Below are 55,839 nucleotides of genomic sequence, written 5' to 3'. Positions count from 1 at the left end.
CCGATCTCGACGCCGGGGCGACCGGGGCGATGACGGGCGCGGGCTATCCGGACGGCATCCGGCAGATCACCGACGCCTTCTTCGCCGGCGACCGCGAGGGGGCGATCACCGCCTACCAGCGCTGGCTGCCGCTGATCAACTTCGAGAACCGGCAATGCGGCCTGGTCGCCGCGAAGGCGCTGATGGAGGAGGGCGGGGTGATCCGCTCGGGCGCGACCCGCCACCCGGTGATGCCGCTCCATCCGGCGACCCGCGCCGGCCTGATCGAGCTCGCCCGCCGCAACGACCCGCTGGTGCTGCGCTGGGCGCGCTGACGGCCCTCGCACGACAGGAGACAGCATGACGATCCGTGGTGAGAACCTGATCGGCGCCGCCGCGGCGGCCGGGACCGGCGCGCCGCGCAGCGCCGTGGCGGCGGAGACCGGCGAGCCCCTGGCCCCCGCCTTCGCGGGTGCCTCGCCCGACCAGCTCGACCGGGCCTGCGCCCTGGCCGACGCCGCCTTCGACACCTACCGCGAGACCGCGCCCGAGACCCGCGCGGCCTTCCTGGAGGCGGTCGCGCAGGCGATCCTCGACCTCGGCGACAACCTCATCCAGCGCTGCATGGCCGAGACCGGCCTGCCCCGCGCCCGGCTGGAGGGGGAGCGCGGCCGCACGGTCGGGCAGCTGCGCCTCTTCGCCGGGGTGGTGCGCGACGGCGCCTACCTGGAGGCCCGCATCGACCCGGCCCTGCCGGAGCGCAAGCCCCTGCCGCGTCCGGACCTGCGCCTGCGCATGGTCGGGATCGGGCCGGTGGCAGTGTTCGGGGCCTCGAACTTTCCGCTCGCCTTCTCGGTGGCGGGCGGCGACACCGCCGCGGCCCTCGCCGCCGGCTGTCCGGTGGTGGCCAAGGCCCATCCGGCCCATCCGGGGACGTCGGAACTCGTCGGCCGCGCGGTGCAGCGGGCCGTGGCGGCGAGCGGGCTGCCCGAGGGCGTGTTCTCGCTCCTGTTCGATTCGGGCGTGGAGATCGCTCAGGCGCTGGTGGCCAATCCGCGCATCGCCGCGGTGGGCTTCACCGGCTCGCGGGCCGGGGGGACGGCGCTGATGCGGATCGCGGCGGCCCGCCCGGTGCCAATCCCCGTCTACGCCGAGATGAGCAGCATCAACCCGGTGATCCTGTTCCCGGCCGCGCTGGCGGCGCGGGGCGCGGCGATCGCCCGCGGCTTCGTCGGGGCGCTGACCCTCGGGGCCGGCCAGTTCTGCACCAATCCGGGCCTCGTGCTCGCGGTCGACGGACCCGACCTCGACGCCTTCCTGCGGGAGGCCGCCGCGGCCCTGCGGGAGACCGACGCCGCCACCATGCTGACGCCGGGCATCCACGACGCCTATCGGGCGGCGACGGAGGTCCTGGAGGCCCATCCGGCGGTCGAGACCCTGGCCCGCGGCCGGGAGGGCGGGCGCTATCAGGGCAGGGGTGGCCTGTTCGCCACCACGGCCGAGGCTTTCCGGGGCGATCACCGCCTCGCCGAGGAGGTGTTCGGCGCGGCGTCGCTCGTGGTGCGCTGCCGGGACCTCGACGAGTTGCGCGCGGTCCTGTCCGGCCTGGAGGGGCAGCTCACCGGGGCGATCCACCTCGACGCGGCGGACCACGCGGCGGCGCGCGCGCTCCTGCCGCTCCTGGAGCGCAAGGTCGGCCGGATCGTGACGAACGGCTTCGGCACGGGCGTCGAGGTCACGCACGCCATAGTGCATGGCGGTCCCTACCCGGCGACCTCGGACGGCCGCTCGACCTCGGTCGGCAGCCTCGCCATCACGCGCTTCCTGCGGCCGGTCAGCTACCAGGATCTCCCGGACGCCCTGCTGCCGGAGGCGCTGCGCGACGGCAACCCGCTCGGACTCCCGCGCAAGCGCGACGGGAAGCCGGAGTAGGGGGGCGGCGGGGCGCGCGTCGCGAGGAGCACGCGCGTACTCCCGGAGCACCGTGCCCGCTCATCGTTCGCAGAAGCAGAAAGACCATCGACAGCCGAAAATCCTAGGGCAAAAAACTAATCGGTTTGACTTTGCGATGGTCTGCTTCCTATTCGCTGCGGATGTGAAGTGCCCATGGCTGAATGTCTACACATTGGTCAACTAAGACTGGAAAGCGCAGTGCCGAAGAAGGTCTATGGGGAGGTGCCCGGTGGGCCCGAACCGGTTCGGTATTTCGGCCTCGTACCGACCTTCGACGAGGGCGAGGTCCTTCGTCCGCACCTCGAACGCAGTCGCCTGACCACCTTGCGTGTGCACGGTTGGATTGTCACCGACAACATCGGCCTGGATGGTAGACTCTTTCTCAACCGTCACTCGGTCGTGACCTTCACCTTGCATGATGTTAAGGAGTTGAGCCTCAATGGGTTCAACTGTTGGAACGTCATTGGCAGCCTCGTTCTTCGCCCGGCGCTCGATCGGCCGGATCGACGCAACTACATCGCATCAGACACGGCCTCAGACGACATCGAGTTCGAGCTTGAGCCCTGCTACGGGCTCAGCGGACTGATCCGCAACCGCGCGGTCGCGATCAGCATTGAGCCCGGCGAAACGGGACGGCGCGATGCGTGACGCTGGCGACAACGACGGGCTGGCATCGCACGTTGGGCACGTCCTGCGCCGAGTCTGGGATCCGATCAGCCTGGGCGATTTTGGTCCCGACGACGAGTACGACGACTACGTCCCCGATCTCACGGCCCTGACGCGCGACACCGCCATATCCGAGGATGCGCTCGTTGCGCATCTCGAACGGATCGAGGTCGGGGACATGGGACTGTCGCTCCCGCCAGCCAAGCGAACCCGGGCGGCTCGCGCGCTCCTGGGTCTGCGTGACGCGTGCCGGCACGGGTCCGACAGGCTTGTTGAACAGTGGTTGAGCCCTGACGGCCTGCGCTGCGCGCAAGTCTTCGAGACCCCCGTCGGCCTATACGTCTACAGAGAGGCCATCCTTCGGCACGAGGATGACGAGAACGGCTCGTGGTCGTCTTGGGGTGGCACGGACCTGGGCCGGTCCGGGTTGTTCGATACGGCCAAGGCCGCCGGGCGGGAAGCGCACGCGGCGATCGGTTGGCTGCGCGAGGGCGACCTCTCGGCTGCCGGATCGGTGGCTGTGCCGAGGGCTGAAATCGTCGAATGGCGTGCGCTCGGGCCGCAGGAGCGGGCTGTGCTCGACCACCTTCTGTCCGCCGATTTCCCCGGGCGGAACGGCCTTGCCGCGCAGGTCCGGACCGCGCTGGTGCGTCGGATCGACGACCGGGGCAGCTTGCGGTTCCAGGTCGAGGGGGCGCCGGCCGGGGTCGTCGGGCGTATCCCAGTCGCGGGCCGCTACCTGGAAGGCGATGACTCGTCTTGGCCTTGCGTCAACCTCCTGCTGCACGTCGTCGGAGGACGGCTCCACGAGCTGGAGGTCTTTAAGGATGACGGCCTGCACATCCGCGTCGGCCCGTTCGAGGTATCACTAAATAGAATTGCCGTGACCGCGAATTAAGATCTGCTTCGCACCCTAAACAGCCCTTAGCACGATTTGCATGCTGGGATTTTGGCAATAGAGCAGCATTCGATCAATTTGAAATCTGGGATCCGCTTGAGGTTTTTGATTTCGTCGCTCTTACTCTGCTGAACCGGAGTCCGCTGCAGCGGGAAATGCTGTAGCTGGCGTCAAGACGTCCCGCGGGATCCCCGCTTCCGCGTCGGGGAAGCGGCGAGCGCGCCCCCTCAGAACGGCACCTCCACGGCCAGCCCCTTCGCCACCGCGAGGTCGACCACCGAGGCCGCCACCGCAAGGTCTTGCAGGGCGATTCCGGTGCCGTCGAAGAGCGTGATCGCCGCGTCCGAAGTCCGGCCCGGATGCGCCCCGATGATCACCGCGCCGATCTCGGCGATGTCCTCCCGCCGCACCAGCCCCTCCGCCACCGCGTGCTGGCACTCGCCGATCGTCGCGGCCTGCGCGACCTCGTCGGTGAAGAGGCTCGCCCGCGCCACGAGCGCGGCCTCCACCTCCTGCTTGCCACTGGTGTCGGTCCCCATGCAGGCGAGGTGCGTCCCGGGGCGGATCTGATCGGCCCGCAGCAGCGGCGCGTGGGACGACGCGATGGTGACGATCACATCGGATTCCGCGCCGAGCCGGTCGAGATCCGCCGCCTCGAACGCGACGCCCGCCTCCCCGGCCACCGCGGCCAGCCGCTCCAGCCGGGCGGGGTTGCGGTTCCAGCCGAGCACCCGCGCGAAGGGGCGCTGCTCCAGGGCGGCGCGGAGCTGGAAGGCCGCCTGGTGGCCGGCCCCGACGATGCCGAGCACCCGCGCGTCGGCGCGCGCGAGGTGCCGGATCGACACCGCGCTCGCCGCCGCGGTGCGCAGGGCCGTGAGCAGGTTGCCGCCCACCACGGCCCGGCAGCGGCCGGTCTCCGCCTCGAACAGGAACACCGCCGACTGGTGGTTGGTGAGCCCGCGTTCCGCGTTGCGCGGCCAGTAGCCCCCGGCCTTGAGCCCGAGCGCGAGGCTCTCCCGGTCGAAGCCGGACTTGAAGCCGTAGAGCGCGTCGGCGTGTCCGATCGCCTCGCGCACCACCGGGAAGTTGCGGGCGGCGCCCCGCGCCATGGCGGCGAAGACGCCCTCGATCGCCGTGAAGCACGCGGCCCGCGTGATCAGGCCCGCGACGGCGTTTTCCGGAACGATGAGCATGGGACCGACTCCGATCGAGGGACGATCAATAGGCCTTGCCGCGGGCCGAGACGGGCCAAACCACCTCGACCGTGCCGCCGCGCAGGCCGACATACCAGTCGTGCAGGTTGCAGGTCGGGTCGCAGTGGCCCGGCACCAGGCGCAGCCGGTCGTTGACCTTCAGGACGCCCCGCGGGTCGTCGATGACGCCGTGCTCGTCCGTGCACTTGACGTAAGCCACGTCGTCGCGGCCGAAGACGACGGGCAGGCCGCTATCCACCGACTGCACCTTGAGACCCGCGTCGCAGATCGCCGTGTCGGGCTTGGCGTGGCTCATCACGCTGGTGAGGAGGAAGAGCGCGTTCTCGAACTCGCCCTGGTCGATGCGGCGGCCCGCGGCGTCGCGGATCCGGCCGTAATCCGCGTCCATGAAGGCGTAGGAGCCGCATTGCAGCTCGTTGTACACGCCCGACTGGCTCTCGAAGGGATAGGAGCCGGTGCCGCCGCCGGAGACCAGCTCGGGTTTGAGATCCACCGCCTCGAGCGCCGCGACGGCGTCCCGCACCAGGGCGATGGCCGCGTCGAGCTTCGCCCGGCGCGCCTCGTAATCGTCGAGGTGCTGCATGGCGCCCTGGTAGGCCTGCAGGCCGGAAAAGCGCAGGTGCGGCGCCGCCGCGACGGCCTGCGCGATCCGCACCACCTCGGCGGTCTCGGTGACGCCGCAGCGCCCGGCGCCGCAATCGATCTCCACGAAGACGTCGAGCCGCGTGCCGTGCCGCCCCGCCGCCTCCGACAATTCGGCCACGTTGGCGATGTCGTCGACGCAGACGATGATCCGCGCGCCGGTCCGCGGCAGCCGCGCGAGCCGGTCGATCTTGACCGGGTCGCGCACCTCGTTCGAGACCAAGATGTCCTTGATGCCGCCGCGGGCGAAGACCTCCGCCTCCGAGACCTTCTGGCAGCAGACCCCGACGGCGCCGCCGAGCCGCTCCTGCAGCTTCGCCACGTCGACGGATTTGTGCATCTTGCCGTGGACGCGGTGGCGCATGCCGTGCGCCCGGGCGTAGTCCCCCATCCGGCGGATGTTGCGCTCCAGCGCGTCGAGGTCGAGGACGAGGCAGGGCGTCTGGATCTCGGCCTCGGCCATGCCCGGCAGCGCGGGCACGTCGAAGCCGACCTCGGGACGGGAGGGTGTGACGGCGTTCATGGCGTTGCTCCCGCTCGGTGGGACATCCAGGGCAGGGCGTCGAGGTCGACGTTGCCCCCGGTGACGATCACGCCGACGCGCTTGCCGGCGAAGGTGTCGCGGTGGCGCAGGATCGCCGCCAGCGGAACCGCGCTCGTGGCCCAGCGCGCCTTGAAGGCCCCGGCCTCTTGCAGGGTCTCGCCCTCGAAGAACAGCGCGGCCCCGCTGAGGTCGTTCAGCATCCGCGAGGTCAGGATCGGCGTGCGATGGATGTGCGGGGCGATGCGCGCTTCGGCCGCGCGCACGTCGTCGAGGGTGGGGACCTCCATCGCCCTCGGCCTCACGCGGCGGCCCGCAGCGGGGAGGCGGCCGAGGTCCGGTAGAACTCCTGCGCCGCCGCGACGCCCGAGCCCAGCCGGACCGACAGGCCGAGATCCGCCATGCACATCTCGGCGGTGGCGAGGCCCGACAGGGCCTGCACGTCGGTGAGCCGGCCGAGATGGCCGATGCGGAACACCTTGCCGGCGACCTCCCCGAGCCCGGTGCCGAAGGCGACGTCGTAGACCGTGGCGGCGTGCGTGACGAGGGCGGTGGCGTCGAAGCCCGCCGGGGTGCGGATCGCGCTCACGGTGTCCGAGTAGAGGTCCGGGGAGCGGGCGCAGAGCGGCAGGCCCCAGGCCGCGACGGCGGCCCGCACGCCCTCGGCGATGCGCCGGTGGCGCGCGAACACCGCCTCCAGCCCCTCGGCGAGGAGCATCTCGGTCGAGAGGCGCAGCCCGTTCAGGAGCCCGACCGGCGGCGTGTAGGGATAGCCGCCCTGCGCGTAGCCCCGCCGCATGTCGCGGATGTCGAAGAAGCTGCGCGGCAGCCGTGCCGTCTCCACCCGCTCCAGGGCGCGCGGCGAGAAGGCCGTGATGGCCAGGCCCACCGGCAGCATGAAGCCCTTCTGCGAGCCGGTGACCGCGACGTCGACCCCCCACGCATCCATGCGGAACTCCATCGAGCCGATGGAGCTGACGCCGTCGACGTAGAGAAGGGCCGGGTGCCGGGCCGCGTCGAGGGCGTGCCGGACCGCCGCGATGTCGGAGCGCACCCCGGTCGCCGTCTCGTTGTGGGTCGCGAGCACCGCCTTGATCCGGTGCTCCCGGTCGGCGGTCAGGATCTCCTCGAAGCGCGCGGCCGGCACGCCCTCGCCCCAGGGCGTCTCGACCACCTCGACGGCGAGCCCGTGCCGTCGGCAGAGGTCGATCCAGCGCTGGCTGAACATCCCGTTGCGGGCCGCCAGCACGGTGTCGCCGGGCGAGAGCGTGTTGGCGATCGCGATCTCCCAGCCGCCGGTGCCGGTCGACGGGAAGACGAAGACCTCCGCGGTCTCGCTGCGCAGAACCCGCTTCACCCCGGCCCGGGCCGGATCGAGGATCTCCGCGAAGGCGGCCGACCGGTGATCGAGGGTCGGCATGTCGACGGCCTTGCGCAGCACCTCCGGGATGTTGGTGGGCCCCGGTATGAAGACGGGGTTCTGCATCGGCGTATTCTCCCTTGTCCGTCACGCCTTCTAGCACCGCCCCGGCGAGAAGGAAATTTTCTTGAAAATGTTTTTTACACGGTGAAAAACCAAGATTTCCGCCATCTCCGCAAGCGGTTGGGTTTTTTCATTGTGCGGAATGGGTTTTCATGGTGATGCGCAATCCCGCGAGCGATCCGTGCGACGAGGTGATCCCGATGTCCTCCCCGATCCGGCGCAGGGGCCGCCCGCGGGGCGCGGCGGGCGAGTCCGGCCACGTCACCATCCAGGCGCTGGACCGGGCGCTCGACGTGCTGGAGGTGCTCGCGACGCGGGAGGGCATGACGCTCACCGAGATCGCCGAGGCGCTCGGCCAATCGGTGGCGACGATGCACCGCGTGCTGGCGACCCTCGAAGCCCGACACTTCGTGGAGGTCTCGGCCGACCGCCAGGACTGGCACGTGGGCGCGGCGGCGTTCCGGATCGGCTCGGCCTTCCTGCGGCGCACGAACCTGGTCGATCGCAGCCGCGGCGCCATGCGCCACCTCATGCAGCAGACCGGCGAGACCTCGAATCTCGGCGTGGAGTGGCGCGGCGGCGTCCTGTTCGTGAGCCAGGTGGAGACGCAGGCGGCGATCCGCGCCTTCTTCCCGCCCGGCATGGTGGCGCCGCTCCACGCTTCGGGGATCGGGAAGGCGCTGCTGGCGGGGTTCGACGCGGCCAAGCGCGACGCCGTCCTGCGCGATACCGTGCTGGAGCGCTTCACGCCGCGCACGCTCACCGATGCCGCGCGCCTGCGCGACGACCTCGCCGCGGCCCGCCGGCGCGGCTACGCGCTCGACGACGAGGAGCGCACCCACGGCATGCGTTGCGTCGCCGCGCCGATCTTCAACGCGCACGGGGAGGCCATCGCGGGCATCTCGGTCTCCGGGCCGACGGCGCGCATGGAGGACGGCCGCATCGCGGCGATCGGCGCCGCGGTGCGCGACGCGGCGCGGGAGATCTCGCACCGTCTCGGCGCGGACGTGACGCGGATCGCATGATCAGCGTCCGGATCCGGGCGATGTTGCTGCGGAAGCGGTCGCGTGTGACGTTGGGGCAACATCCGTTGTTTGCCGCATAGCTGGCGCATTAACCTTACGTTAGGAAAAGGCCGGTTTCGACGGAGACGCCGACGATGAGGGCCGCCATGACCTTGGCCGAACGCCTCGAGGGCCATGCGATCATCGACCGGCTCGTGGCGGACGAGCCCACCTTCGCCGCGGCGGATGCGCGCCGCCTGATGGCCCTGGTTCCGGTCCGGCCGTCGCGTCTCCTCACCGTCAACGTGAGGTCGTGGCGCGAGACCCGCCCGCGCGACGGCGACGGCCATGGCCGCTTCGACACCGTCGCGGTCGATGCCGAGCGGACCTGGTCCAGCGACCCCGAGCCCGTGCCCCGGATCGGCGGCTACGAGGTCACCCACGTGCCGGGCCGGATCACCATCGGACTGATCTGGGCCGGGGCCGGCGCCACCCGGACCGGTCGATTCTGCCAACTGATCTACGACAAGGCGACCGGCGAGCCGCGGGAGATGCGGATCGCCCGCCGGGTGACGCTGGCCTTCCTGTTCCTCCTCGTCGCGGCCGTGCGCTACCTGCCGTGGAAGGCGCCGCGTCACGGAGAGGCCGTGGCGTGACCGCTCGCCCATCCGCGTCGACGCGGGACGATGCGGGCCGGGCGGCGGAGGGGCGGGCGCGCCCCGGCGTCGCGAGGCTCGTCCCCGATCCCGTGATCCTGTGCCCGGCGTCCCGTGGAGATGCAGCGTCGTGATCGCCCCGCTTTCCCTCGCCGACCGTCTCGAATGCAACGCCATCCTGGACCGGCTGGTCGCCGACGAGCCGACCTTCGCGGAGGATGATGCGCGGCGCCTGATCCGCCTGCTGCCGCTCCGCCCGCGCCGTCGCCTCAGCCTCAACCTCGACCTCATGCTGCCCGGCTCGACGTCGCGCGGCTACGCGGCCGGTCACGGCGACGTCGCGTTGGACGAGGAGGGCGTCAGGAAGTCGTGGTCGACGGATGCCGTTCCCCACAAGATCGGTGGCTACGAGGTCACGCACGAACCCGGCGTGATCACGATCAAGCTGATGTGGGCCGAGACGCGCCTGGACCTCACGTCCCAGTCCTGTCAGCTGCTCTACGACAGGCTGACGGGCAGGCCGCGGGAGATGCGGCTGGCACGGCAGGTGTCCTTTCGGCTGCTGATCATCCAGTTCGCCTACGTCCGCTACGAGCCGTGGAAACTGCCGGGCCCGGGCGTGTTCGGCGCCTGACCGTCCCGCCCGCAGCGGCCCCCGGCCGCGGGACCTAGCGGATTCACAGAACGCGAAAAATACAAACAAGCCAGATATTTATATTGCCACACGAAGGTTGCCGGGTGCGGCGCGGGGAACCCCTCTCCCGTGCGGGAGAGGGGCAGGGGTGAGGGTCCAGGTGGTTCAGCAAGTATTCTGACGTGTCCCGCTGCCAGCACGACCGTCTTCGTTTGATGACGGCACGGTCCGGGACCCTCACCCCTACCCCTCTCCCGCACGGGAGAGGGGATCCCGCGGGTCTCCTCGGTTCCGTTCAAGCGACTGCGCAAGAAGAGCTTTTTCATGCGGATAGGCGAAGTGTGAACACGCTAGGCCGCGGGACGGGCGGCCGGACGACCTTGATGCCGAGGCGGCGCGCCGTCATCTCACCCGCATGCCCGACCGCCCCCTCGACGAGGCGAGCCTCGCCCGCTTCCTCGACGCCTTCTACGCCCGCGTGCGCCGCGACCCGCTGATCGGCCCCGTCTTCGCGGCGGCGATCCCCGATCCCGACTGGCCGCGGCACATGGAGACGATCCGGGCCTTCTGGTCCTCGGTGCTGTTCCGGACGGGCCGCTACAAGGGCAACCCGTTCGGCAAGCACCTCGCCCTCGGCGCGCTCACGCCGGAGCACTTCGCCCGCTGGCTCGGCCTGTTCGAGGAGACCGCCGCCGCCTGCTTCCCGAGCGACATCGCCGTCGACTTGAGCGCGCGCGCCCACCGCATCGGCGACAGCCTGAAGGCCGGCCTGTTCTTCCGGCCCGGGCCGCCCTGATGCAGGACCTCAGCCGGCTGCATCCCGCCGCGTCTCCGTGAAGACCCGCCCGTCGGGGAAGCGCGGGCCGATCCTCAGCCGCCGGCCTTGCGCACGCTCAGCCTGAATCCCAGGGAATTCGCGAGGGAGAGGACGGCCGAGATGTGGGGATCGCTTCCCGCGGCGATGTCCTCATGCGGCCGGATCCGCGGGCGATCGCCGAACCCCGACAGCGTCGTCGCGCCGCCGGCTCGAGCAACATCGTTGAGGGCCGCAATGATGACCGCGGGATCCCCATCCTCGAATGCAGCGTTGAGATAAGAGATCATATCCTCTTCGGTGTCGAGGTAATTGGCGGGGTCCCACTCTCTCGTCTCGATCGTCATTGCAACCTCTCCTTAGCGGCCAGCTCCTTCGCGCGCGCAATGTCGACGGATTGCGTACTCTTGTCGCCTCCGCATAGCAAGAGGATGATGTCTTTGCCGCGTTGCATGAAATACACCCGATATCCTGGGCCGTAATCGATTTTCAGCTCACTCACGCCCTCGCCGACTGGCTCGACCTTGCCCAGATTGCCGAGGGTCAGCCGACGGATCCGGATGTTGATCCGCGAGCGTGCCTCTCGGTCACGCAGTCCGGCGATCCAGTCACTGAAGCTATTGGTCTCGCGGATCTTGAACATGAGCGTTCGTTACGGAGATGCAACAGCTTGTCAACGCGCCCGGGCTCACAGCCCTTGGTCGTCCCGCCGCGTCTCGGTGAAGACCCGCCCGTCGGGGAAGCGCAGCGCGACCTCGGCGCCGAGCCGGCCGCTCGGGCGGATCCGCAGCAGAACCGGCCGGACGAGTTCGTCGCGCCGCGCCAGGGCCTCGGCGGCGCAGAGCGGCGCGTCCCGGTCCCCGCCGAGGCCCCGCCAGCGCAGCACCGCCTTCTCGCGGGCGTAGCCCGCCGCCTCCAGGTCGAGCCCGATCCGGTGCGTCGCCTCGCCGGCCTCGAGCAGCACCGCGAGACCGCCCGGCACCGGCTCGACGCGCCAGTCCCGGACGCGCTGCCACGCCTCCGCGATCGCGGCCGTCACGGCCGCGGAGAGGATCGCAAGCCGATCCTCCGCGGCGGCCTCGTGGGGGGCGTCCTGCTCGTCGGGCGCGGGCTCGACCCAGCAGGCATCGCAGGTGGAGGCGTTGAGCGCGACGAGGGCGCCGCAACTGGGGCAGGGCTTCGCCCGCACCTCTCCGTCGCGCCCGCGCGTGGCGGAGGCGCTGCGGGCGTTGACGCTGTCGACCGGGCCGTGCAGCCGCACGAGGCCCGCGTAGTCGAGGATCAGCGCGTCCTCCTTGCCGGGCGCGCGGCGCAGGGCCCGCCCGACCTGCTGCACGTAGAGGCCGGTGCTCTGGGTCGGCCGCAGCAGCGCCACGAGGTCGACCTCCGGCACGTTGAAGCCGGTCGTGAGCACGTCGACCGAGGTCAGGCAGCGGATCCGGCCAGCCCGGAAATCCGCCACGATCCGGTCGCGGGCGCGCTTCGGCGTGTCGCCCGCCACCGTCTCGCAGGCGATGCCGGCCGCCCGCACCGCGTCCCGGACCGCCTGCGCGTGGGCGCGCCCGGCGCAGAAGGCGAGCCAGGCCCGGCGCCCGCGCCCGAACGCCACCATCTCCTCCACCGCCGCGCAGGTGATCCAGTCGCGGTTCACGGCGGCTTCGAGCTCGCCCGGGATGTAGTCGCCGCCCCGCCGCCCGACCCCGGTCACGTCGAGGGCGGTCGCCGTCGCCTTGGAGATCAGCGGGGCGAGCGTGCCGCGCGCGATCAGGGCGCCGACCGTGACCTCGTGGACGATGCGCTCGAACAGGCGGCCCTCGCCCTCGTCCAGGCGCCCGCTGTCGAGCCGGTAGGGCGTCGCCGTGAGGCCGACCACGCGCATCCCGGGCGCCAGCGCCCGCAATTCGCCGAGAAAGCGGCCGTAGCGGGTCTCGGCGGCGCGGGGGATCAGGTGGGCCTCGTCGACGATCACGAGGTCGCGCGGCCCCAGGGCCGCGACCTTGTCCCAGACCGACTGGATGCCGCAGACCAGCACCGGCGCGGCGGCCTCGCGCCGCCCCAGCCCGGCCGAGAAGATGCCGGCGGGCGCCTCGGGCCAGTAGCCCAGGAGCTCGCGGTGGTTCTGCGCCACCAGTTCGCGGCTGTGGGTGACGATGGCGATGCGAGTCCCGGGCGCGCGGGCCAGGGTCTCGCGGGCCAGCGCCGCGATCACCAGCGCCTTTCCGGCGCCGGTCGGCAGCACGATCAGCCCGGCGCGCAGGGGCGGTCCCGCGCGCCCCTCGAACGCCGCCCGCAGCGCGTCGAGGCTCGCGCGCTGATAATCCCGCAACTCCAGCATGGCGGCGCTTTACGGCCTCGGGCGGCGGGCGTCCGTGACGGAAAAGCCTCAGCGGGGATCGGCCGGATCCGCATGGCCATCCTTCGTCCGCCGCCGAAGCCGGCACCGGCGCCGCGTGATAGGCACGGTGTCCTGCCGACTGCTCTCCGACCCGACGAGGCCCCGCCATGGCTCGCGCCGAACCCGTCCCGGCCCTCCTGCCGCCCCCGCCCGCGCGGGCGACCGAGGCCTACGGGCTCCTCACGCTCACGGCGCTGATCTGGGCCGGCAACGCGGTCGCGAGCAAGTGGGCGGTGGGGCAGGTCTCGCCCCTGGCGCTCACCGCCCTGCGCTGGCTCGTCGCCTGCACGGCGCTGGCGCCCGTCGCGGCGCGGCCCGTCGCCCGCGAGTGGCCCGCCCTGCGCCGGGCCTGGCCCCGCGTCGTCCTGATGGGAGCCTGCGGCTTCACGCTCTTCAACGCGCTGTTCTACGTGGCGGGCAGCTACACGACCGCGGCCAACCTCGCCCTGTTCCAGGGCTCGGTGCCGGTCCTGGTCCTGGCCTTCAGCTTCCTCGTCTACCGGACGCCGGTCGGGGCCATGCAGGGGCTCGGCGTCGCGATCACGCTCCTCGGCGTCGCGGTCGCGGCGACCCATGGCGACGTGGCGGCGCTCGTCACTTCCGGCCTGAACCGGGGCGACCTGTTCATGCTGATCGCCTGCTTCCTCTACGCCGGCTACACGGTCGGGCTGCGCCGCCGTCCGCCGGTCTCCGGGATCACGTTCTTCACCGCCCTGGCGGTGGCCGCGCTCCTCAGTTCGCTGCCGCTCATGGCCTACGAGTGGGCGACCGGGCGGCTCCTCTGGCCGACCGCGACCGGCTGGGCGATCATCGCCTTCGTGGGGCTCGGGCCGTCCCTGATCTCGCAGCTCTTCTTCATGCGCGGCGTCGAACTGATCGGGCCGAACCGCGCCGGCGTCTTCGTGAACCTCGTGCCCGTCTTCGGGGCGGGGCTCGCCGTCACCCTGGCCGGGGAGCCGTTCCGGCTCGACAACGCGGTGGCGCTCGTGCTCGTGGTGAGCGGCATCCTGATCGCCGAGCGGCTCGGCCGCCGGAGGGCGCGATGAGGCCGCTCGACGCGGTCTTCGACGCCCTGTCGCGCTCGCCCTTCCGGCAGCGTTTCGCCCTGCGGGAGGCGGAGCTTGCCGTTCTACGCCGGAAGGGCTGGGCGACCGTGCTCGATCACGCGCGCGGTCTCGTCGCCGAGCGCCTCGCGCCGGCCCGGCCGGCCCGGGACGGCAAGCAGACGCCCTTCCGGGGGCACCCGGTCTTCGTGGCCCAGCACGCGACGGCGACCTGCTGCCGGGGCTGCCTCGCCACATGGCACGCCATCCCGGCCGGGCGCCCGCTGAGCCCGGACGAGCAGGCGCACGCGGTCGCGGCCATCGCGCGGTGGTTGCGGATGCGGGTTCCGGATGGGGCGGATGCGGGCCCGGCGCAGGGCGTGCTGCCGCTGTTCGGCGCCGATGACGGCGCCGCCGGCTGAGGCGGCCGCTCCGAACCCTCAACGCCCGCCGCGCAGGGCGGCGGCGAAGCCCGGGTTCTCGACCGTCGCCGGGAAGCGGATGGCGGCCAGGAGCCCGTCGAGCGCCGCGCGCACCTCCGCGTCCTGGGGGCGCCGCTTGCGGCGGTCGGTCAGGCTCAGATGCGCCAAGCCCTGGTAGGCGACGATCCCGTCCCAGTGCGGCGGCACGGCGTAGCGGCGTAGCGCGCTCGGGGCATCCATCTTCTTGTAGGTCCAGAAGGCCCAGCCGATCGCGTGCCGCTCCAGCACGTCCCGGAAGGCGCCCACCCAGGCGTCGGTGTTCTCGCCCGCCTCGCCCATCAGGATCGGCACCCCGTATCGCTCCCGGAAGCGCAGGAACGGGGCGACGGCCGCGTCGTCGGGCGCCTTCACGTAGTAGTGGAAAGTGTAGACCGCCTTCGGGTCGAAGCCCGGATCCGTGAAGATGCCGAAGTCGATCGCGGCGTTGATCCCGCTCAGAACCACGAGGTGGTTCGGGTCGACCGCGCGGATCGCCGCCACCGCCTCCCGGTAGACGGGCATCAGCGCCGGCCGGAAGGGCGCGTTCCCCTCCTGCTCGGGCAGGGGCTCGTTGAGGAGGTCGTAGCCGATCACCGTCGGCTCGTTCCGGTAATGGGCGGCGATGCGCTGCCAGACCTCCGCCATCCGGCGCCGGCAGGCCGGGTCGGCGAAGAGGTGCGGGAAGCCGTAGGAATCGTCGATGTTGTGCCCGGTCTGCCCGCAGGGCGCCGCGTGCATGTCGAGCAGCACGGAGAGCCCCTCGGCCGCACTCCAGGCGACGAGGCGGTCGAGAAGCCGGAAACCGGTGTCGATCCAGGTCCCGGGCTCCTCCTCGGGGGTGAACAGCCGGTAGTCGAAGGGCACCCGGATCAGGTTCAGCCCGGCCGCCCGGATGGCGCGCAGGTCGTCCCGCGTGACGAAGTCGTCCCGCCAGCGCTGCCAGAAGGCGTTGTCGGCCTCCGTGCCGACCAGTTCCTTGAACACCTGCCGGATCTGCCAGGGGGCGGTCGCCTCCCGGAAGCCGAACAGGTAGCCCTCCGGCACCAGCCAGTTGCCGAGGTTGATGCCCCGCAGCTGCAGCGGCGTGCCGTCCGGGCCGACGATCTGCGTCCCCCGGGTCGAGACGAAGCCATCCGCGGCGGCGGGGCCCAGCGCCAAGAGGACGAGCGCGAAGAGGACGAGCGCCAGAGCCGCGAGCAGGCGCCGCACCGGAGCCTCAGTGCCGCCGGAGTGCGGTGCGTGCGAGCGCCGCCGGCATCAGGGCCGGCGGGGCGAGCCGCGCGGCCCGGGCGAGGGCGCCGGCCGCGATCAGCCGCGCCGCGACCACCGAGAGCGTGCGCCGGATCTCGGCCCGGTTCGGCGCGCAGAGCGAGGGCAGGGCGTCGAGGGACGCGCGGATGAAGGCGCAATCGCCGTCATCCGGCAATTGCCGCCGGTCCTCCAGCCAGGCCAGCATCTTGAAGGACGCGGCGCGGCGCAGCGCGCGCGCCTCCTGCGGGTCGAGGCCGGTGGCGGCGATGGCGCAGATTCCCGCGAGGCTCTCCGCCGCCCGGTAATCCGCCCGGCGCTCCCGCGTCAGCGCGATGTCGGGCCGCCCCGCCCGGCGGCGGCGGGCGGAGAGCGCGGCGAGCTGGGTCTCCACCGCCAGGATGCGCGTGTTGACGAGCGAGGACCCGGTGCTGCTGGCGTGGAAGCGGTAGGAGCCCACCACCGCGTCCAGGTTCTCGACCGCGCCGATCTCCAGGAGCCGCCAGGACAGGTCGACGTCCTCCCCGTACACGAAGGGCCGGTAGCCCCCCGCCGCCATCAGGGCGTCGCGGCGCCACAACGCGAAGGGGAGCTGCGCGGGCTCACGCGCCGGCAGCCAGTCGGGATCGGCGGCGCCCGGATCCCCGAGCCGGACCACGTGCCCGGTCGGGCGCCCGTCGCCGTCGATGTGGCGGGCGGCGCCGCAGACCGCGACGCAGTCGGGCCGCCGCTCCATCACGGCGAGGAGCCGGGGGAGGCGGTCGGGATCCGAGAGGTCGTCCGCGTCGAGCTGCGAGACGAAGGCGCTCGTGGTCTCCTCCAGGGCCCGCTGGCGCGCGCCCGCGATGCCCCGGTTCTCCTGGCGGACGTAGCGGATGCGGGAATCCTCCGCGGCGAGCGCCTGCACCAGCGCGCCGGTCCCGTCCGTCGAGCCGTCATCCACCACCACGATGGTCACGGCCTCGTGCTGGCCGCGGCGCACCGACTCGATCGCCGGCCCGATCGTCGCTTCCGCGTTGTAGGCGGGGATCATCACGTCGATCCGCGTCACGGGCGCCTCCCGTCCGCCGGCCGCTCACGCCGCCCGGTCGAGGCGGCGGCGCAGGGCCCGCTCGACCCGCGTGCGCAGCACCCGCGCGAGGCGCGGCCCGTAGACGCTCACCGGCACCTTGCGCAGGCGCTGGCGGAGCGCGCTGCGCCCGTCGAAGAGGTCCGGCACCTGCCAGATCCGCAGGGCGGAATCGACGAAGCGCGCGCGGTCGAGGACCGGGTGCACGAAGGTCTCCGCGGCGAGCGTCGGCAGGTCGTCTTCCAGCACCGGCGGCCACCAATCGTACTGGGCCGTCGAGCCGAGCTCGGAGAGTTCCATCTGGCGAAAGCCGCTCACCGCGAGTTCCGTCGGGATGAACCCCTCGCAGAAGGGCCAGCGCGCGATCTCGCCCCGCGCCCGCGCCTGCGACAGGGCGAGGCGCTTCTCGAACAGCCGCTCCACCGCCGCCCGGGAGAACATCGCGAAGCAGATCAGGCTCTTGCGCACCGCGTCCGGCGGATAGGACTCCTGGCAGCTCGCCGCGTGGGCCCATTCGGCGACGGGTTCGCCCTTGGTGAGGGAGACGAGGCCCGCCCCGGCCCGCGCCGCGCGGTCGACGAGGTCGTCGAGGTCCGCGTTCACGCAGACGTCGTACTCCGTCATCACGTAGTAATCGTAGCCGGGATGCTCGCGCAGGAAGGCGTAGAGCGGGTAGTCGCCGTTGTACCAGAGCAGGTTGCCCTCGCCCGCGGCGGCGAGGCCGAGATCGAGGATGCCCGCGTTGGTGTGCGAGACCACCGCCTCCTGGCCGGTGGCGACCGGGCCGCCGGTCTCGTCGAGGAGCACGAAGAGGTCGCCGCGCCCGACCCGCTCCTTCAGGCGGGCGAACTGGCGCTCCACGAAGGCGTCCCAGAGATGCGTGCGGAACAGCACGGCGTAGCGCGGCGCGGCGGGCGCCACGTTGGCCGGCGTTGCTTCGGCCGGCGTTGCTTCGGCCGGTATCGCGGCGGGCCGAGGCGCGCCCGCGGCCGGGACCGGGCGGCCCGGGGCCGGCTCGCTGCGGCGCTCCTCCAGCCACTTCCCGGCGACCGCGAGGGTCTGGTTCACGACCTGGTGCATGTCGAGATACTGGTAGGTGCCGCAGCGGCCGATGAAGTCGAGGCGGTCATCCGCATCCGCCAGGGCGCGGTAGTCGCGGTAGCGCGCGTCGAAGCGGCCATCCGCCGTCTTCACCGGGTAGTAGCGCTCGAACCCGTTGTCCCGGTAGTCGCAGGGCTCCTCGGTGGTGCGCGTCACCTCCGGTCCGCCCGCAGCGTCGTGCCCGGGCAGGAGGTGCCAGGTGGTGCTGCGCGTGAAGGGGGAGCGGTCGGTGTAGTTCACGGTCGCGCTCGGCGCGGCGGCCTCGGCGCGGGCGAGCCCCTCGTGGTGGAAGCGGATCGACCGGTAGGGCAGGGGGCCGAAGCGGAAGTCGTAGAACTCGTCGATCGGGCTGCACAGGAAGCTGAAGGCGTGCTGCTTCGTCATCTCGGGGGCGAACGCGCAGCCCGTCGTCACGGTGATGTGCGGGTGGTCGAGGATGGCGGCGACGAGGGCCGTGTAGCCGCCGGTCGGCAGGGCCTGGAAGGAATCGTCGGGGAAGTAGCGGTCCTCGTCGTCGAAGCGCAGCGGGATCCGCTTGACCACCGCGGCGTCCATGTCGGCGAGGGAGAGCCCCCACATCTTGGCCGTGTAGGGCGCGAAGAACAGGTCGGTGAGGTCGCGGCCGATCCGGCCGCGCAGGTATTCCTCGGCGTTGGCGGGGGCGCGGCCGAGATCCTCGGCCTTGGCGGCGAGGAGCGCCTGCGCCGCCTCGGGCCCGTCGAGCGGCTGGCCGAACACCGCCTCAAGGGTGCGCCGGTTGATCGGGAGCGGTGCGTGGACGCCCGAGGGCAGCAGGGCCGTGACCTTGTGGGCGTAGGGTGTCCAATCGGTGAAGCGCGACAGCCAGCCGACCACCCGCTCGTTGCTGGTGTGGAAGAGGTGCGGGCCATAGCGGTGGATCCGCACGCCCCGCGCGTCGATCTCGTCGAAGGCGTTGCCGGCGACGTGGTCGCGCCGGTCGATCACGGCGACATGGTGCCCGGCCTCGGCCAGGACCCGCGCCGCGACGGCCCCGGCGAAGCCGGCGCCGACGACCAGGATGGAGGAATCGCGCATCGGATGGGGCTCCGTTCAGGACGAGGGAAGGGCTCAGCCGTAGAAGCGGACGGCACCGCTCATGACCCGGGCCGCGGGGCGCGGCAGGGCGTCGGTGACGCTCTGCAGCAGGCGCCGCTCGGCCTCGCCGATGCAGCCGAACAGCTTGAGGCCGAGCGCGTAGGTGAGCATCCCGACCGGGATCGCGATCAGCACGGCGCCGGGCCCCGGGACCGCCCGCACGACCGCGTGGGCGGCCGCCGCGCAGAGGGCGGCGGCGGCGAGCAGGCGGGCGAGCGCGGCAAGCGGTGCGGGCGCCGCGAGCCGCCGTTCCACGTAGAGGAGGCAGGCCGCGGTGCTGCAGAGCTGGATCGCCGTCCGGGCCGCCGCCGCGGCGAGGAGGCCGTAGGCCGGGACGAGGGTGAGCCCGGACAGGATCACCCCGACCGCGCTCACGGCCCCCACCGCCACGTTGAAGCCGTTGCGCTCGCTCGCGTTCATGAAGGTCTGGGCCACCGAGGTCAGCGCGCTCAGGGCCGAGGCCCCGACCAGGATCGCGGTCGGCAGCACCGCGCCCGCGAAGCCGTCCCCGTACAGGAGGGGCACCAGGGCGGGCGCGATGGCGACCACGCCGAGGCAGGCCGGGAACACCATCATGGCGAGGACCCGCATGCTGGTGCGGTAGAGCGCGACCGCCCGCTCCTGGTCGCCCGCCGCGATGTGCTGGGCGAAGTGCGGCAGCAGCGAGCCGGTGAGGAGGAGCGGGAGCTGCACGGCGAGGTTGGCGAGCGTCACGCCGACCGAGAACAGCGCGACCGCCCCGCTCCCCCAGCTCCGCTCCAGGAAGAAGATCTCCGTGCGGGTCCAGACGATGGCGGCGAGCAGGTAGCTCGCCCAGGTCGCCTGGCAGTAGCGGCGCACCCGCTGGCGCAGCTCCGCCGGGACCGGCGCCCCGCCGCGGCGCAGCGCGAGGCAGAGGAACAGGGCCGGCGCGAGGCCCACCGCGATCCCGCCGAGCATCGCCCCGGTGACACCCAGGACGACGGCGCCGAGCGTCGAGACGGCGACCTGGATCAGGGCCGCGGCGAGCATCACCCGGGCCATCCGGCCGAATTCCTGGCGCCCGCGCAGCAGGCCGACCGTGAACCCCGAGGCGCTCTGCCCGAGGATCGCCCCGGCGACGAGGAGCCAGAAGATCGGGTTCGACAGGTAATGGTCCGGGGTGACCGGGCCGACGGCGCCGCCGCGTCCGAGCCAGAGCGCCGTCCCGGCGAGCGTCGCGGCCGTGAGGCAGGCCGAGAGGAGGAAGCGGCGAAAGAGCAGGCGCGTCAGGCCGTCGGCCGTGCCGTCCTCCCCGCGCTGGCGCAGGTCCGGCACGTAGCGCGCCAGCGCCCCCGGGATGCCGAGATCGGCCACCATCAGGGCGATGCTGACGAGCCACGCCCCGTAGGTGACGACGCCGAGCCGCTCGGGGCCGAGCAGCCGCGCGGCCGCGATCGTGCTCAGCGTGCCGCCGATCAGGATCGCGCCCGACGCGACGGCGTTCGCGACGGATTGCCGGGCGATGCTGCTCACAGGTCCCCCCGCATGGCGCGCTGCAGCAGAGCCATCTGCGGCTTGTCCCCCGCGGGCGACGGCTCGATGCTGAAGGCGTAGTCGCCCCACCAGGGCCCGCCGGCCCAGTAGGCGTAGGCCCGCCAGACATCCGCGTTGGCGCCGAGATAGGCCAGCAGCGCCCGCGCCTCTCCCTCACCCGCCGGCAGCGCGAAGCCGAACTCGCCCAGGAAGGCGCCGGCGCCGCGCCGGCGCGCCCAGTCCGTGAAGGCCGCGAGCCGCGTCGCGCCGGCCCCCGGGGCGTAATCCTGCGGATGCGTGCCGGAGGAATCCGGGTCGAGGTACTGGTGGACCTCGAACAGGAAGTTCGGGTCGCTGAAATCCTCGAAGGCGGCGGCGTTGCCGTCGCTCACCCAGGCATGGGCGCCCGTCCAGTTGCCGCCCGGGATCATCAGCCGCTGGCGCGAGCCGCCGTCGCGGATCGTCTTGACGACGCGGTCGACGATCGGCCGCCACGCGGCGGCCGGGTAGGCCACGGGCTCGTTCATCAGCCCGTAAGCGACGCCGGGCTCGTCGCGGAAGCGGGCGGCGAGCCGCGCCCAGAGGTCCGCGAGGTCCCGCGCCTCCATGGGCCGGCCGTCCCGCTTGCCGTAATTGTGCGCGTCGAGGACGAGGAGGAGTCCGGCGGATCGGGCCGCCCGGACGCAGCGGGCGAGCTCGTCCGCGTCCCGGGCCGCGAGCGGCCCGAGCGCCTGCGGCTGCACCCGCTCGACCCGGAAGGGCAGGCGCACGAGCCGCATGCCCCGCGCCGCGTAGTAGGCGAAGCTCTCGTCCGGCGGGTAGATGTAGCCCTGGCCGAGGGGCCGGCCGAGGTCGCCGAACTCTCCCCCCGACAGGTTCACGCCCGGATAGGCCGGCGCGCCGGCGCGCGCCGCGCGCGGCAGGGCGGCCGAGGCCGCCGTCCCGGCGAGCGCCGCCAGGAAGCCGCCACGGGTGAAGCCGCCGCGGGTGAGGCCGGGCGCGCGCCGCCTAGAGGGCATTCGGGTCCCTCACCAGCGCGATCGGGGTGCGCGCCATGATCGCGAGGTCGAGGAGCAGCGACCAGCGCCGGATATAGGCCCGGTCATGGGCGATGCGGCGGGCGATCTTGTCGTGGGTGTCGGTGGGTCCGCGGCAGCCGCTGATCTGGGCGAGCCCGGTCAGACCCGGGCGGACCAGGAAGCGGTCATCGTAGTGGGACACCGCCGCCGCGTAGGCGTCGTCCATGGCGATGGCGTGCGGGCGCGGCCCGACCAGAGACATGTCGCCGACGAGAACGTTGAGGAGCTGGGGCGCCTCGTCGAGGCTGGAGCGGCGCAGGAAGCGCCCGACCCGGGTGACCCGGGCATCGCCCGCGGCCGCCTGCCGGAAGGCGCCGCTCGATTCGAGCACCGTCATGGTGCGGAACTTGAAGATCAGGAAGGTCCTCCGGTGGGCGCCGTAGCGGCGCTGGCGGAAGAAGACCGGCCCGGGCGTCTCCGCCTTGATCAGGATCGCCACCAGGGCGAAGACCGGCAGCAGGACGAGGATCGCCAGGAGGGCGATGGCCACGTCCGTCGCGCGCTTGGCCCGCGCCACGGTGACCCGGTGCGCGCGCCGGCACAGGGGGCGGGCCGGGTCCAGGCTCATCGCCACGCGCGGCGCGGCGCCGTCGCGGCTCGGGAGGCCGCGGTCATCGAACTCGACGACGATACCCCTTTGCATGCTCCGTCTCTCCTCGTGGCGTGGTGAACGGCGCGGCGGGCTCGCGGCGGCCTCCGCGCGCGCGGAGGCCGGTCTGCGCGCGGGGGTGGCCCCGCCCATTCCGTCCGCTCTCATCGCCGGGATTCCGCCTCCAGGCGCGCCCTCGGCGTCGCGTCCGGGGCCGGGTGCGCCACGTCCGCGGCGACGAGCCAGAGGAAGCGCCAGGAGGCGACGAAGTAGCGGTGGAACAGGCGGCGCGGCTCCGAGGCGACGCGCCAGGCCCATTCCAGGCCGGCCCGCTGCAGCGCCACCGGGGCCCGCCTCTTGGTGCCGGAGAAGAAGTCGAGGGCGGCGCCGACGTTGAGCACGTAGCAATCGCCGATCATCCCGCGGTAGCGGTGGCTCCAGATCTCGGATTTCGGCGAGCCGACGCCGAGGAACAGGTGGGTCGGGCGATGCGCCCGGATCGCCTCGGCGAGCGCCCGCGAATAGGCCTCGTCCGCATCGAAGCCGAGGGGCGGCACCCGGAAGGCGAGCTGGTCGGGCGAGAAGCCGCGGGCGAGCAGCGCCGCCTCGATCCGGCGCGCGGTCTCCTCGGACGGGGCCATGAAGAAGCAGCGGTGCCGCTCGGGGGCGAGCATCGTCATCAGCCGGGCGAACAGGTCCGCGCCGGTGAGCCGGCCGGGCAGCTTCGCGCCGCGCAGGCGGGCGTAGAGGTAGACCGGCATCCCGTCGGCGGTGACCACCCAGGCCCGGCGATACGCGTCCCGGAAGGCGGCGTTCCGCGAGAGCTGCACGACGTGGTCGAGGTTAGCGGTGGCCACGACCCGCGGACCCGCCCCCGCCGGAACCAGCGGGCCGGCGAGACGCCGGGCGAGCTGCCCCTCGTCGAGGGCCGCGAAGGACAGGCCGAAGGGCGCCGGGTCCGGGCGGGACGGCGCGGCCCCGGCCGCCGGGGCCGCGAAGTAGCCGCGCAGGGTGCCGCGTGCCCAGGCGAAGCGCTGGCGGGCCTCGTCCCGCCGGCCGCCGAGCAGGCAGAGCGCGCCGCGCGCGCCGGCCCGCAGGACGCGCTCGCCGAGGTAGCCGGTGCCGAACCCGTGCAGGCGCAGCACGCGGCCGAAGCCCGGCGCGTAGCGCGCGGCGCGGTCGGCCGCCGCCCGCGCATCCTCCGCGATGCGGTCGTGGCGCACGACCAGCGAGGGGTCGAACCGGCCCGTGCCCCCGCGGGCGAGGCAGCGCAGGATGAAATCCGTCTCCTCCCCGGACTGGAAGGGCGTGGCGGCGCCGACGCCGAGCGAATCGTCGAAGCCGCCGGCCCGCTCCGCGAGGCGGCGGCGGACGAACAGGCCGTTCGAATTGCCCGCCAGGAAGACGTTGTGACGCTCGATCGACGCGGCGGCGGGCAGGTGCGCGCTCACCGACTCGACCCCCACTCCGTCGAGGGTGCGGCCGCAGATCAGGTCCGGGGCGCCGGGCGCCGCGAACAGGGCCGCGACCCGCTCGACCACCTCCGGGTCGTACCAGCAATCGTCGTCGGGAAAGCCCAGCACGGTGCCCCGGGCGCAGGTGAGGCCGAGGTTGCGCGCCCGCGACAGGCCGCGCGCATTGGCGAGGTCGACGAGATGCACGATCGGCAGGTCGTGGAAGCGCTCGAGCAGGGGGCTCAGCGTACCGGCCGGGTTCTGGTCGACGATCAGGATCTCGAGCGGCCGGCAGGTCTGCCGCCGCAGAGAGGCGAGGAGCCGCTCCAGGGGCGCCAGGCGGCCCACCGTGCAGACGATCAGCGACACGGACACGCTGGTCTCTCCGTCGGTCGGGAAGCTGGGTTCGGTCAAGGCTCGATTCCTCCGTGCGGGGTCGCGGGGGGCGGGGGCAGGAGTTCCAGGTCGAGGAGTTCCGGGTCGAGGAGTTCCGGGTCGAGAAGTTCCGGGTCGAGAAGTTCCGGGTCGTGGCGTTGCGGGTCGTGGAAGGTCCGGGTCGTCGGGCGCGCCGCTCGGCCTGGCTCAGGCGGCGGCGGCGGGCCGGGCCAGGGAGGCGAGGGCCTGCGCGTAGTCGTGGCGGCGCAGGTGGCCGAGGAGGGCGGCCCGCAGCGCCCGGGTGCGGGCCCGGGCCTCCTCGGGCGCCGCCCGGATGCGGGCGAGGTGATGGGCCGCGTGGGCCGTGTCGGGCTCGGCCCAGCGCGCCTCGCCGATTCCCGCATAGGCGGAGTGCGAGTCGCGGAACGGCACCAGCGCGGCGTCGACCGCGTAGGCGAGGGCCGGATCGCAGAAATCCGTGTTGCCCGACCAGTTGGTCGCGACCACGGGCACCCCGCAGAGGATCGCCTCCGCGAGCGTCAGCCCGAATCCCTCCGAGCGGTGCAGCGACAGGTAGGCGTCCGCCGAGGCGAGGAAGCCCTGCAGCGTCGGCCGGTCCCAGACCGCATCGAGGAGGCGGATATTGGCTGCCCCGCCGATCGCCGCGAGCACCTGGGCGCGGTCCTCCGGGTAGCGGGCGCCGTCGCTGACCTTCAGCACCAGCTCGGCCGCCGGATCGTCGCCGAAGGCGGTCCGGAAGGCGCGCACCAGGGCGGTCGGGTTCTTGCGGGCATAGGACGAGCCGAAGTTGAAGATGCTCACCACCCGGAACACGTCCCCCCGCTCCTTCGGCGCGGGGGCCGGTGGCTCGCCGGGCCCGACCAGGGCGTCGACCGGGTGGGGCACGACGATGACGGGTTTGCGCGTATGGGCGCTCACGGCCGCCTGGCAGAAGCGGCTCGGCACCATCACGGCGTCGACGAAGCGCAGCGCCGCGATCCACTCGGGCGGCAGGCTCTCCAGTTCCCAGGCCCAGTAGCCGATGCTGTAGGTGCCGGCGTGCCGGCGTAGGCCCGCCCGCACCACGCTCGGCAGCAGCATCGGGGGGTTGAGGTGGTAGATCGCGAGATCCGCCTCGGTGTCGGAGCCGGCCGGGTAGGCGAGGCCATCGTCGCTGTCGAAGAGCGCGGCGACATTGGTCGTGGAGAGGCCGTAGCCCGCCTCCCCCAGGGCGCCGAGGCACAGGCGCGCCGATTCTCCCAGGCCCGACGAGGAGGAGAGCAGGCCGATCACTCGCACCCGCGCGGCTCCGTCCGGGAAGCTGTGGTCGGCCGGGGGCAGGATCCGCGGCAGCACGTGGCGGCGGACCGCCCGCGCGACGGGCCGGATCGCGCGGCGCGCCCCGCGCAGGACCGTGGCGGCGCTCATCGCGCCACCTCGATCAGGGCCCGCCGGGAGCCGCGGGGCGCCGCCCGGCGCAAGGGGGCGACCACCACCCTGGATCGATTGAGGACCACTCCCACGCAGCGGTCGGCGATGCCGGGGCAGACCGCGAAGACCCGCTCGACCGCGTCGAGGGAGGTGGTGCCCGCGGCGAGCGTCAGGATGAAACCGTCGATCGCGTCGGCCACGGCGCGGGCGTCGGCCGCGCAGAGGACCGCCGGAACGTCGACCAGGACGTAGTCGTAGGTGTCGCGGGCCTCGGCCAGCAGACGGCGGAACCCCGGCGAGCCCAGCACCTCCACCGGGTGGGCCGGCGGCTCGCCGGGCGCGCCCGGCAGCAGGTCGAAGCCGAGGCCGGTGCGCACCACGCTCCGCGAGAGGGGCCGCAGCTCCGTGATCGCCCGCTCCAGCCCGACCGCCTCCGGGCCCGCCAGTCGCGCCGAGAGGCCGCCGCCATGCAGGTCCGCGTCGATGAGGAGGACTCGGTTGCGCATCTCGACGGCGAGCGCCGCGAGGTTCGCCGCGAGCGTCGACTTGCCCTCGCGCTCGCCGGGGGACACGATTCCGACCACGCGCGTCTGCTCGCGGCCGAGGGCCTGGTCCAGCGCGACCTTGGCCGAGCGCAGGGTCTCGAGGGCCACCGGCGAGGCGTTGGGTCCGGTGATGAGCAGGGGCAGCGTGCCGGCCCGGCGGCGGCGCACGGGCGGCAGCGGGCCGAGGAAGGGCTGGCCGAGCGTGGCGATCTGGGCCGGCCAGCGCACCCGCCGGTCGAACATCTCGCGCAGGAACGCCGCCGCGATCCCGGCCGCCAGCCCGCCGGCCACGGCGAGCAGCAGCACCAGGGTCGTCTTGGGCGAGGACTTGGCCATGGGCGGCATGGCCGGGCTCACGAGGCGGGCCTCGGTGACGGGCAGCGCCTGCTGCTGGAGGAAGGAGCTCACCCGCGAGACGCGGTTCTGCAGCGACTCGTAGGTGGAGCGGGCGAGCTCGGCCGCCCGGGAGAGCTGCTGCTCGCGGTCGCTCGGACCCGGTCCGTCCCGGCGCGCGAGGTCGCCGAGCCGGCGGGCCAGCAGGGCGTCGCGGCGCTGCGCGAGCTCGGCCGCCGCGCGGCGCTCCTCGACGAGCTTGGCGAGCCGCCCGCGGAGGGCGTCGGTGGTCGCCGCATCGGGCGCCGACCCGGCGATGCCGGCGGCGAGCCGGGCGGTCTCGGGGTCGTCCAGATCCTTGAGGCGCCGGGCGAGCGCGGCGGGCGCCTCGCCCTGGTCGAGCGCCGCGAGGGCGGCCTGCGCGGCGGCGATTCCGGCGCGCCCGCGCGCCAGGCTCTCCTCCGCGGAGCGGCGCATCGCCTCCAGGGAGGCGCGCTCCCAGGCGAGGTCCTCGGCGCCCACGGGCGCCGCGCCGGCGGCGGCGTGCGCGCGGTAATCCGTCAGAGCCTGCTCGGCGGTCTCCGCGTCCTGGCGGACCTCGCGCAGGCGGCGCTGCATCCAGTCGGTGGTCCGCTGGCTCGATTCCATCCGGCTGTTGAGCTGGTCCTGGATGTAGGCCTCGGCCACCGCGTTGGCGATCGCGGCCGCTTTCGCCGGCTCCTTCGTGACCGCGTTGATCTCCGCCAGGAAGCTGCGGCCCGTGCGCATGATCTTGAGCTTGCGCTCGAGGGTCCCGGCCGCGACCTGGCGCAGGTCCGGGGCGGTCGCGGGGCCCTTGTGGAACTCCGCCAGGGCGAGGATCCGCTCCGTCAATCCGCCGAGGAGGGAGGGCCCCTCGCCGATGAATTCCGGATCGCGCTGGAGGCCGAGCCGGTCGACCACGTCGGCGGCGATCTTGGGCGACTTGAGGATCTCGATCTGGCTCTCCACGACCGCCGGATCGATGGTCGGCTCCGCGCTGACCTGCGCCGGCGAGGGCGGCGTCAGCTTGGTGTCGAGCACGAGGATGCTCGTCGCCATGAATTGGGGCGTGGCAGTCGCCAGGTAGAGGATCGCCGCGGCGAGGCAGGCCGTCAGCACGCCGGCCGCGATCAGGCGGCGGCGGCGCAGAACGTCCAGGATCGCCGCCACGCCCCAGCGCCCGTCCTGCTCCACCGCGGACGGCACGGTATTCAGGTGCAGGCGCAGCTGGTTCGGCTTGACGTTCATGGCCACCCTTGCGCGATCGGTGCGACAGGATGTGCAAATCATCCCGCCAGACGATAGGATCTCGGCTGCCCGATCCCTCGGACCGGCGTGCAACCATGCGAGGCACAAACCGGCATTACGCGCCGCTGTGCTGATCGAGATGTCGTTGGCTAACAGCAAAACTTGTGTTGTCGGGCGGGAGGCCCGCCGCCTGCTGCTACAACACGGTTAACATCGGTCGGACGGCTTTCACAACCCGCCGGCCGACCGCGCCGGTCGCCTCCGCGGCCGCCGCGCGCCGCGGCCCGGCAAGGTCCGGGAACCAACCCGGGGTCTCGCGCATTGCGCCGCCCCTCAATCAGACCGGGCATCCGATTTTTGTTGCAACGCGAGAGGGTTCCTGGCGCGAGGCGGATTTCGGATCTCGCGCATTAGTCCGTCTGGATAGTAGATCCTCCCCCATCCGGCTGAGACTGTCGGCCGCGTCAGGCATGCGCGGTAAGCGATACAGAGATGCACAATGAGCATGACTAGATTGCGCCGGGAGGGTCTGTTTGATTGTCCGTCAGCCGTGCCGAACGCAGTTTTGGCAGCGATCGTGCAGGGTATGACCGATGATAAGGAAAAAAGTCCTATTCCCGATCTGCACTTGGACACTTCTCCATGACACTCGCGCATGCCTGCCATGCACTCGTGCGGGTAAGATTGTCATGAAACTGTCGATCCGAACCGGATCTCGCCGAACCGGCATAAATATTGCTGTGTAAGATACAGAAACCGTCCTGCTCGTTGAGGCGACCGCATCAGACCCGCCGAGATTGTCCGCTTGATTGGTGAGCAGGGTGATCGCAGCGGCAGCGACGTGAACGCACCTTGTGCAACGCGAAAAATATTGGAACGAATCCCCAGCGAGGTGTCTTTCCAGCCGGGTCTCGGGCGCCGCCCGCGTGGGCTCTTTCGTGCGACGACCTTGTGCGTCGCACAAGGGCGGGGTGCTCTCCGGATGGGGAGGGTCCCGTTGACCGGGCCGGACCGACGGCGGCGTCGAGGGTCGAGGATCCTCGGGGCGCAAACCGCGTGGCGTCGTCGACCGCGGGTGTCGCGGACCCCGCCCCCGGTCGGGGCCGCGGAGCCCGATCGTCCGCCACGAAAGTCCCGGGCTCGCCGCCGAGCCCGCCGGACGCCCCTCGGGCCTCGCCGCGAGGCCCGCCGACAGAAGGAGAACCGTGCATGTCGCATGAGGCCCCGCGCCCTCGGTCGATCCGCCGAGTCGCAGGACGTGCCCTCGGCGGGCTGCTCCTCGGAGCAGCCGTAGCAGGACTGCCCGGCCGCGCCGCCGCGGATTACCTGATCGCGCCGGGCGACGTGCTCTCCGTCGAGGCCGTCGCGGTTCCCGAACTCAAGGCGAAGAGCGTGGTCAACGGCGACGGCGAGGTCACGGTCCCGCTCGTCGGCCAGGTCCGCGTGGGCGGCCTCACGCTCGCCGACGCGCGCGCGCGAATCCAGTCGCTCCTGCCCTCGAAGGAAATCCGCCGCCGCACCGACGACGGCCGGGAATTTCCGCTGATCCTGTCGGCCTCGGAGATCAACGTCTCGATCCTCGAATTCCGGCCCGTCTACCTGAACGGCGACATCGCCAAGCCGGGCGAACAACCCTTCCGGCCCGGGATGACGGTGCGCCAGACGATCGCGCTGGCGGGCGGGTTCGACATCCTGCGCTTCAAGATGGAGAACCCGTTCCTGCAGCTCGCGAGCCTGCGCGACGAGTACAACACGGCCTGGATCGACTACGCCAAGGAGCAGCAGCGGCTGGCGCGGCTGAAGGCCGAGCTCGACGGCAAGCCGGACCCGGACCGCAAGGCGGTGATCGACACGCCGGTGGCGCCCTCCCTCACCAAGGAGCTGTCGGAGGGCGAGCGGGCGATCCTGGCGACCCGCAGCGACGACATCGCCAAGGAGAAGCGCTACCTGACCGACGCCGCCGCCAAGGAGAGCGAGCGCGCCAGCGTCCTCACCGAGCAGGAGCGGCGCGAGAAGGCCGGCGTCCAGTCGGACACCGAGGATCTTCAGCGCTACCAGCAGCTCTTCGACCGCGGGAACGTGCCGATGCCGCGCCTCGTCGAGGCCCGCCGGACGGTGCTGCTCTCCGCGACCCGCGCCCTTCAGACCACGGCGCTCCTGGCCTCGGTCGAGCGCGAGAAGGGCGATCTCGGCCGCAAGCTCCAGCGGGTGGACGACAACCGGCGCCTGGAGGTGCTGCGCGAGATCCAGGACAGCACCGCCAAGCTCGCGACGATCCGCAGCCGCCTCCAGGCCGCCAGCGAGAAGCTGCGCTACACCGGGATGGTGAAGTCGCAGCTCGTGCGCGGCTTCGACAGCCAGCCGCAGATCACGATCTTCCGCAAGTCCGGCGGCACGAGGACCCGCCTGCCGGCCGATTTCGACACCGAACTCCAGCCGGGCGACGTGGTCGAGATCGCGCTGCAGGCGGAGGAGGCGCCCGAGGTGCCCACCCGCTGACCGCGCCCGTCCCCGCCCTCGCTTCGGAAGGCCCCATGTCCGCGACCTCCGCGTCCCTCCTGCGGGCGCCCCGTGGCGCCGCGGCGGCGCTCGCCGGGTCCCGCCCGGCGACGGTGCTGCTGGCGCACGTGCCGTTCTGGATCCTCGGCGCGGCGATGCTGTTCAACGCCGCCCTCGCCGTCGTCAACGGCTCGGTCACGGGGCTCTCCCCGGGCATCGTGATCGGGTGCGAGATCCTGGTGATGGGCGCCGCCCTGCTCGTCGCCGCCGCGCATTACCGGCCCAGCATGGCGCTCTCGGTGGCGCTGATCGCGTGGCTCTTCCTGTTCATGGCCGTGCGCGCCATCGCGGTCGACCCGGCCACGAGCGTGAAGTACTTCCGCGACATCCTCATCGCGCCGGTCTTCATGATGCTCGGCCTGTGCGCGAGCACGCGGCTCTTCGACCGCTACCTCGCGGGGATCCACGCGGTCGTCGTCGTGGTCGGCATGCTCGAAGCCTTCAACGTCGAGGCCTATTCGGCGCTGTTTCGGGTCAAGGACTACTTCATCGCCACCCGCGGGCTCACCGAGGCCGATTTCTGGAACACCGAGTCCGACCTGTTCGTGAGCGCGACGCGCCCGGATGCCCGCTTCCTGAGCATCGCCGACCAGTTCATGGACGCCCACCGCGTCTCCTCGGTCTTCCTCGAACCGGTCTCGCTCGGTGGCTACTGCGTGATCATCGCGGCCTACGTCTTCTCCCGCTGGGAGAAGCTCTCGGTGGCCGCGCGGGTCTTGCTGCTGTCCAGCAACTTCTTCCTGATGGTGGCCTGCGACGGGCGGCTCGCCCTGGTGGCCTTCGTGATGATCCTGATCGCCACCCGCCTGTGGCACCTGCTGCCGCGGGCGACGCCGGTGCTGTACCTGCCGGGGGCGCTGCTCTGCGCCTTCCTGTTCGTCGGCCTCACCGGGCAGGCGGGCGGCAGCGACGACTTCTCGGGCCGGATCGCCTGGACGGTCGATCTCCTGCGCGCCTACGACGTGCCCGAATTCCTCGGCCTGTCGGAGAAGCTGATCTCCAAGGCCGTGGACAGCGGCGTCGGCTACGTCATCACCACGCAGTCGCTCGCGGGGCTCGCCGCCTTCTGGCTCTACTGCGCCTTCTCGACCCGCTACCGCACGCGCGAGCAGATCCGCTACGCGCACGCGCTCTGCCTCTACGTGACCTTCAACGCCCTGGTGAGCTACGGATTCCTGAGCATCAAGACCGCCTCCCTGCTGTGGCTGATCAAGGGCATGCTGGAGAGCGAGGGCGACGCGGCCCTGCGCGCGGACGGCGCATGAGCGGGACCCGCGCCGCGGGGCTGGGCGGGCGCCCCACCCTCGTCGTCGACCGCACGCACCTGTCCCGGCGCGCCTCGGGCATCGAGCGGATCACCCGGGAACTGTTCTGCGAGGAAGCGCTGGCGCCGCTGCCCGTCGCCGGCTGGGAGGCGGGCGCCTCCCGCCCCGCCATGATGCTGGAGCAGATGCTCCGCATGCCGGCCGCGGCCCTGCGCCACGGGCGGACGCTGTGGGTGTTCTCCGGCTATCCGCCGTCGCCGCTCTTCGCGGCCCTGCCGGCGCGCAGCGTCCTCTACGTCCACGACCTGTTCCTGCTCACCCGGCGGCACGAACTCAACCGGGCGGCCAAGCTCTACATGGCGGAGCCGTTCCGCCTGGCGCTGCGCCGGCTGACGGCCTTCCTGGTCAATTCCGAGACGACCGGCGCGGCCCTGCGGCCCTGGCTGCGCCCCGATGCCACCGTGCTGCCCTACCGGCCGCCGATCCGGGACGTGTTCGGCCTCGGCGGGGTGGCCCCGCGGGAGGACGTGCGCGATCCGGCGCGGCCGCTGGTGGTGGGGGCGCTCGGCACGATCGAGCCGCGCAAGAACTACCGGGGCGCGGCCGCCCTCTGCGCGGCCCTGGCGCGACGGCTCGGCCGGCCGGTGGAGCTGCGGATCATCGGCCGTCCGGGCTGGGGCGGCGACGCGGAGGCCCTGGCGGCGCTGCCGCACGTGGTCCAGCTCGGCTTCCTCGACGACGCGGCGGCCCGGGCGGCGATCGGGGAGTTCGACCTGTTCCTCACGGCCGCGCACGACGAGGGGCTGGGGCTCCCGCTCCTGGAGGTGCAGTTCGGCGGCCTGATGGTGGCGGCGCCGGACAAGCCCGTCTTCCGGGAGGTGCTCGGCGAGTCCGGGCACGTCTTCGCGCCCGACGACCCGGAGGCGGCGGCGGCCTCGCTCGCCGCCCGGCTCGCCCGGCCGGACTGGCGGGCGGAGGCGCGCGCGGCCGCGCATCGCAACCTCGCCCGCTGGAACGCCCAGGCCGAGCGGGATCGCGACGCGGTGCGGGGCTTCCTCGGGCGGCGCCTCGCGGCACTCGGGCCGACGAACGGAGGGAGCCCGCCCTGAATCGCGAGGGTCGGCATCCTCGGCCGGGTACGAGTTTCCACCCGCGCGGCGGATCCGGGCGGATCAAACCAGGAGACACACGCCCCGCTACGGGTTCTCCCTTTTCCGGGCGCATGCAGCGACAGCGGAATGCGACCCGGAAACCAGCGCAAGACTTCGCGAAGCGACCGCCTTTTCGACGACGGTCCTGGAAGTCGGAGCCGCTTCGCGGCAGAGTCTCGGGCTGGTTTCCGGATCTCCTTCCGCTGACGCTGCCCTCGTCCGGAAAAGGGCGCGTTTTACCTGAAAATCAGGCCGTCTCACCGCATCGCGACCCGGTTTCCATCGAGCCGGACCGTCGTACCCCGGAGCCGGCTCCGCCCAGCTCGGCCCGCGACGCCTGCGGACGGCGTTCGACCAAGCCGTGCGTCCAATCCCGGATCGGTCCGCGGCGCGGCGGGACAGTCCCTAGAGCAGTATCCGATCACGTTGCAATCGGACACTGCTCTAGGTCTATGATTTTTGCGCATTTTCTGCGACGAACCGGTATCCACTTCGTCGGAAAATGCTCTAGCGCAGCCCCGGGGGCGGCTCCCCGGAGCCGCGCCGCCCGGTCGGGAGCGTCCCGGTCCGGCCGCGATCGGCGCGCGTGACTCGGCCGGTCAGCGCCTCCCGCGCGACGCCCGCGACCACGTAGCCGACCTGCAGGGCGACGAGCGCCAGGACGGCGAGCCCGAGCGCCCGCAGCAGGGATTCGCCCCACAGCACGAGGCCGATCGCCGATCCGAGATAGACCAGCACGCTGGCGAGCAGCATCGGCAGGAACGGGCAGACCCGCGCCATGCCGGCGCCGAGCGCCACGAGGACCACGAGGGATGCGAGCAGGACCATGACGGGACCGCGGAGCGACGGCAGCCCGCGTCTCGCCATTCAGCATTGTGCGGGGGAGGCTCCGCTCTATCACGCGCCTCGCGGGAGCGGCAACCGCGGCCGCGTCAGCGCCCGTCGATCTCCCGGGACAGGGCGGAGATCCGGTCGCAGGCCGCCTGCCCGAGGCGTCGGGCCGCCGCCGCGGCGCGGGCGTCGCCGGCTTCGTGCGCGCGCTGCTCGCGCGCCTCGGCCCAGGCGAGGCGGCGGATCTCGCGGTCGAGGCGCGGCCGGTCCCGCCGCAGCCAGACGTCGAGCGCGGCCCGGGCGGCCGGCACCTCCGGCGGCACCGGGATGCCGAACCGGCGCGCCGCCTCCTCGTGCGCCGCTACCCAGCTTTCGGCGAGGTCCGTCAGCCGCCCGGCCTCGCCCGCCGCCTGCGCCCGCGCCATCGCCGCCTCGAGCCGGCGCAGACGCCAGGCACAGGCCAGGAGGCGCAGCAACCCGAGCGGCGACAGGCCCGGCCGGACGGCCTGCCGGAAGTGCTGGGGAAGGGAGACGGGCATCGCGACTCGGGTCCGGCCGGCGGAAGGGCGGCCGGGGGCGCGAACCTACGTCACGGGGCGTACTTCTCCAAGACGGCCATCTGAGGCTTGTCGGTGACGTGCCCGGTCCCGAGTCCGGTCGGCTCGATCGAGAACATGTAGTCGCCCCACCAGGGCCCGCCCGCCCAGTAGGTCGCGCCCTGCCAGACCGCGTGCTGGTCCATGTAGGAGAGCATGCCGTCGAGGGCCTGGAGGCTGGTGGCGTCCTGCGCCACCCCGGTCTCGCCGAGGAAGAGGCGGTTGTGGGTCGCCTCCGCCCACTGGGTGATGCCGGTCAGGCGGTCGACGCCGACCGTCGAGGAGACCACTCCCGCGTGGGTGCCGGAACTGTCCGCGTCGAGGTACTGGTGCACCTCGAAGGCGTAGTTGTTCGAGGGATCGACCACGCCGGTGCCCATCACCGCGGCGTTGTCGCTGCTCAGCCAGCTCTGCGCGCCGTCCCAGTAGGCGCCCGGGACCAGGATCTCCTGGCTCGTCGCCCCGGCGCCGCGGATCGCCGCGATCGCGGCGTTCGCCGAGCCGAGCCACTGCGTGGCGCTCTGCGCGTTCGGCTCGTTCATCAGCCCGAAGATGACGTTCTGGCTGCCGGCGAAGTGGCCCGCCAGCTTGCCCCAGAAATCCGCGAAGGCCGAATTCGGCGTGCCGGCGCTGCCGATGGCGTTCCCGTAGCCCGAGCCGTAATCGTGCGGATCGAGGATCACGCTCAAGCCCCGGCTCGCGGCCGCGGACACGACCGCGTCGATCTGGGCGAGTTCGCTCGTCGCGAGCGGGCCGCCCTCCACGGGCTGCAGACGCTCCCACAGGAAGGGCAGGCGGATGACGTTGAGGTTCTTCGACGCGTAGTAGTCGAGTTCCTGGGTGGTCGGGTAGGTGTAGTCCGTGCCGAGGATCCCGGGCAGCTTGCCGGCGGCGAAGTCGGCCCCGGCGAGGTTGACGCCGAGGAGGGCGAGGCCCGGACCCGTCGGGTCCGCCACCGCGACCTGGCCCGGCCCTCCCGTGACCGGACCGCCCGACACCGGGTCGGCTACCGCCGGCGCCGCCGGCGCGGCGGCTGCGCCGGCCGCCGCGGTGAGGTCGAAGGTCAGGCTGCCGTTCGACATCATGGCGGCGACGCCGCCGCTGGTGGTCCCGGCGCCGTTGCGGCCCTGTGCGGCCTGGAGGGTCGTTCCGCCGATCGTGAGGCTCTGGACGTAGAGATTGCGATCGGTGTCGGCGGTGCCGCCCCAGGCGTCGTTGACGAAGCGGACCTCGACACTCTGCGGGTTCGCCGCGAAGGCGCCCGTCAGCGTGATGTCCTGCCACTGGCCGGCGGCGTGCCGGGCGGTGACCGCCTGGGAGTCGACGCGCTGCCCATCGACATAGACCTCCATGACCGCGTCGCCCTGGTAGGCGTCCTCGGCCACGCGGAGCGTCAGGCTGCGCGGGGCCGGCGCGGTGGTGTCGAAGGTCAGGCTGCCGTTCGACAGCATCGCCGCCGCGCCGCCGACCGTCCCGCCGGCCGTGTTGGTCGCCGCCGCGGCCTGGAAGGTCCGGTCGCCGAGGACGAGGCTCTGGACGTAGAGGTTGCGGTCGGTATCGGCGGTGCCGCCCCAGGCGTCGTTGACGAAGCGGACCTCGACGGAGTGTGGGTCCGCCGCGAAGGCGCCGGTGACGGTGATGTCCTGCCACTGGCCGGCCGCATGGCGCGCGGTGACGGATTGCCGGTCGCCGATCCGCTGCCCGTCGACCCAGACCTCCAGCATCGCGTCGCCCTGGTAGGCGTCCTCGGCCACGCGCAAGGTCAGGCTGTGCGTCGCGGGCTGGACGGCGGTGTCGAAGACCAGGGAACCGGTCGACATCAGCGCCGCCGCGCCGCCGACCGTCCCGCCCGCGTGGTTGGTCGCCGCCGTGGCCTGGAAGGTCTGGTCACCGAGGACGAGGCTCTGGACGTAGAGGTTGCGGTCCGCGTCGGCGGTGCCGCCCCAGGCGTCGTTGATGAAGCGGACCTCCACGCTCTGCGGATCCGCCGCGAAGTCACCCGTGAAGGTGATGTCCTGCCACTGGCCGGCGGCGTGCCGGGCGGTGACCGCGCGGGCATCCCCGACTCGCTGTCCGTCCACGAACACCTCCACCAGCGCGTCGCCCTGATAGGCGTCCTCCGCCATCCGGAGCACGAGACTGTTGCTGCCGCCGACCGACATCGAGAACCTGCGAATGCTGCTAGTTCTCTCGTTTGTGCGTATAAAAAAGTGAACGAAAGACTAACGTTGGACTGCCTCTAGCGCACTTCCGCGGTCAACGATGCGTCCAGCATCAATCAAGGTAGCGATTCGATACTCGGTCTAGCAACATTTCTGCGTTCGAAATTGCCATAAAACGCTGCGATTCGGAAGAACGCGGAGCTTAATCCGTTCGACCTGTCCCGAATCGGCGCCCTGGTGGGCCTCCCCGAAGGGCTTCGTCGAATCGGGTCGCAGGGTGGAGCGGGTCCGCCCCGACCGCCGGGCCTGCGCGGTGCCGGTTTCGGCCGCGAGGCCGGCGGACACCGGGGGTGCGTAAGTGCACCGCAAGTCCGGTCCCGGGAATCTACACCATCACATCAAGAGCTGGCGCCCGAAACGACTTCGGAAGATCGGGAGATTGGTCGCCGCGGGCTCTCGAAAACATGCCCATTCGGGCAGGAAATCCAGTTAATTCACATCGATGGAGATCGAGCGATGACCACCACCAGCAAGACCGTTCAGACCCGCGCCTCCGGCCTGTTCAACAAGATCGCGATCCGCGACCTCGCCGCGCGGACCGAGGCGTCCGACGAGAAGGGGCGCACCCGCGTCGAGGCCGGCGCGCTGGCCGACGACGACCTGCTCTTCGTGGCCGGGGGCCGGATGTCGGCCCGCGCCACCTGCAGCGGCGGCTGCTGCGACGATTGCTGAGCCGGCCGGGAGCATCCTTCCGTGGGCCTGACGGGGGGGAGCGATCCGGTCCCGTCGGGCCCCTTCGTTCACCATCACCACGACGTCTGCTGGCCTGCCGAACGATTGCATGTGAGGGGCCGGAGTGGCACTTTGCGAAGACTGGGCAGCACGCCCCGGTTCGGCCGGCCCGCGGGACGACATCTTCTCGGGGCGGGGTTTCGACTGTTCGCGCGTCGAGAGGCAGGCCGCCGATGCTGCTCATCCTCAGTCGCCCCGATGACGCGCACGTGCCCATGGTCGTCCCGAAGCTCGAGGCCCGCGGCATCCCCTACCTCTGGTTCGATCCGGCCCGCTATCCCGGCGAGGCCGAGATCAGCATCGCCCTCGACGGCGGCGGCGTGGTGCGCCGCGTGCTGCACGTGGACGGCCGCGCGCACGACCTCTCGGCGGTCACCGGCGTCTGGAACCGCCGCCCCGGCGAGCCGAGGGCCGGCCCGGCGGTCACCGATCCCACCCACCGCGCCTTCGTCGAGAGCGTCGGCGAGCGCTTCCTCGCCGGGCTCTGGGACACCCTCGACTGCCGCTGGCTGCCGGCGACGCCGGCCGTGGACCGGCGGGCCCGCAACAAGATCCTGCAGCTCGCCCTCGCGGCGCGCCTCGGCTTCCGGCTGCCCGACACGCTCGTGACCAACCACCCGGAGGATGTCCTGTCCTTCATCGGGACGCACGGGGACGGGCTCGTCAGCAAGTCGCTCGCGCCCTTCGAACTCAGCCTCGACGGCGAGGACCACGTCGTCAGCTACACCCGGCCGGTCTCGCGCCGCGACGCCTTCGCGGTCCGCTCGGTGCGCCACGCGCCGGTGATCTTCCAGGGCTACGTGCGCAAGCGCGTGGAGCTCCGGGTCACCCTGGTCGGAACCCATGTCTTCGCCGTCGAGATCGGCTCCCAGGCCCACCGCGCCACGCGGCACGACTGGCGCCACGTCAGCGACGAGACCGTCCGGTACAGCCCGCACGCCCTGCCGGAGCCGGTGGCGGAGCGCTGCCTGCGCCTGATGCGGGAGCTCGGGCTGAGCTACGGCGCCGTCGACCTGATTCTGACCCCGGAGGGCGAGTACGTGTTCCTGGAGATCAACCCCAACGGGCAGTGGGGCTGGATCGAGGATCTGACCGGCCTGCCGATCGCCGAGGCGGTCATCGACCATCTCACGGGCGCGTCCGGCTGAGGCGCGGGACCAGGAGGGCTGGCATGCGGGACGATTTCGAGGGCCTCACCCTGCGCGAGGCGGCGCGACTCCTGCGCGACCTTCCGCCGGGCCGGGCGGGGGTGCCGGAGGCCCGCGCGCGGATCGCGGCCTGGGGCGCGGCGCGGCCGGACCTGCGCCCGCAGCTCATGGTGCATCGCGAGCCGGGCTCGGCGCGGATCGAGTACGACCTGATGCTCGACGACCCGGAGGGCGGGACGCTCGGCCTGTGCTGGCGGGCGGATGACGGGGTGCCCTGGCTGGTGGCGCAGGCGCAGCACTGGGCGGCGAACGCCGTGCTCACCGTCGACGGCGAGAGCGTGACCGTGCAGGAGGCCCTGCGGCAGCTGCGCGTCTCGGCGCAGGCCCATCCCGACCTCGTCTCGGACCTGATCGACCAGAAGATCCTGTTCGCCGCCCTGCGCCAGGACGGGCCGGAGGTCGGCGCCGCGGAGCTGCAGGAGGCGGCCGACCGCTTCCGGGCGGCGCGCGGCCTCCACGCCGCCGCCGACATGCTGCGCTGGCTGGAGGAGAGCGGGCTGAACGCCGAGCAGTTCGAGGCGCTGCTCACGCTGACCGTGGAGGTGCGCCGGTTCAAGGACGCCCTGGCCGAGCCGCAGATCGCCCCGCGTTTCGAGGCGGAGCGGGGGCGCTGGGACCGGGTCCGGCTGATCGAGGTCGAGGGCCTGGACGCCCCGGCGGCCGCGGCGCTCCTGGCGCAGGCGCGCGAGGTCGGGCTGGCGGCGGCGGCCTGCGCCGTCGCGGAGGGGGCGGACCTGCCCCGGTTCGGGGGCGCTCTCGCGACGCGCTTCGCGCATCGCCTGCCCGAGGCCGTGCGGGAGGCGCCGCCCGGGGCGATCCTGGGGCCGTTCGGGTCCGGGGGGAATCTCCGCCTCGTCGAGGTGCTCGGCCGCGCCCCGGCCGCACTCGACGAGGAGACCCGCGGCGCCCTGCGCGAGGAGATCGTGGCCGCCTGGCTCGCCGAGCGGCGCGCGGCCGCGCAGGTCGAGTGGCATTGGACCTAAAAGCTGGGTGCGGGCGATGACAGGCTCTAGGCCGACCGCCACGCCCAGGCCCAGGCGCGGGAGGGCCGCAGGGGCATCTGCCAATCCGCCCGCTCGCCCACGAAGTCGCAGTAGCGCGGATGCGCGAAGCGGTGGTGCACGAAGGTCTTGGCGTGCCAGTGGTCGGGGATCGGGCGCTTGGCCGAAAGCCCGTGGATCGGCGCGATCTTCATGTCCGGATGCGCCGCGTTGAACTCCCGGATCGCCAGCAGCTCGCCGATGAACTCGCAGTGCAATTCGCTGTCGTCGCCCACGATGTCGTCGAAGTAGAAGATCGCCCGCGGCAGGAACCGCTCGTGGCCACGGTCGCACAGGGCCAGCGCCTTGATGGTCGAGGAATAGTAGTCCATGTCGAACGAGACGAACCCGATCGGGGCGGGGTCGTTGCCGACGAACTGCTCGATGGTGGCGGCGACGTCGCCGATGAGGAGCTGCGCGCGGCGCAGGCGGGCGCGCAGGGCCTCGACGTCCATGCGGAACTGACCGCTGCGCCAGAGGAAGGGCGCGTCCCGATAGTCCAGGGCGGGCGGCATTCCGGTGCCGGTGTCGAAGCCGTAGACGTCGATGCGCACGCCCGTTCCCGCGCCGATGATCGCCGCCGCGGTCTCGAGGGCGACGAGGCCGTTCCCGCCCGCCACCCCGAACTCGATCGCGCTGATCGCCTCGTGGCCGAGCGCCCGGGCCTGCCGGGCCGCGAGGTAGAGCCCGTAGGCGAATTGCGGGCGGTCGATGGCGTCGTAGCGGACCTGGAGGTCGAGGAACGGGGTCAGCCGCAGGAGCCGCCGGCGCAGGGCGCGAAACAGGCGGATCGGATCGTGGAGCATCGGTGGGCCTTCTCGTTGGATCGCGGGACGGATGCCCGACCGGTCAGGCCCGCCGGGGGGAGAGCAGACCGATCAGGTTGCAGAGCGGCCCCCGCGCGCGTCCGGGGAGCCGGCTCGCGAGGGCGCTGAGCCGCGCCGTGTCGTCGGGCGGGAGCGCGTGCAGGAGGCGAACGGCGAGGGCGTAGGCCAGGATCCCGGCCGCGATCGCCGCCGGGAGGGCGGCGGGCACCGGCGCGGCCCGGATCACGGCGCCGGCGGCGGCGGCCGACAGGAGGGCGGCCAGCAGAAGGCGGCCGAGCGCGCGCAGCGGCAGCGGGTAGCCGAAGCGCCGGGTGATGAACCACGCGCCGATCCCCACCATCACCCCGTGGATCGCCATTCGGGCGAGCGCCGCGCCCATCATGCCGAAGCGCGGCACGATGAGGAATCCGGCCGCGACCGTGAGCGCCGCGCCCACGAGGCCGCTCGCGAAGATGAAGTCGCTGCGCTCGTGGGCGTAGATCATCTGCGAGCCCACGGCGCCGGTCGCCCCGGCCACGGCGCCGACCACCAGGATGGCGGCCACCGGGACGGCGGCCGCGTAGGCCGCGCCGTAGACGAGGGGGAGGAGCACCGGCAGGATCGCCGCGAGGCCGAGGCAGGCGGGGAACAGCAGGAACGCGAGGAGGCGCGTGGCGGTCGCGTAGGCGCTGGCGATCCGGTCCCGGCGCTGCTGCCCGTAATTCTCCGCGAAATAGGGCAGGAGCCCGCCCGTCAGCAGGACCGGCCCCTGCGCGGCGAGGTTCGAGAAGGTGAACCCGATCGTGAACAGCGCCACGGCCTCCGAGCCGCAATAGCGCTGCAGGAAGAAGATCTCCAGGCGCGACCAGACGATCGCGGCCGTGAGGGCGGCGCCCCAGGAGTACAGGGCGTAGCGGATCACGCGGGTCCGCAGCACCCGGTCGAGCCGCGCGGCCCCCGGGCGCAGCGCGCCCGCGCAGGCGGCGAGCGGCAGCAGGCTGGCCGCCCCGTAGCCCGCGATGGCGCCGTCCGCTCCCGCGAACCACGCCCCGAGGGCGACCGCCGCGAGCTGCAGCGGCAGGCCCGCGGCCGTGCAGGCGGCCGCCCAGTCGAAGCGCTGCAGGCCCTTGAGGCGGCCGATCCCGAAGCTGGCGAGGAATTGCAGGAGGAAGACTGCGGCGATGGCGGACCAGGTTCCGCCCCACCCCGCGCTCGCGGTCCCGCCCGCCGGTGCGCCCGACGGGTCGCCGCTGCCGAGCAGGACGAACAGGCCCGTCCCGGCCGCCGCGAGCCCCAGGGTCGGCCGCAGGAGCCACGCCGCCAGCGCGTCGGCCTCCGTTCCCTCGCCGCGGGCGGTGAGGTCCGGCAGGAAGCGGCACAGGGATTGGTGGATGCCGAGGTCCCAGAAGGTCACCGCCAGGGTCAGGATCCAGAGCGCGTAGGCCACGGTCCCGGTGCCGTCCGGGCCGAGCAGGCGCGCGACGACGACCATGCCGAGGAAGCTGCCGAGCGCCGTGGCGAGACCCGCGAGGGTGCCGAACACGGAGTTGCGGGCGAAGCGTCCGGCCATCGGCTCAGCCGCCGACCGGGATCGGGGCCGACGGGCGGGGGCGCCGTGCCCGCGCGGCCCGCTCGTAGACCTGCACGGTCTCGGCGGCGGCCCGCCGGACGTCGAGCCACGAGAGTCCCTCCCGCGCGGCCTGCCGCCAGCGGGCGAGCGCGGCGGGATCGGAGATCAGCCCGTCGAGGGTATCGGCCAGGGTCACCGGATCCCGCGGCGGCACCAGGAGCCCGGCCCGCCCCGATTCCAGCACCTCCGGGATGCCGCCGACCCGCGTCCCGACCACCGCGCAGCCCGCCTCCCTCGCCTCGGCCAGGACGAGGCCGAAGGGCTCGTCGCGCGACGCCAGGACGAAGATGTCGGCGGCGCCGAGATACGGCCGCGGGTCGGCGACGAAGCCGGTGAAGCGGATCCGGTCGGCGCCCCGGCTCGCCCGCGCCTGCGCCTCGAAGCGCGACCGCTCGGGCCCGTCCCCGACGATCGTCAAGGTGAGGGTGGCGTGCCGGTCGGCGAGCCGGTCGAAGGCCGCGATCAGGTCGCCGATGCCCTTGCGGTCGTAGAGGCCCGCCACCGTGAGGAGCGCGGGGCGGCCGAGATCGGCCCGGGGCCCGGTCCGGGGCGGCCGGCGCGGCGAGCCGACGGCGCCGTTGCGCACCACGTCGATCCGTTCCCGGGCGATACCGCGCCGCGCCATGCGGGCCGCCACCGCGTCGCTCACCGCGATCACCCTGTCGCCGAGCCCCATCACCACCGCGCTGCGCTGCCAGTCGTTGTGGATCGTGGTCACGAGCCCCCAGGGGGCGCCGCCCCGCACCGCCCGGGCCAGCACCGCCCCGGTCATCATGTGGGCGTGGACCACGTCGGGCCGGAAGCGCCGCGCGAGCGACCACAGGCCCGCGACGGCCCGCGGCAACCCGAGCGGCCGGCGCCAGTTCTGGGGCAGATGCACCGTCTCGACGCCGTGCGCGCAGAGGAGGGGGGCGAAGCTGCCCCCGCCGCCGCTCGCGAGCGCGACCGTGTGGCCCGCCGCGGCCTGGCAGCAGGCGAGGTCCACCGCCACGTTCATGATGCCGTTCCCGACATCGTCGCAGTGGTTGGCGAGGTGGAGGATCCTCATCGCTCAAGGCCTCACGGTCCGCGGAAGGGCGGTGACGCTCAGGGAACCGACCCGAGCGGCAGCAGGGGGGAGGCGGGGTCGGGGGCGGGCGCGGCGCGGGCGGAGCCGGCCTCGCGCAGGACCGCACGGCCCGCGTGGCCGAGTTCGAGGAGCGCCAGCGCCGGCGCCGCGAACCGGGGATGACGCTGGCGCAGGGCGCCCTCGCGCCAAAGGCTCGCCCGGATCGGCGCCGCGCCGGTGCCGAAGGCCGGCACCGTCTCGGCGCGGCCGAAATCGCGCGAGCGGTCCGCCACCGCGAGGGCCGCGACCTCCCGCGGGCCCGGCCGGGTCACCGCCCGGCGCAGGCGGCGCCACGCCGCCTCGGCCTCGGGGCCGACGCGCGCCAGATCGCCGGGTCCGAGCGTGTCGAGATGCGCGAGCGCGCCGGAGAACAGGCCCGGGCGCGTCGGCGGCACCGCGTCCCGCCACCCCTCGCGCTCCAGGTTGGCGCGCGGGAGCGGCCCGTCCGTGAAGACGCGCACGCTCGGCAGGTCCGGCTCCAGCATCGCCTCGATCAGGTGCCAGAACCGCAGCACACCGGTCCGCGCGTTCCAGGGGGCGTAGCCGTCCCGCTCCACGCAGAGCCCGACGGTCGCGGCGAAATGCGGGGCCGGATAGCCCTTGTAGTTGCAGCGCGCGAAGTGCACCGCGACCCATCGGTGCGCCGGGACGCCGTCGCGCAGGAGCCGCAGGGTGCTGCCGTAGAGCCCCGTGTCGCACAGGACCGCGGTCGACCGCTCGCCGGTCGCCGCCGCGAGGTGCCGGCGGAAGGCCTGGTCCTGCACCTGCACCGCCTCGCGCAGGCGCGCGGCCTCCGGCTCCCCGACGAGCCGGGCGAACGCCTCCCGGTCGAACGGCGCGTCCCAGGCCGGGCCGAGGCCCAGATCGCCGACCTGGGCCAGCGCAGCGGCGACCTCGCGCATCGGCCGGCCGGCGAATTCCCGGCCAACTTCATCGAGGAGCGAGGCCGTCGGAACCGGCATCACGGTCCGGGCCGCCACGAGGCGCGAGACCATCAGGTCGGCGGCCGGCAGCAGGGCGGGCAGGCCGGTGCGGGCGAGCACCCGGGCGTAGACGAGGTGAAGGCGCAGGCCGCCGCGGGCGCAGAACAGCAGGCACGCCTCCTCCCGGCGCGGCATCACCCGCTGGAAGAGCCACAGCCGCACCGCGAACTCGGCCAGGATGGGCCCGAGCACGCGACGCCCGAAGGCGTGGGCCGCCGCGCCGTCCTCCCCGCCCTGCGCGGCGCGCGCTATGGGATCTGTCATCGCTGCGCGCACCTCAATGCAGGGGGACGGGGCGGCGCATCCGCGCCCAGAGCGTTCCGGTCCGCCGTCCGAACCGCACGAAGCCCGACCGGACGACCCGCTTCGTGCGCAGGCCCGCCGCCCTGGCCTGGGCTTCGTCCGCCACCGCATCGTCGCCGATGTGGAGGATCTGGTCGGGCCCGACGCCCTCCGTCGCCAGCACGTGCCGGAACAGGCCGGCCCGGCGCTTGGTCGCGTCGCAATCGGCGCTGGTGTAGATCGCCGCCACTGGATTCCCGGGGGCGACCCGGTCGAGCAGGTACGCGATGGTCTGCGCGTCGTGCCACGTGTCGCTCACGGCGATGATCCGAACCCCCGCGGCCGCCTGGCCGCGGAGCCAGGCGATGAGCTGGTGGTTGGGGCGCAGGTGCGAGGCCTCCACGGCGATCTCCGCGTCGGCGATGATCGCCGCCCCGGCCGGACCCAGGCCCAGGATCGACGCCATGGCGTCCGCGAGGTCGCCGAACCGCACCTCGCCGCCGGGATGCAGGGCGTCGAGCGCCCGGTAGGCGAAGTGGTGGGCGGCGAGCCGGGCGAGCAGCACGGCCTCGACGTCGACGGCGATCCCGCTCTGCGCGGCGATCCGCCCGACCGCCTCGTGCGCGACCGCCGCGAAGCGGTCGGTCTCGCAGGAGAGATCGCGCAGCAGCAGCGTGTCGAACACGTCGCAGGACACGATGGTCGGCCACTCTCCGGCTTCTGGCATCCGCGTCCTCCCGTCCGTGCCGCGGTCGTCCGACCGTCGCCGAAGCACTTGCGGCTGGGAAGTGAGGCAATGCCGAACGTTGTCGGGAAAAATCCGACAAGACCGAAGGCGAAACCATGTAGATCGGTCCGAGAGGACTGCCCTAGTCTCATGAGCGGCACGGAACCGGCCGCTTCCGACCGGGGCTGAGGCCGTCTTCTCTTGCGCCGGCCGGCTCGCAGACCCTCCCGATCCGGGTGGCGTCGGGAGGCAGGGACCGGCCGATCTGCGCGGGAGCCGCGACCGTCCGGCGCGAGGCCCGCCCGGCCCGTGCCGAGCGCGGGCCGGCGAGGAACGAGACGGCGCCCCGGACCTCCTCCGGGGGCCGCGGCGCGAGGAAGGGACGGGGATGCGGGTCGCGATCGTGCATTACTGGCTGGTCGGCATGCGCGGCGGCGAGAAAGTCGTCGAAGCTCTCTGCCGACTCTTCCCGCAGGCCGACCTGTTCACCCACGTCTACCGGCCCGAGGCGGTGAGCCCGGTGATCCGGCGCCACCGGGTCACGCAGACCTTCATCGGGTCGCTGCCCCGCGCCGCCACGCTCTACAAGCGCTACCTGCCGCTGATGCCGCTGGCCCTTGAGCAGCTCGACCTGCGCGGCTACGACCTCATCCTCAGCAGCGAGTCCGGGCCCGCCAAGGGCGTGATCCCGCCGCCCGGCTCCGTCCACGTCTGCTACTGCCACTCGCCGATGCGCTACGTCTGGAACATGTTCCACGACTATCGCCGGGACGCGGGCCGCCTCACCCGCTGGGCGATGCTTCCAGCGGCGCATTACGTGCGCAACTGGGACGCGCTGTCGGCCCAGCGCGTGGATCACTTCGTGGCGAATTCCGCCACCGTCGCGGCCCGGATCGCCCGCTACTACCGGCGCGAGGCGACCGTGATCCCGCCGCCGGTCGCCGTCGAGGATTTCACGGTCGGGACCGGGCCGGGCGACTTCGACCTCCTGGCCGGCGAACTCGTGCCCTACAAGCGTCCGGACCTGGCGGTCGAAGCCTATAACCGCCTCGGGCGGCGCCTCGTCGTGGTCGGCGGCGGGGAGATGCTCGACCGGCTCCGGCGCCTCGCCGGACCGACCGTCACCGTCCTGGGGCCGCAGCCCTTCCCGGAGTTGCGGCGGCTCTACGCCGAGTGCCGCGCCCTGGTTTTTCCCGGCGAGGAGGATTTCGGGATCGTTCCCGTGGAGGCGATGGCGAGCGGCCGCCCGGTCCTGGCCTTCGGGCGCGGGGGCGCCACCGAGACCGTGGTCGAGGGGAAGACCGGCCTGTTCTTCCACGAGCAGAGCGTGGACGCCCTGATCGACGCGGAGGCGCGGCTGTCGCGGATGCCCTTCGACCCCGCGGCGATCCGGCGCCACGCGGAGCGGTTCTCGGAGCGGATCTTCGCGGAGCGCATGGGCGCCTACCTGGATTCCGTGCTCTCCGCCTCCGCCCCGAGCCTGCCGCACCCGTCGCCGCGCGTCCTCGCGCCCGCCGCCGAGTGAGGCGCGCCGCCGCCCCCCTCTCCCGTCCCCGACCCAGGAGGCAATCCGTGTGGTTCGAGTCCCTCGTCGACACCGTCGACGTCCTGTCCCGGGTGGTCATGCGGGTGAGCGGCTGGATCCGGCCGGACCGGATCGGCCGGACGGCCTTCGGGGCGCGCATGCATTGCGACATCCGCGACTTCATCCAGCGCCGGGTCTACTTCTTCGGCATCTACGAGCCGAACCTGACGCATTACCTCGGGCAGCGGCTGCGGCCGGGCGAGAGCGTCGTCGATGTCGGCGCGAATGTCGGCTACGTGACCCTGCTCGCTGCCCACCTGGTGGGGCCGGAGGGGCGGGTGACCTCGGTGGAGGCCTCGCCGGTGACCTACCGCGAGCTCGTCCGGAACCTGACCCTCAACGGCTGCACCACCGTGACCCCGATCAACGCGGCCGCCACGGGCGAATCCTGCCTCGTCGAGATCGTCGAGACCAGCCGGCGCAACATCGGGGCGAACACGATCCGGCCGGCGGGCGGCGGCGGGCGCACGGCCGTGCCCGGCCGGCCCCTCTCGGCGCTCCTCGGCGAGGCCGCGGCCGACGTGGCCCTGATCAAGATCGACGTCGAGGGTTCCGAGGGGCCGATCCTGGGCGACATCCTGGAGAACCTCGCCGCCTTCCCCCGGCTCCACACGCTCGTCGTCGAGATGGCGCCCGAGTCGCGGGACTACGTGGCGCGGTTCCGCGCCGCCGGCTTCACCGCCGCCGCGCTGCCGAACAACTACCGGATCGGCGCCACCCTGGTGCGGCGCTACCTCGCGCGCACCGGCGAGGACGCGTTCGTGGTCAAGCGGCCGGTCGAGGCCCCCGGCGACGGGATCGTCGACTACGTGTTCGAGCGGAACCCGCCCGCCGCCCCGCTCCGGCCGGAGGCCGAGGCCCGTCCGGGCGCCCCGCGGCTGCACGCCGTGCCGCGGTCGGCGTGAGCCCGGCCCGCGCATGACCTTCGAGTGGATCGGCCTCGCCACGGTCCTGGCCGGGTTCCTCTGCCTCGCCGGCGGCCGGCGCGTCGCGCTGACCCTGTTTCCCTTCGCCACGCTGCTCGGGGCGGCCGCCGCCTCGGTCCTCACTGCGCTCGGGTCGGCGAACCTCCAGCCGGCCCACCTCCTCCTCGGCTTCCTGATCCTGATCGCCCTCCGCAGGCCCTTTCCGCGCCGGGCCATCGCCGCGCTCGCCTGGCCGCTTCCCGGCTTCTGGCTCCTCATCACGGCCCTGTACGGCGCGCTGGCGGCGGCCTTCGTCCCGCGGCTCATGGAGGGCGCCACCTACGTGTTCACGGTGGCGCGCACCGATACGGGGCCCGGCCTGATCCTCACGCCGCTCGCCCCGGTGAGCGGAAACCTGACGCAGACGGCCTATTTCATCGGCGACCTCGTGTGCTTCTGCGTCATCGTCGCCTTCACGTCGGACCGCGAGGGCAAGACCTGGCTGACCCGGGCGCTCCTGATCTGCGGCGTCGCCGACATCGCGTTCGGGGCGCTCGACTACGTCACCTTCATGACCGGGACCGCGGAGTGGCTCTCGTTCATGCGCAACGCGACCTACCGCATGCTCGACACGGCCGAGGTGATCGGCATCAAGCGGCTCGTCGGATCCTTCCCGGAGGCCTCCGCCTACGCGGCAGCGACGCTGTTCCTCTTCGCCTTCTCGGCCAATCTCTGGCTCAACGGCTACCCGTCGCGCCTCGCGGGGCCGCTCGCCCTCTGCCTCCTCGCCGCACTCCTGCTGTCGACCTCCACCACCGCCTACGCGAGCGTGGCGATCTACGGCGTGATCCTCGGCGTCGCGAGCCTCGCCCAGATGGTCACCGGGCGCATGCCGCGCGCGCGGTTCCGGTTCCTGGTCGTCGGCCCCCTGCTCCTGGTGAGCGGGCTCGCGGCGATCGGCCTGAGCGACACGGCCTCCGCGACCGTGTGGGACCTCCTCGACCAGCTCGTCCTGAGGAAGGGCTCGACGAGTTCGGCGGCCGAGCGCGGGAGCTGGAACACCCAGGCGTTCAAGAACTTCCTCGACACCAACGCGCTCGGGGCGGGCATCGGCAGCACCCGGGCCTCCAGCATCGCCATGGTGGCGCTGTCGAATCTGGGGGCGCTGGGCACCGCGACCTACGCGCTCTTCTTCCTCGGCTGCGTCGCGGCGCCCTTCTCGGAGGCCGACCCGGACCTGCGGGCGGTGCGCCGCGCGGCCGGCTCGGCCTGCCTGGCGACCTCGGTCGCGGCGTGCTTTGCCGCCACGTCGATCGATCTCGGCCTGATGTTCTTCGTGGGCGCCGCCCTCGCGGCCGCGCCGACGCTTCCCGCCCGGCGCCGGGCCTCGCCCGCGCGGGGGGGCGGGCGGGGGGTCGGGATGGAGCGGGGAGCGCCAGCCGCTCCCCTCACCGGCGCCTGACGCCGTGGAGGTCCCCATGCTCGCGCGGCGCACCCTGCTGCGGCTCCTCGGAACCGCGGGCCTCGCCGGCGCCCCGGCCCTGCGCCCGGTCGCCGCCGCGGGGCTGGGGGAGGGCGGGCCGCCGTCCGGCCCCGCGCTCCAGCTCCTCAGCCCCGGCCCGACCGGCGTCGCGACCTACAACCAGCTCCTCGGCCCGCAGCCCTTCACCGCGCGCATCGCCGACGAGGCCATGCGGGTGAGGGCGGAGCGCGTGCGCTTCACCGGGATCGCCCCGGGCATGCGCAACGTCGCGATCGTCATCGCGGGCGCCTGGACCATGGCCGTGCCGGATGCGGAGGGGCGCTTCGCCGCGATGGTCGACCTGACCGGCGCGGCCCGCGGCCCCCTCGTCGTCGACGTCTACGCCTGGGACGCGCCACCGGACGTCCACACCTTCAAGGTGGCGCTCAACCTGCGGGTCCATCTCTTCGTGCAGGACGGGAGGGACGCCTCGCCGCCCGTGGAGCGCCCGCCGGGCCACCCGGCCCATGGGCGCAGCCTGATCTGGGCCGAGCCCTTCACGGCGCTCTCCCGCGAGCGGTGGTTCCTCGGGCCCAAGCCGGACGGGCAGGAATTCGGGGCCGCCCTCTTCGCGCCCGAGCCGGTCGGCGACGTCTACGGGGTGTTCGACGGGTTCCTGCGGCTGCGGGCCCGGCACTGCCCCGACCTTCAGGATCCCCGCGGCTGGGGACGGACCTGGGTCAGCGGGCAGCTCTCCTCGGCCTTTCCCGACGGCCTGGCCAGCGGCGCCTTCCGGACCGGCCATTTCGAGGCCAGGATGATGCTGCCGGCCGGGCCCGGGGCGTGGTCGTCCTTCTGGCTCCTCGATCAGGCCAGCATCCGCGCCGGCGAGGAGGCCGGGGCCGTCGAGATCGACGTCTTCGAGGGCTACGGCCATGCGACGACCTCCTACGTGGCAACGACGCACGACTGGCCGCCGCCCGCCGCCAAGGGCACCGGCTACCGCCGGCAGCAGCGCAACGTCACCGGCCTGCCGGATGCGGCGCTCGGCTTCCACGATTACGGGGTGACGGTCACGCAGGACGAGATCGTCTTCACCTTCGACGGGACCGAGACCATGCGGACGGGGCTCTTCCGCCGCGAGCGCGTCTCGCCCTTCTTCATGCTCCTGACGCTCGCCATGAGCCACGACTGGCCGATCGTGGTGCCGCCGTCCGGCTATTACGACCTCTGGGTCGATCACGTGCGCGTCTACAGCTGACCCCGCACGCGGCGCCGGACCCCGAGAGGGTCGCGGCTTCGCGCGACGACGCCCCCCTTTCTCCGGCTCTCTTTCGGCCGACGCGGTTCTCGTCCGGACCAGGGAGGTGGATGGGCGCCGCGCGCCGCCCGACCGTCGGGAGGGCCGACCTCTCCGCCGATCCGCCGCGAAGCGGGTCCGGTCGCCCACAAGGGTGTGGATAAGCGCGCAGGTCGCCACAGCGCGGCTGGTTCATGAATCGAATTGCAGCGGCGGCGCCTGCACGTTGAGAGAGCGTGGAAGGCACGAACTGTTCTGACTGTATTGTTTGACCCTCGCGCATTGATCCATGGCCGAAGCCAGCCGGAAAGACTTTGGATCCGGGCTCGGATGCCATGATCGCCAGGCGGCAGTCGATCGCGTCGTCATCCAATTCGGGCTGATGTCCCGGCCCGGCGGTCCGTCGACGTCGCGCGGTGCCTCGTCGGGGTACGGAATGCACCGGATCCCGCCCGCGGAGCGGCGTCCGGGACGCCGCCGCCGCCGCGAAGTCTCGGATATTCCTGACTTGTTGCGCTCCGAGACACGCCGTCTCCTGCACGCAGACTTGCGGACGGGCGGTCCGGCGCCCGGATCCCGTCCGCCGACCAGACAGGGGAGACCGCCATGGTTCTCAGCGCCAGTCTCGCCGAGAGGGTCGGGGACGGGCCCGCCCGCGCCGCGACCCTCGCGGAGCTCGTCGGGAGCGACAGGCTGCCCCGCCGCACGGAGGCCGCCTGGACGCGCCTCAAGCCGACCCTGGAAGGGCTGATCCGCGCCCTTCCGGCCCACCGCGTGCTGGAGATCGGCGGCGGGCGCCACCCGTTCTTCTCGCGCGCCGAGACCGAGCGGCTCGGATTCGCGCTCACCGTCAACGACATCGACCCGGCCGAACTCCGCTACGCCCCGCCCGGCATGGATGTCAGGGTCTTCGACGTGGCGCGTCCCCTCGACGCCGCCCTCCTCGGCGAGACCTACGACCTCGTCTATTCCCGCATGGTCTTCGAGCACGTGAAGGACGCCGAGACGGCGTGGCGGAACGTCCACGCGCTGCTGCGGCCGGGGGGCGTGGGCTTCGCCTTCGTGCCGACCCTGTACTCCCCCCCGTTCCTCCTCAACCGGTTGCTGCCCGACGGGCTGACCGGCCGCGCCCTGCGCCTGCTCGACCGCTCGCGCAACCCCGACGAGATTCCGAAATTCCCCGCCTACTACGCGTGGTGCCGTGCCAGCCAGGCCGTGCTCGCGCCGCGGTTGCGCCGCCTCGGCTTCGGCGAGGTCGAGGTCGTGCCGTTCTACGGAACGCCCTACTTCCCCGCCGTGCCGGGCCTCAAGCGGCTCTCGGCCGCCTTCGACGCGCTCGCAGTGCGCCGCGATTGGCGCAGCGTCGCCAGCTACGCCTACATCACGGCCCGCAAGGCCGAGGCGTGAGAGACCGGCCCCCCGTGGCGCCATCCTGCGATCCAGGGATGGCCGTCGCGCTCGCCTGTGGCCCGGAGGATCTTGCGGATTCACACTTCGGGCCGTGAGCATGCCCTCTCCCCGCACGCGGCTACCGTGTGCACACATCTCTGTAGCCGGCTGATCAGCAGAACGCTTCTGGAAGATACAACACTCCTCATGCTGAGGTGCGACCGAAGGGAGCCTCGAAGCACCCCTGACGGTGGATCCAAGAGAAGCGAGACTTGGATAGGCCGTTCCGGGGTGCTTCGAGGCTCCCTTCGGTCGCACCTCAGCATGAGGAGACGGATTTACTGCCATTGTTTGGAGCTGATGCAGTGGTTTGACAACGTCCCGCTGGAGGATAGGTGCTGATCACCAGCCTCATCGACGGTGAGCAAGTCTCGCGCTGTCATGCCAACCACTGCCCAGCTGACGCCAAGGACCGGTCACAGCGCTGTCCGGAGGTCCGCCGGCGGAATTGACCATCGTCTTGATATGGTGCGGTTTTTCGATCGCTGTGTGCACACGGTAGCCGCACGCGGGGAGAGGAGAAACCCGCGCTTCATCCGGCGAAGTGTGAATGTTTTGGCCCGGAGGCCCGAGAAGGGCGACGGATGACGATCGTGCCGGCCGCGCACGGGACGCGGCCGTGCGGGCTTCGCCCGGGATGATCCGCTGAGTTGAAGATCCGATCCGCGGCGGGCCCCCGCGGAGAACCATGGCCGAGAACGGGCCGATGGCGCCCGTCGGCGCGCGACCGCCATCCGGCCAAGCGGACCCTTCAGCGCCTCCGGCGGACAGCCAGGCCCGCTCCGGCGCGGGGCGATGCGATCGATTCCGGCCCGGCGGGCCACGATGGAAATATTGTAAATCTAATCAAATCGGTTGCCTCGCGATCAAATCTAGAATTATCCCAATAATTATGAGAGTATTATACAGTTGACTTCCTGAAATTCATTCGCGAATAACGCGACGCCTACGGCCTGAGAGCGGTGCCGACGGTCTCTATGGCCGCGACAGCTCGTCTGGAAATCTCTTTTGAAGATGGAATTGTGCCAATGAGTGGGGCGCATTTGCTTCAGGCGCTGATCACCGAGCGCGAGTCACTGGTTAGGCTGGCGCAACGCATCGTCGGCTCGCGTCACGACGCGGAGGACGTGCTGCAGGACGTGGCGATCAAGACCGTCCGCGTCGAGAGCCATCCTCTCGTCGAGAATGCGCGGCTCTACCTCCGGCGGATGGTGCTGAACCAGGCGACCGACCACGCGCGGCGGGCGCGCCGCGAGCGCGCGGCCGCCGGGTCGGACCTGCAGGCCGAGGCCGTCGCCGAGGCCGGGATCTGCCCGCACGCGCGCCTGGAGGGGCGCGAGTCGCTTCGCGCCGTCGCCCGCAGCCTGCGGGCCATGCCCGCGCGCACGCGCCACGTGTTCCTGGCCCATCGCCTCGGCGACGAGCCGCAGAAGGCGATCGCCCTGCGCCTGCGGGTGTCGCCCACCCTCGTCAACGTCATCGTCCGGGACGCGACTGCCCTGTGCCGCGAGGCGGCCGGGCGGTCCGCGGCCTGACGGCGGGCGGCTCAGCGCCGCCCGCGCGCGAGCGCCTGCTCGACGTCGCGGCCGATCACGTCCGGATGTTCGAGCCCCACCGCGAAGCGGACGGCGCGCGGGCTGACCCCGAAATGGAGGAGCCCGTTGGCCGCGGGCGGCATCTGGAGCGGCGCCAGCGCCGGCATCACCAGGGATTCGGGGCCGCCCCAGGACACGCCGATCCGCACGTGCGCCAGGGCATCCACGAAGCCGGCCACGTCGATCGCCTCGCCGACCTCGAAGGTGAACAGGCCCGCATAGCCCGCGAGGGTCGCCCGCCCCGGATGGGGGTCGAAGGCGGGGTGGCGCACCCGCGCGATGTCGGGATGGGCCCGCAGCCGCTCGGCGAGGGCGAGGCCGTTGGCCATGTGCCGCTCCATGCGCAGGGCCAGCGTGCGCATCCCGCGCAGGAGCAGCCACGCTTCGAGCGGCGCCAGCTTGGCCCCGAGATACGGATAGGCGCCCTCGTTGATCCGCCCGATATGCGCGGCGGAGCCGGCGACGAGGCCGCCGAGGGTGTCGCTGTGCCCGCCGAGATACTTCGAGGCGGCGTGGATCACGAGGTCGACGCCGTGCGCGAGCGGCTTCTGGAAGAGCGGCGTCGCCCAGGAATTGTCCATGACGGTGATGACGCCGTGCCGCCGCGCCTCGGCCGCGATCGCCGGGAGGTCCTGCAGCTCGAAGGTCAGCGAGGTCGGGCTCTCCAGGTAGAGGAGCCGCGCGCCCGGGAGGGCGGCCGCGACCGCGGCGGTGTCGGTGCCGTTCACGTAATCGACCGCGACGCCGAACTTGCGCAGGAGCTTCTCGCAGATCCGGAAGACATCGTTGTAGAGGTGGCGCACCGCGACGACGCGGTCGCCCTGCGCCAGGAAGGCGAGCATCGTCGCGGCGATCGCCCCCGTGCCGCTGGAGAAGGCGCGGGCGGCCTCCGCTCCTTCGAGGTCGGCGAGCAGCCGCTCGAGTTCGGCCACCGTGGGGTTGTCGCCGCGCGAGTAGATGTACTGCTTCGAGCGGCCGGCGAAGACCGCTTCGAGGTCGGCGTAGCGGTCGAAGGTGAAGAGCGACGTCTGGAAGATCGCCGGAGAGGCCGCGTTGAGGGGGCCCGCGCCGGGCTCCGCGAGGCGCGTGGCGGCGTCGAGGCGGGCGAGATCGGCGGATGAGACGTGCTGGGTCATGGCGCCGTGCGCTCCGGGTTCGGCATCGGGGAATGGAGGGGACGGGGGGCGCGGTCGCGCCGGGCGGCCCAAAGGGGCAGGGCGAGGGCGAGCGCGACGACGGTCGCGAGGCCGCCGCTGACCCACAGGCTCGCCAGGACGCCCGCGAAGCCCAGGCGCGGCGGGAGCAGGATCAGCGCGCCGATGAGCAGGTAGCCGTTCTGGGCGAGGGCGAGCAGCGCGACCGGCCCGAGCCGCCCGACGACTTCGAGGAGCGCGAGGACCACCGCCCGCAGGCCGGCGAACGGGAAGGCGAGATGCGCCGCGAGCAGGGCCTGGGCGGCGAGGTCGTGCGTCGCCGGATCGGCGATGAAGAGGCCGGCGATCGGCCGGGCCGCGGCGGCGACGAGGCCGGCATAGGCGACGCAGAACCCGGTCGTCACGGCGGCCGTGAGGCGGCAGGCCGCGGCGACGCGCTCCCGGTTCCCGGCCCCCCAGGCGAAGCTCATGACCGGCTGCGCCCCGAGGGTGAAGCCGAGGACCGGCAGCGTTCCGAGCGTCAGGACCCGCAGGGCCACCCCGACCGCCGCGATGCCGGCCTCGCCGCCCTGCGTGCCGGCGGCGCGGTACAGGATGGCGAAGGCGATCCCCGTCAGCATGCTGGCGGCCGTGGTCGGCAGGCCGACGGTCAGGACGGGGGCGAGGACGGCGCGCCGCCACCGCACGCGCCGCGGCGCGACCGGGACGTCCCCGCAGCGGCGGGCGAACCAGACGAGGTAGACCCCGACCACCGCGGCCTCGGAGAGCACCGTCGCCAGCGCGGCGCCATCGGTCCCGAGCCCGCACCCGAAGATCAGCACGGGGTCGAGGACGGCGTTCAGCGCGAAGCCGCCCACCAGCGTCCCCATGCTGAACCGCGTCCTCCCCTGGCCGATCGCGATGAAGTCGAAGACGATCTGCAGCAGGGCGAGCGGCGCCCCGAGGGCGATGATCGCGAGGTAGCGCCCGGCGAGCGGCAGGGTGTCCGCAGGGGCGCCGAACAGGACCAGCAGGGGCTCGCGCGCGAGCGCCGTGCCCGCGCCGAGGACGAGGCCGCCGAGCAGCGCGAGCGCGACGACCGTGGAGGCGGTGGCCCCGGCCCGCGCGGGGGCGCCCGCGCCGAGATCGCGCCCGATCGCCGTGGCGGCCCCCGCGCCGAGGCCTTCCCCGAAAGCCGCGAGCAGCGCCACGATCGGGAGCGCGACGAGGATCGCCGCCAGGGCCTCGACCCCGATCATGCCGACGAAGACCGCATTGGCCGCGTGATGCGCGGCGTTGGCGGAGAGGCCGATCACGGTCGGCAGGGCGAGGCGGACGACGAGGCGGCGCAGGTCCGGCGCGCCGAGATCCGCCGCGCCCGAGGATGCGGCGGTCACGGGGCGGCCTCCGGCGCCCAGAGGCGCTCCCCGAAGAAGCGCTCCCGCAGGAGCATCACCAGCAGCGCGCGCTTGTGGGGAAAGTCGAAATGCTTGACCCCGCTGAACCCCGCGCGGTGCAGGTTGCGGATCTGCTGGGCGTGCGTCGCCCGCGGCTCGCCGACGATCCGCTGCGTGCGCGGATCGTCCAGGAAGACGTAGTGCATGAGCGAGGGGAGCCAGGCGGTGATGAAGGACCGGCCGCGGAACGCCTCCTCGCCGATCAGCACGTGCCAGCCGCGGTCGTGATCCTCGGCGGCGTAGTGCGGCCCGAGGCGGCTCTCGGCCGCCCAATAGAGTTCGAAATAGCCGAAGGGCACGCCGTCGAGGGCCCCGATCAGCGGCAGC

At 72.7% G+C, this 55,839-nt stretch carries 49 protein-coding genes (2 of these 49 running past the window's edge); 22 read left to right on the top strand and 27 right to left on the bottom strand.

All coding sequences use genetic code 11. The features are described from left to right. From ACW9J6_RS24850 to ACW9J6_RS24835, 4 genes are all read left to right on the top strand, one after another. Positions 1-314: the final stretch of a dihydrodipicolinate synthase family protein gene (locus tag ACW9J6_RS24850; protein WP_457119121.1), read on the top strand. It extends 607 nt beyond the left edge of the window; the window shows 314 of its 921 coding nt (coding positions 608-921); its start codon lies beyond the left edge, outside the window; the stop codon is at positions 312-314. Between the two features lie 25 nt (positions 315-339). Next, the gene (locus tag ACW9J6_RS24845) at positions 340-1,911 is read left to right on the top strand and encodes an aldehyde dehydrogenase (NADP(+)) (protein WP_457119120.1); all 1,572 of its coding nucleotides are present in this window, start codon (positions 340-342) and stop codon (positions 1,909-1,911) included. Between the two features lie 219 nt (positions 1,912-2,130). Then, complete coding sequence (locus ACW9J6_RS24840; RefSeq protein WP_457119119.1) at positions 2,131-2,580, top strand: Imm50 family immunity protein; 450 nt, start codon at positions 2,131-2,133, stop codon at positions 2,578-2,580. Beyond that, positions 2,573-3,496, top strand: a complete 924-nt coding sequence (locus ACW9J6_RS24835) for a hypothetical protein (protein WP_457119118.1) — start codon at positions 2,573-2,575, stop codon at positions 3,494-3,496. The genes ACW9J6_RS24840 and ACW9J6_RS24835 overlap by 8 nt, the downstream gene beginning before the upstream one ends. A 227-nt stretch (positions 3,497-3,723) precedes the next feature. Here ACW9J6_RS24835 and bhcD read toward each other — a convergent pair whose 3' ends face one another. Genes bhcD through bhcA form a run of 4 tightly spaced genes read right to left on the bottom strand, consistent with a single transcriptional unit; the run spans position 3,724 to position 7,379 of the window. After that, on the bottom strand, positions 3,724-4,689 hold the full coding sequence (gene bhcD / locus ACW9J6_RS24830; protein ID WP_457119117.1) for an iminosuccinate reductase BhcD: 966 nt from the start codon (positions 4,687-4,689) through the stop codon (positions 3,724-3,726). A 25-nt stretch (positions 4,690-4,714) separates the two neighbouring features. Continuing rightward, positions 4,715-5,875: a 3-hydroxy-D-aspartate aldolase BhcC gene (bhcC, locus tag ACW9J6_RS24825; RefSeq protein ID WP_457119116.1), complete on the bottom strand. Its 1,161-nt coding sequence runs from the start codon at positions 5,873-5,875 to the stop codon at positions 4,715-4,717. Next, positions 5,872-6,183: a hypothetical protein gene (locus tag ACW9J6_RS24820; protein ID WP_457119150.1), complete on the bottom strand. Its 312-nt coding sequence runs from the start codon at positions 6,181-6,183 to the stop codon at positions 5,872-5,874. The genes bhcC and ACW9J6_RS24820 overlap by 4 nt, the downstream gene beginning before the upstream one ends. A gap of 11 nt (positions 6,184-6,194) precedes the next feature. Next, positions 6,195-7,379 (bottom strand): L-aspartate--glyoxylate aminotransferase BhcA, encoded by a 1,185-nt coding sequence (gene bhcA / locus ACW9J6_RS24815; protein ID WP_457119115.1) that lies wholly within the window; start codon positions 7,377-7,379, stop codon positions 6,195-6,197. Between the two features lie 197 nt (positions 7,380-7,576). Between bhcA and bhcR the strand changes: the two genes are divergently transcribed. From bhcR to ACW9J6_RS24795, 4 genes are all read left to right on the top strand, one after another. Beyond that, the gene (gene bhcR, locus ACW9J6_RS24810) at positions 7,577-8,401 is read left to right on the top strand and encodes an HTH-type transcriptional regulator BhcR (RefSeq protein WP_457119114.1); all 825 of its coding nucleotides are present in this window, start codon (positions 7,577-7,579) and stop codon (positions 8,399-8,401) included. Between the two features lie 146 nt (positions 8,402-8,547). Continuing rightward, complete coding sequence (locus ACW9J6_RS24805; RefSeq protein WP_457119113.1) at positions 8,548-9,036, top strand: hypothetical protein; 489 nt, start codon at positions 8,548-8,550, stop codon at positions 9,034-9,036. A 130-nt stretch (positions 9,037-9,166) separates the two neighbouring features. Further along, entirely contained in the window at positions 9,167-9,670 is a 504-nt protein-coding gene (locus ACW9J6_RS24800) for a hypothetical protein (RefSeq protein ID WP_457119112.1), read from the top strand. A gap of 415 nt (positions 9,671-10,085) precedes the next feature. Next, positions 10,086-10,466, top strand: a complete 381-nt coding sequence (locus tag ACW9J6_RS24795) for a group III truncated hemoglobin (RefSeq protein WP_457119111.1) — start codon at positions 10,086-10,088, stop codon at positions 10,464-10,466. A gap of 74 nt (positions 10,467-10,540) precedes the next feature. Here the strand turns inward: ACW9J6_RS24795 and ACW9J6_RS24790 are convergent, their stop codons facing one another. Genes ACW9J6_RS24790 through ACW9J6_RS24780 form a run of 3 tightly spaced genes read right to left on the bottom strand, consistent with a single transcriptional unit; the run spans position 10,541 to position 12,819 of the window. After that, positions 10,541-10,831 (bottom strand): helix-turn-helix domain-containing transcriptional regulator, encoded by a 291-nt coding sequence (locus ACW9J6_RS24790; protein WP_457119110.1) that lies wholly within the window; start codon positions 10,829-10,831, stop codon positions 10,541-10,543. Continuing rightward, positions 10,828-11,127 (bottom strand): type II toxin-antitoxin system RelE/ParE family toxin, encoded by a 300-nt coding sequence (locus ACW9J6_RS24785; RefSeq protein WP_457119109.1) that lies wholly within the window; start codon positions 11,125-11,127, stop codon positions 10,828-10,830. The genes ACW9J6_RS24790 and ACW9J6_RS24785 overlap by 4 nt, the downstream gene beginning before the upstream one ends. Positions 11,128-11,172: 45 nt before the next feature. Next, positions 11,173-12,819: a DEAD/DEAH box helicase gene (locus tag ACW9J6_RS24780; RefSeq protein WP_457119108.1), complete on the bottom strand. Its 1,647-nt coding sequence runs from the start codon at positions 12,817-12,819 to the stop codon at positions 11,173-11,175. A gap of 167 nt (positions 12,820-12,986) precedes the next feature. Here ACW9J6_RS24780 and ACW9J6_RS24775 point away from each other — a divergent pair, with 167 nt between their 5' ends. Both ACW9J6_RS24775 and ACW9J6_RS24770 read left to right on the top strand, forming a co-directional pair. Next, positions 12,987-13,925 carry a DMT family transporter gene (locus tag ACW9J6_RS24775; protein ID WP_457119107.1) on the top strand — a complete coding sequence of 313 codons (939 nt, stop codon included), beginning with the start codon at positions 12,987-12,989 and terminating at the stop codon, positions 13,923-13,925. Beyond that, the gene (locus ACW9J6_RS24770) at positions 13,922-14,344 is read left to right on the top strand and encodes a DUF4186 domain-containing protein (protein ID WP_457119106.1); all 423 of its coding nucleotides are present in this window, start codon (positions 13,922-13,924) and stop codon (positions 14,342-14,344) included. The genes ACW9J6_RS24775 and ACW9J6_RS24770 overlap by 4 nt, the downstream gene beginning before the upstream one ends. 18 nt (positions 14,345-14,362) lie before the next feature. Here the strand turns inward: ACW9J6_RS24770 and ACW9J6_RS24765 are convergent, their stop codons facing one another. The 9 genes from ACW9J6_RS24765 to ACW9J6_RS24725 all read right to left on the bottom strand — a co-directional run bounded on the left by ACW9J6_RS24765 (position 14,363) and on the right by ACW9J6_RS24725 (position 27,486). Next, a complete protein-coding gene (locus tag ACW9J6_RS24765) occupies positions 14,363-15,592 on the bottom strand; it encodes a glycoside hydrolase family 5 protein (RefSeq protein ID WP_457119105.1) in 1,230 nt (409 codons plus the stop codon). 7 nt (positions 15,593-15,599) lie between these two features. Continuing rightward, positions 15,600-16,682, bottom strand: coding sequence for a glycosyltransferase family 2 protein (locus tag ACW9J6_RS24760; RefSeq protein WP_457119104.1), 1,083 nt, complete (start codon positions 16,680-16,682; stop codon positions 15,600-15,602). Positions 16,683-16,706: 24 nt separating this feature from the next. Continuing rightward, entirely contained in the window at positions 16,707-18,857 is a 2,151-nt protein-coding gene (locus ACW9J6_RS24755; RefSeq protein ID WP_457119103.1) for an FAD-dependent oxidoreductase, read from the bottom strand. 33 nt (positions 18,858-18,890) lie between these two features. Continuing rightward, complete coding sequence (locus tag ACW9J6_RS24750) at positions 18,891-20,411, bottom strand: lipopolysaccharide biosynthesis protein (RefSeq protein ID WP_457119102.1); 1,521 nt, start codon at positions 20,409-20,411, stop codon at positions 18,891-18,893. After that, positions 20,408-21,430, bottom strand: a complete 1,023-nt coding sequence (locus ACW9J6_RS24745; RefSeq protein WP_457119101.1) for a glycoside hydrolase family 5 protein — start codon at positions 21,428-21,430, stop codon at positions 20,408-20,410. Before ACW9J6_RS24745 ends, ACW9J6_RS24750 begins: the two co-directional genes overlap by 4 nt. Then, complete coding sequence (locus ACW9J6_RS24740) at positions 21,420-22,133, bottom strand: sugar transferase (RefSeq protein ID WP_457119100.1); 714 nt, start codon at positions 22,131-22,133, stop codon at positions 21,420-21,422. The genes ACW9J6_RS24745 and ACW9J6_RS24740 overlap by 11 nt, the downstream gene beginning before the upstream one ends. Before the next feature lie 110 nt (positions 22,134-22,243). Continuing rightward, positions 22,244-23,947: a WecB/TagA/CpsF family glycosyltransferase gene (locus tag ACW9J6_RS24735; RefSeq protein WP_457119099.1), complete on the bottom strand. Its 1,704-nt coding sequence runs from the start codon at positions 23,945-23,947 to the stop codon at positions 22,244-22,246. A 168-nt stretch (positions 23,948-24,115) separates the two neighbouring features. Further along, positions 24,116-25,336 carry a glycosyltransferase family 4 protein gene (locus tag ACW9J6_RS24730; protein ID WP_457119098.1) on the bottom strand — a complete coding sequence of 407 codons (1,221 nt, stop codon included), beginning with the start codon at positions 25,334-25,336 and terminating at the stop codon, positions 24,116-24,118. Continuing rightward, complete coding sequence (locus ACW9J6_RS24725) at positions 25,333-27,486, bottom strand: GumC family protein (protein WP_457119148.1); 2,154 nt, start codon at positions 27,484-27,486, stop codon at positions 25,333-25,335. The genes ACW9J6_RS24730 and ACW9J6_RS24725 overlap by 4 nt, the downstream gene beginning before the upstream one ends. 1,209 nt (positions 27,487-28,695) lie before the next feature. On the opposite strand from ACW9J6_RS24725, the gene ACW9J6_RS24720 reads away from it, so the two are divergent. The 3 genes from ACW9J6_RS24720 to ACW9J6_RS24710 are packed head-to-tail and all read left to right on the top strand — an operon-like array spanning position 28,696 to position 32,419. After that, positions 28,696-29,985 (top strand): polysaccharide biosynthesis/export family protein, encoded by a 1,290-nt coding sequence (locus ACW9J6_RS24720; RefSeq protein WP_457119097.1) that lies wholly within the window; start codon positions 28,696-28,698, stop codon positions 29,983-29,985. A 35-nt stretch (positions 29,986-30,020) separates the two neighbouring features. Continuing rightward, positions 30,021-31,310 (top strand): polysaccharide biosynthesis protein GumE, encoded by a 1,290-nt coding sequence (locus ACW9J6_RS24715; protein ID WP_457119096.1) that lies wholly within the window; start codon positions 30,021-30,023, stop codon positions 31,308-31,310. After that, positions 31,307-32,419, top strand: a complete 1,113-nt coding sequence (locus ACW9J6_RS24710; protein ID WP_457119095.1) for a glycosyltransferase — start codon at positions 31,307-31,309, stop codon at positions 32,417-32,419. The genes ACW9J6_RS24715 and ACW9J6_RS24710 overlap by 4 nt, the downstream gene beginning before the upstream one ends. Before the next feature lie 549 nt (positions 32,420-32,968). On the opposite strand, the gene ACW9J6_RS24705 is transcribed toward ACW9J6_RS24710, so the two are convergent. From ACW9J6_RS24705 to ACW9J6_RS24695, 3 genes are all read right to left on the bottom strand, one after another. Further along, complete coding sequence (locus tag ACW9J6_RS24705; protein ID WP_457119094.1) at positions 32,969-33,289, bottom strand: hypothetical protein; 321 nt, start codon at positions 33,287-33,289, stop codon at positions 32,969-32,971. 104 nt (positions 33,290-33,393) lie between these two features. Further along, positions 33,394-33,831, bottom strand: coding sequence for a hypothetical protein (locus ACW9J6_RS24700; RefSeq protein ID WP_457119093.1), 438 nt, complete (start codon positions 33,829-33,831; stop codon positions 33,394-33,396). A 50-nt stretch (positions 33,832-33,881) separates the two neighbouring features. Continuing rightward, positions 33,882-36,050: a carbohydrate-binding domain-containing protein gene (locus tag ACW9J6_RS24695; RefSeq protein WP_457119092.1), complete on the bottom strand. Its 2,169-nt coding sequence runs from the start codon at positions 36,048-36,050 to the stop codon at positions 33,882-33,884. 516 nt (positions 36,051-36,566) lie between these two features. Between ACW9J6_RS24695 and ACW9J6_RS24690 the strand changes: the two genes are divergently transcribed. From ACW9J6_RS24690 to ACW9J6_RS24680, 3 genes are all read left to right on the top strand, one after another. Next, positions 36,567-36,782 (top strand): hypothetical protein, encoded by a 216-nt coding sequence (locus tag ACW9J6_RS24690; RefSeq protein WP_457119091.1) that lies wholly within the window; start codon positions 36,567-36,569, stop codon positions 36,780-36,782. A 233-nt stretch (positions 36,783-37,015) separates the two neighbouring features. Beyond that, positions 37,016-37,990 (top strand): MvdC/MvdD family ATP grasp protein, encoded by a 975-nt coding sequence (locus tag ACW9J6_RS24685; protein ID WP_457119090.1) that lies wholly within the window; start codon positions 37,016-37,018, stop codon positions 37,988-37,990. 23 nt (positions 37,991-38,013) lie between these two features. Further along, entirely contained in the window at positions 38,014-39,033 is a 1,020-nt protein-coding gene (locus tag ACW9J6_RS24680; protein WP_457119089.1) for a TIGR04500 family putative peptide maturation system protein, read from the top strand. A gap of 26 nt (positions 39,034-39,059) precedes the next feature. Here the strand turns inward: ACW9J6_RS24680 and ACW9J6_RS24675 are convergent, their stop codons facing one another. The 5 genes from ACW9J6_RS24675 to ACW9J6_RS24655 are packed head-to-tail and all read right to left on the bottom strand — an operon-like array spanning position 39,060 to position 44,626. Beyond that, on the bottom strand, positions 39,060-39,896 hold the full coding sequence (locus ACW9J6_RS24675; RefSeq protein ID WP_457119088.1) for a hypothetical protein: 837 nt from the start codon (positions 39,894-39,896) through the stop codon (positions 39,060-39,062). 43 nt (positions 39,897-39,939) lie between these two features. Beyond that, positions 39,940-41,466, bottom strand: coding sequence for a lipopolysaccharide biosynthesis protein (locus tag ACW9J6_RS24670; RefSeq protein ID WP_457119087.1), 1,527 nt, complete (start codon positions 41,464-41,466; stop codon positions 39,940-39,942). A 4-nt stretch (positions 41,467-41,470) separates the two neighbouring features. Continuing rightward, complete coding sequence (locus tag ACW9J6_RS24665) at positions 41,471-42,574, bottom strand: glycosyltransferase family 4 protein (RefSeq protein WP_457119086.1); 1,104 nt, start codon at positions 42,572-42,574, stop codon at positions 41,471-41,473. 38 nt (positions 42,575-42,612) lie between these two features. Continuing rightward, positions 42,613-43,881, bottom strand: a complete 1,269-nt coding sequence (locus tag ACW9J6_RS24660; protein WP_457119085.1) for a glycosyltransferase — start codon at positions 43,879-43,881, stop codon at positions 42,613-42,615. 13 nt (positions 43,882-43,894) lie between these two features. Beyond that, positions 43,895-44,626, bottom strand: a complete 732-nt coding sequence (locus ACW9J6_RS24655; RefSeq protein ID WP_457119084.1) for an HAD family hydrolase — start codon at positions 44,624-44,626, stop codon at positions 43,895-43,897. Positions 44,627-45,014: 388 nt separating this feature from the next. Here ACW9J6_RS24655 and ACW9J6_RS24650 point away from each other — a divergent pair, with 388 nt between their 5' ends. From ACW9J6_RS24650 to ACW9J6_RS24625, 6 genes are all read left to right on the top strand, one after another. Continuing rightward, positions 45,015-46,151 (top strand): glycosyltransferase, encoded by a 1,137-nt coding sequence (locus ACW9J6_RS24650; RefSeq protein WP_457119083.1) that lies wholly within the window; start codon positions 45,015-45,017, stop codon positions 46,149-46,151. A gap of 47 nt (positions 46,152-46,198) precedes the next feature. After that, positions 46,199-47,116: an FkbM family methyltransferase gene (locus ACW9J6_RS24645; protein WP_457119082.1), complete on the top strand. Its 918-nt coding sequence runs from the start codon at positions 46,199-46,201 to the stop codon at positions 47,114-47,116. Positions 47,117-47,129: 13 nt separating this feature from the next. After that, positions 47,130-48,578: a hypothetical protein gene (locus ACW9J6_RS24640; protein WP_457119081.1), complete on the top strand. Its 1,449-nt coding sequence runs from the start codon at positions 47,130-47,132 to the stop codon at positions 48,576-48,578. Between the two features lie 16 nt (positions 48,579-48,594). Then, entirely contained in the window at positions 48,595-49,839 is a 1,245-nt protein-coding gene (locus ACW9J6_RS24635; RefSeq protein ID WP_457119080.1) for a glycoside hydrolase family 16 protein, read from the top strand. A 645-nt stretch (positions 49,840-50,484) separates the two neighbouring features. Further along, on the top strand, positions 50,485-51,285 hold the full coding sequence (locus ACW9J6_RS24630) for a class I SAM-dependent methyltransferase (RefSeq protein WP_457119079.1): 801 nt from the start codon (positions 50,485-50,487) through the stop codon (positions 51,283-51,285). A 1,070-nt stretch (positions 51,286-52,355) separates the two neighbouring features. Then, positions 52,356-52,862: a sigma-70 family RNA polymerase sigma factor gene (locus tag ACW9J6_RS24625; protein WP_457119078.1), complete on the top strand. Its 507-nt coding sequence runs from the start codon at positions 52,356-52,358 to the stop codon at positions 52,860-52,862. Positions 52,863-52,873: 11 nt separating this feature from the next. Here the strand turns inward: ACW9J6_RS24625 and ACW9J6_RS24620 are convergent, their stop codons facing one another. The 3 genes in view from ACW9J6_RS24620 to ACW9J6_RS24610 are tightly spaced (each overlapping or abutting the next) and all read right to left on the bottom strand, a layout consistent with a single transcriptional unit that may run on beyond the window. Next, positions 52,874-54,058 (bottom strand): aminotransferase class I/II-fold pyridoxal phosphate-dependent enzyme, encoded by a 1,185-nt coding sequence (locus tag ACW9J6_RS24620; protein ID WP_457119077.1) that lies wholly within the window; start codon positions 54,056-54,058, stop codon positions 52,874-52,876. Continuing rightward, positions 54,055-55,452, bottom strand: a complete 1,398-nt coding sequence (locus ACW9J6_RS24615) for an MATE family efflux transporter (RefSeq protein WP_457119076.1) — start codon at positions 55,450-55,452, stop codon at positions 54,055-54,057. The genes ACW9J6_RS24620 and ACW9J6_RS24615 overlap by 4 nt, the downstream gene beginning before the upstream one ends. Beyond that, positions 55,449-55,839 carry the final stretch of a GNAT family N-acetyltransferase gene (locus ACW9J6_RS24610; protein WP_457119075.1) on the bottom strand. 629 nt of this gene lie beyond the right edge of the window, so the window shows 391 of its 1,020 coding nt (coding positions 630-1,020); the start codon falls outside the window, past its right edge — the gene reads right to left on this strand; its stop codon occupies positions 55,449-55,451. Before ACW9J6_RS24610 ends, ACW9J6_RS24615 begins: the two co-directional genes overlap by 4 nt.

The organism is Methylobacterium sp. JK268 (assembly GCF_054052225.1).
The sequence above is the reverse complement of the archived record's forward strand: the minus strand, read 5'-3'. Positions and strand labels throughout refer to the sequence as shown.

What these genes read in the sequence shown, in the direction of transcription:
- ACW9J6_RS24845 (WP_457119120.1), top strand. Translation starts at nt 340, where the DNA reads ATGACGATCCGTGGTGAGAACCTGATCGGCGCCGCCGCGGCGGCCGGG.
- ACW9J6_RS24835 (WP_457119118.1), top strand. Translation starts at nt 2,573, where the DNA reads ATGCGTGACGCTGGCGACAACGACGGGCTGGCATCGCACGTTGGGCAC.
- bhcD (WP_457119117.1), bottom strand. Translation starts at nt 4,689, where the DNA reads ATGCTCATCGTTCCGGAAAACGCCGTCGCGGGCCTGATCACGCGGGCC.
- bhcC (WP_457119116.1), bottom strand. Translation starts at nt 5,875, where the DNA reads ATGAACGCCGTCACACCCTCCCGTCCCGAGGTCGGCTTCGACGTGCCC.
- ACW9J6_RS24820 (WP_457119150.1), bottom strand. Translation starts at nt 6,183, where the DNA reads ATGGAGGTCCCCACCCTCGACGACGTGCGCGCGGCCGAAGCGCGCATC.
- bhcA (WP_457119115.1), bottom strand. Translation starts at nt 7,379, where the DNA reads ATGCAGAACCCCGTCTTCATACCGGGGCCCACCAACATCCCGGAGGTG.
- bhcR (WP_457119114.1), top strand. Translation starts at nt 7,577, where the DNA reads ATGTCCTCCCCGATCCGGCGCAGGGGCCGCCCGCGGGGCGCGGCGGGC.
- ACW9J6_RS24805 (WP_457119113.1), top strand. Translation starts at nt 8,548, where the DNA reads ATGACCTTGGCCGAACGCCTCGAGGGCCATGCGATCATCGACCGGCTC.
- ACW9J6_RS24795 (WP_457119111.1), top strand. Translation starts at nt 10,086, where the DNA reads ATGCCCGACCGCCCCCTCGACGAGGCGAGCCTCGCCCGCTTCCTCGAC.
- ACW9J6_RS24790 (WP_457119110.1), bottom strand. Translation starts at nt 10,831, where the DNA reads ATGACGATCGAGACGAGAGAGTGGGACCCCGCCAATTACCTCGACACC.
- ACW9J6_RS24785 (WP_457119109.1), bottom strand. Translation starts at nt 11,127, where the DNA reads ATGTTCAAGATCCGCGAGACCAATAGCTTCAGTGACTGGATCGCCGGA.
- ACW9J6_RS24780 (WP_457119108.1), bottom strand. Translation starts at nt 12,819, where the DNA reads ATGCTGGAGTTGCGGGATTATCAGCGCGCGAGCCTCGACGCGCTGCGG.
- ACW9J6_RS24775 (WP_457119107.1), top strand. Translation starts at nt 12,987, where the DNA reads ATGGCTCGCGCCGAACCCGTCCCGGCCCTCCTGCCGCCCCCGCCCGCG.
- ACW9J6_RS24770 (WP_457119106.1), top strand. Translation starts at nt 13,922, where the DNA reads ATGAGGCCGCTCGACGCGGTCTTCGACGCCCTGTCGCGCTCGCCCTTC.
- ACW9J6_RS24755 (WP_457119103.1), bottom strand. Translation starts at nt 18,857, where the DNA reads ATGCGCGATTCCTCCATCCTGGTCGTCGGCGCCGGCTTCGCCGGGGCC.
- ACW9J6_RS24745 (WP_457119101.1), bottom strand. Translation starts at nt 21,430, where the DNA reads ATGCCCTCTAGGCGGCGCGCGCCCGGCCTCACCCGCGGCGGCTTCACC.
- ACW9J6_RS24740 (WP_457119100.1), bottom strand. Translation starts at nt 22,133, where the DNA reads ATGCAAAGGGGTATCGTCGTCGAGTTCGATGACCGCGGCCTCCCGAGC.
- ACW9J6_RS24730 (WP_457119098.1), bottom strand. Translation starts at nt 25,336, where the DNA reads ATGAGCGCCGCCACGGTCCTGCGCGGGGCGCGCCGCGCGATCCGGCCC.
- ACW9J6_RS24725 (WP_457119148.1), bottom strand. Translation starts at nt 27,486, where the DNA reads ATGAACGTCAAGCCGAACCAGCTGCGCCTGCACCTGAATACCGTGCCG.
- ACW9J6_RS24720 (WP_457119097.1), top strand. Translation starts at nt 28,696, where the DNA reads ATGTCGCATGAGGCCCCGCGCCCTCGGTCGATCCGCCGAGTCGCAGGA.
- ACW9J6_RS24715 (WP_457119096.1), top strand. Translation starts at nt 30,021, where the DNA reads ATGTCCGCGACCTCCGCGTCCCTCCTGCGGGCGCCCCGTGGCGCCGCG.
- ACW9J6_RS24710 (WP_457119095.1), top strand. Translation starts at nt 31,307, where the DNA reads ATGAGCGGGACCCGCGCCGCGGGGCTGGGCGGGCGCCCCACCCTCGTC.
- ACW9J6_RS24705 (WP_457119094.1), bottom strand. Translation starts at nt 33,289, where the DNA reads ATGGTCCTGCTCGCATCCCTCGTGGTCCTCGTGGCGCTCGGCGCCGGC.
- ACW9J6_RS24700 (WP_457119093.1), bottom strand. Translation starts at nt 33,831, where the DNA reads ATGCCCGTCTCCCTTCCCCAGCACTTCCGGCAGGCCGTCCGGCCGGGC.
- ACW9J6_RS24695 (WP_457119092.1), bottom strand. Translation starts at nt 36,050, where the DNA reads ATGTCGGTCGGCGGCAGCAACAGTCTCGTGCTCCGGATGGCGGAGGAC.
- ACW9J6_RS24690 (WP_457119091.1), top strand. Translation starts at nt 36,567, where the DNA reads ATGACCACCACCAGCAAGACCGTTCAGACCCGCGCCTCCGGCCTGTTC.
- ACW9J6_RS24685 (WP_457119090.1), top strand. Translation starts at nt 37,016, where the DNA reads ATGCTGCTCATCCTCAGTCGCCCCGATGACGCGCACGTGCCCATGGTC.
- ACW9J6_RS24680 (WP_457119089.1), top strand. Translation starts at nt 38,014, where the DNA reads ATGCGGGACGATTTCGAGGGCCTCACCCTGCGCGAGGCGGCGCGACTC.
- ACW9J6_RS24675 (WP_457119088.1), bottom strand. Translation starts at nt 39,896, where the DNA reads ATGCTCCACGATCCGATCCGCCTGTTTCGCGCCCTGCGCCGGCGGCTC.
- ACW9J6_RS24670 (WP_457119087.1), bottom strand. Translation starts at nt 41,466, where the DNA reads ATGGCCGGACGCTTCGCCCGCAACTCCGTGTTCGGCACCCTCGCGGGT.
- ACW9J6_RS24665 (WP_457119086.1), bottom strand. Translation starts at nt 42,574, where the DNA reads ATGAGGATCCTCCACCTCGCCAACCACTGCGACGATGTCGGGAACGGC.
- ACW9J6_RS24660 (WP_457119085.1), bottom strand. Translation starts at nt 43,881, where the DNA reads ATGACAGATCCCATAGCGCGCGCCGCGCAGGGCGGGGAGGACGGCGCG.
- ACW9J6_RS24655 (WP_457119084.1), bottom strand. Translation starts at nt 44,626, where the DNA reads ATGCCAGAAGCCGGAGAGTGGCCGACCATCGTGTCCTGCGACGTGTTC.
- ACW9J6_RS24650 (WP_457119083.1), top strand. Translation starts at nt 45,015, where the DNA reads ATGCGGGTCGCGATCGTGCATTACTGGCTGGTCGGCATGCGCGGCGGC.
- ACW9J6_RS24640 (WP_457119081.1), top strand. Translation starts at nt 47,130, where the DNA reads ATGACCTTCGAGTGGATCGGCCTCGCCACGGTCCTGGCCGGGTTCCTC.
- ACW9J6_RS24635 (WP_457119080.1), top strand. Translation starts at nt 48,595, where the DNA reads ATGCTCGCGCGGCGCACCCTGCTGCGGCTCCTCGGAACCGCGGGCCTC.
- ACW9J6_RS24630 (WP_457119079.1), top strand. Translation starts at nt 50,485, where the DNA reads ATGGTTCTCAGCGCCAGTCTCGCCGAGAGGGTCGGGGACGGGCCCGCC.
- ACW9J6_RS24625 (WP_457119078.1), top strand. Translation starts at nt 52,356, where the DNA reads ATGAGTGGGGCGCATTTGCTTCAGGCGCTGATCACCGAGCGCGAGTCA.
- ACW9J6_RS24620 (WP_457119077.1), bottom strand. Translation starts at nt 54,058, where the DNA reads ATGACCCAGCACGTCTCATCCGCCGATCTCGCCCGCCTCGACGCCGCC.